The 54,046-nt window shown below is 68.5% G+C and carries 62 protein-coding genes (2 of these 62 cut by a window edge); 27 read left to right on the top strand and 35 right to left on the bottom strand.

Features of this window, described 5'->3' with window-relative positions; translation table 11 throughout:
• Both ABD197_RS07800 and ABD197_RS07795 read right to left on the bottom strand, forming a co-directional pair.
• Positions 1-311, bottom strand: partial view of a PadR family transcriptional regulator gene (locus ABD197_RS07800; protein ID WP_344053266.1) — the 5' portion only. The gene continues 295 nt to the left of window position 1, outside the view; 311 of the gene's 606 nt are visible here — the first part of the coding sequence; its start codon is at positions 309-311; the stop codon falls past the left edge of the window.
• A gap of 96 nt (positions 312-407) precedes the next feature.
• Positions 408-1,007, bottom strand: a complete 600-nt coding sequence (locus ABD197_RS07795) for a MerR family transcriptional regulator (protein ID WP_344053263.1) — start codon at positions 1,005-1,007, stop codon at positions 408-410.
• A gap of 74 nt (positions 1,008-1,081) precedes the next feature.
• Here ABD197_RS07795 and ABD197_RS07790 point away from each other — a divergent pair, with 74 nt between their 5' ends.
• Positions 1,082-1,576: a DUF4188 domain-containing protein gene (locus tag ABD197_RS07790; protein ID WP_344053261.1), complete on the top strand. Its 495-nt coding sequence runs from the start codon at positions 1,082-1,084 to the stop codon at positions 1,574-1,576.
• 7 nt (positions 1,577-1,583) lie between these two features.
• On the opposite strand, the gene ABD197_RS07785 is transcribed toward ABD197_RS07790, so the two are convergent.
• From ABD197_RS07785 to ABD197_RS07775, 3 genes are read right to left on the bottom strand one after another with little or no spacing between them, the layout of a single operon-like run.
• Positions 1,584-2,189, bottom strand: a complete 606-nt coding sequence (locus ABD197_RS07785; RefSeq protein ID WP_344053259.1) for a GyrI-like domain-containing protein — start codon at positions 2,187-2,189, stop codon at positions 1,584-1,586.
• 5 nt (positions 2,190-2,194) lie between these two features.
• Positions 2,195-2,578 carry a DUF3054 domain-containing protein gene (locus ABD197_RS07780; protein WP_344053257.1) on the bottom strand — a complete coding sequence of 128 codons (384 nt, stop codon included), beginning with the start codon at positions 2,576-2,578 and terminating at the stop codon, positions 2,195-2,197.
• On the bottom strand, positions 2,575-3,315 hold the full coding sequence (locus tag ABD197_RS07775; protein WP_344053255.1) for a sulfurtransferase: 741 nt from the start codon (positions 3,313-3,315) through the stop codon (positions 2,575-2,577). The genes ABD197_RS07780 and ABD197_RS07775 overlap by 4 nt, the downstream gene beginning before the upstream one ends.
• 63 nt (positions 3,316-3,378) lie before the next feature.
• Here ABD197_RS07775 and ABD197_RS07770 point away from each other — a divergent pair, with 63 nt between their 5' ends.
• The 4 genes from ABD197_RS07770 to ABD197_RS07755 all read left to right on the top strand — a co-directional run bounded on the left by ABD197_RS07770 (position 3,379) and on the right by ABD197_RS07755 (position 6,429).
• The gene (locus tag ABD197_RS07770; RefSeq protein WP_344053253.1) at positions 3,379-3,600 is read left to right on the top strand and encodes a DUF1653 domain-containing protein; all 222 of its coding nucleotides are present in this window, start codon (positions 3,379-3,381) and stop codon (positions 3,598-3,600) included.
• An 80-nt stretch (positions 3,601-3,680) separates the two neighbouring features.
• Positions 3,681-5,471 carry a TIGR03767 family metallophosphoesterase gene (locus ABD197_RS07765; RefSeq protein ID WP_344053251.1) on the top strand — a complete coding sequence of 597 codons (1,791 nt, stop codon included), beginning with the start codon at positions 3,681-3,683 and terminating at the stop codon, positions 5,469-5,471.
• Entirely contained in the window at positions 5,468-5,824 is a 357-nt protein-coding gene (locus tag ABD197_RS07760) for a hypothetical protein (RefSeq protein ID WP_344053249.1), read from the top strand. Before ABD197_RS07765 ends, ABD197_RS07760 begins: the two co-directional genes overlap by 4 nt.
• The gene (locus ABD197_RS07755) at positions 5,821-6,429 is read left to right on the top strand and encodes a hypothetical protein (RefSeq protein WP_344053247.1); all 609 of its coding nucleotides are present in this window, start codon (positions 5,821-5,823) and stop codon (positions 6,427-6,429) included. Before ABD197_RS07760 ends, ABD197_RS07755 begins: the two co-directional genes overlap by 4 nt.
• Here ABD197_RS07755 and ABD197_RS07750 read toward each other — a convergent pair.
• The 3 genes from ABD197_RS07750 to mmuM form a co-directional block, all read right to left on the bottom strand.
• Positions 6,382-6,735 (bottom strand): TraR/DksA family transcriptional regulator, encoded by a 354-nt coding sequence (locus ABD197_RS07750; RefSeq protein WP_344053245.1) that lies wholly within the window; start codon positions 6,733-6,735, stop codon positions 6,382-6,384. The two genes, ABD197_RS07755 and ABD197_RS07750, sit on opposite strands and share 48 nt — an antisense overlap.
• A complete protein-coding gene (locus ABD197_RS07745) occupies positions 6,732-7,373 on the bottom strand; it encodes an NAD(P)H-binding protein (protein ID WP_344053243.1) in 642 nt (213 codons plus the stop codon). Before ABD197_RS07745 ends, ABD197_RS07750 begins: the two co-directional genes overlap by 4 nt.
• Before the next feature lie 66 nt (positions 7,374-7,439).
• A complete protein-coding gene (mmuM, locus tag ABD197_RS07740) occupies positions 7,440-8,345 on the bottom strand; it encodes a homocysteine S-methyltransferase (protein ID WP_344053241.1) in 906 nt (301 codons plus the stop codon).
• Between the two features lie 113 nt (positions 8,346-8,458).
• Here mmuM and ABD197_RS07735 point away from each other — a divergent pair, with 113 nt between their 5' ends.
• The 3 genes from ABD197_RS07735 to ABD197_RS07725 are packed head-to-tail and all read left to right on the top strand — an operon-like array spanning position 8,459 to position 11,303.
• The gene (locus tag ABD197_RS07735; RefSeq protein WP_344053239.1) at positions 8,459-9,901 is read left to right on the top strand and encodes a ferredoxin reductase family protein; all 1,443 of its coding nucleotides are present in this window, start codon (positions 8,459-8,461) and stop codon (positions 9,899-9,901) included.
• A gap of 20 nt (positions 9,902-9,921) precedes the next feature.
• Complete coding sequence (locus ABD197_RS07730) at positions 9,922-10,488, top strand: FMN-binding protein (protein WP_344053237.1); 567 nt, start codon at positions 9,922-9,924, stop codon at positions 10,486-10,488.
• Positions 10,488-11,303 carry an FAD:protein FMN transferase gene (locus ABD197_RS07725; protein ID WP_344053235.1) on the top strand — a complete coding sequence of 272 codons (816 nt, stop codon included), beginning with the start codon at positions 10,488-10,490 and terminating at the stop codon, positions 11,301-11,303. Before ABD197_RS07730 ends, ABD197_RS07725 begins: the two co-directional genes overlap by 1 nt.
• Before the next feature lie 5 nt (positions 11,304-11,308).
• On the opposite strand, the gene ABD197_RS07720 is transcribed toward ABD197_RS07725, so the two are convergent.
• Positions 11,309-12,283, bottom strand: a complete 975-nt coding sequence (locus ABD197_RS07720; RefSeq protein WP_344053233.1) for a sensor histidine kinase — start codon at positions 12,281-12,283, stop codon at positions 11,309-11,311.
• Entirely contained in the window at positions 12,280-12,960 is a 681-nt protein-coding gene (locus ABD197_RS07715) for a response regulator transcription factor (protein ID WP_344053231.1), read from the bottom strand. Before ABD197_RS07715 ends, ABD197_RS07720 begins: the two co-directional genes overlap by 4 nt.
• 121 nt (positions 12,961-13,081) lie before the next feature.
• Here ABD197_RS07715 and ABD197_RS07710 point away from each other — a divergent pair, with 121 nt between their 5' ends.
• Together ABD197_RS07710 and ABD197_RS07705 are read left to right on the top strand one after the other, a co-directional pair.
• Complete coding sequence (locus ABD197_RS07710) at positions 13,082-13,765, top strand: LON peptidase substrate-binding domain-containing protein (protein WP_344053229.1); 684 nt, start codon at positions 13,082-13,084, stop codon at positions 13,763-13,765.
• A 123-nt stretch (positions 13,766-13,888) separates the two neighbouring features.
• Positions 13,889-14,272, top strand: a complete 384-nt coding sequence (locus ABD197_RS07705; RefSeq protein WP_344053227.1) for a VOC family protein — start codon at positions 13,889-13,891, stop codon at positions 14,270-14,272.
• Between the two features lie 44 nt (positions 14,273-14,316).
• Here ABD197_RS07705 and ABD197_RS07700 read toward each other — a convergent pair whose 3' ends face one another.
• Positions 14,317-14,868 (bottom strand): TetR/AcrR family transcriptional regulator, encoded by a 552-nt coding sequence (locus tag ABD197_RS07700; protein WP_344053225.1) that lies wholly within the window; start codon positions 14,866-14,868, stop codon positions 14,317-14,319.
• Between the two features lie 60 nt (positions 14,869-14,928).
• Here ABD197_RS07700 and ABD197_RS07695 point away from each other — a divergent pair, with 60 nt between their 5' ends.
• Positions 14,929-15,345 (top strand): hypothetical protein, encoded by a 417-nt coding sequence (locus tag ABD197_RS07695; protein WP_344053224.1) that lies wholly within the window; start codon positions 14,929-14,931, stop codon positions 15,343-15,345.
• 70 nt (positions 15,346-15,415) lie between these two features.
• Here the strand turns inward: ABD197_RS07695 and ABD197_RS07690 are convergent, their stop codons facing one another.
• From ABD197_RS07690 to ABD197_RS07675, 4 genes are all read right to left on the bottom strand, one after another.
• Positions 15,416-16,102 carry an ArsR/SmtB family transcription factor gene (locus ABD197_RS07690; protein WP_344053222.1) on the bottom strand — a complete coding sequence of 229 codons (687 nt, stop codon included), beginning with the start codon at positions 16,100-16,102 and terminating at the stop codon, positions 15,416-15,418.
• 4 nt (positions 16,103-16,106) lie between these two features.
• Positions 16,107-16,472 carry a hypothetical protein gene (locus ABD197_RS07685; protein ID WP_344053220.1) on the bottom strand — a complete coding sequence of 122 codons (366 nt, stop codon included), beginning with the start codon at positions 16,470-16,472 and terminating at the stop codon, positions 16,107-16,109.
• Positions 16,472-16,918 (bottom strand): OsmC family protein, encoded by a 447-nt coding sequence (locus ABD197_RS07680; RefSeq protein WP_344053218.1) that lies wholly within the window; start codon positions 16,916-16,918, stop codon positions 16,472-16,474. Before ABD197_RS07680 ends, ABD197_RS07685 begins: the two co-directional genes overlap by 1 nt.
• Before the next feature lie 106 nt (positions 16,919-17,024).
• A complete protein-coding gene (locus tag ABD197_RS07675; RefSeq protein WP_344053216.1) occupies positions 17,025-17,471 on the bottom strand; it encodes a DUF6194 family protein in 447 nt (148 codons plus the stop codon).
• 55 nt (positions 17,472-17,526) lie between these two features.
• Here ABD197_RS07675 and ABD197_RS07670 point away from each other — a divergent pair, with 55 nt between their 5' ends.
• Positions 17,527-18,264, top strand: coding sequence for a MerR family transcriptional regulator (locus ABD197_RS07670; protein WP_344053214.1), 738 nt, complete (start codon positions 17,527-17,529; stop codon positions 18,262-18,264).
• Between the two features lie 192 nt (positions 18,265-18,456).
• On the opposite strand, the gene ABD197_RS07665 is transcribed toward ABD197_RS07670, so the two are convergent.
• The 4 genes from ABD197_RS07665 to ABD197_RS07650 all read right to left on the bottom strand — a co-directional run bounded on the left by ABD197_RS07665 (position 18,457) and on the right by ABD197_RS07650 (position 21,144).
• Complete coding sequence (locus ABD197_RS07665) at positions 18,457-18,945, bottom strand: hypothetical protein (protein ID WP_344053212.1); 489 nt, start codon at positions 18,943-18,945, stop codon at positions 18,457-18,459.
• Between the two features lie 159 nt (positions 18,946-19,104).
• Positions 19,105-19,602 (bottom strand): DUF427 domain-containing protein, encoded by a 498-nt coding sequence (locus ABD197_RS07660; RefSeq protein WP_344053210.1) that lies wholly within the window; start codon positions 19,600-19,602, stop codon positions 19,105-19,107.
• Between the two features lie 37 nt (positions 19,603-19,639).
• Positions 19,640-20,053: a YchJ family protein gene (locus ABD197_RS07655; RefSeq protein WP_344053208.1), complete on the bottom strand. Its 414-nt coding sequence runs from the start codon at positions 20,051-20,053 to the stop codon at positions 19,640-19,642.
• Complete coding sequence (locus ABD197_RS07650) at positions 20,050-21,144, bottom strand: NAD(P)-binding domain-containing protein (protein ID WP_344053206.1); 1,095 nt, start codon at positions 21,142-21,144, stop codon at positions 20,050-20,052. Before ABD197_RS07650 ends, ABD197_RS07655 begins: the two co-directional genes overlap by 4 nt.
• A 124-nt stretch (positions 21,145-21,268) precedes the next feature.
• On the opposite strand from ABD197_RS07650, the gene ABD197_RS07645 reads away from it, so the two are divergent.
• Complete coding sequence (locus ABD197_RS07645) at positions 21,269-22,870, top strand: sodium-dependent transporter (RefSeq protein WP_344053203.1); 1,602 nt, start codon at positions 21,269-21,271, stop codon at positions 22,868-22,870.
• Positions 22,867-23,034: a methionine/alanine import family NSS transporter small subunit gene (locus tag ABD197_RS07640; RefSeq protein ID WP_344053200.1), complete on the top strand. Its 168-nt coding sequence runs from the start codon at positions 22,867-22,869 to the stop codon at positions 23,032-23,034. The genes ABD197_RS07645 and ABD197_RS07640 overlap by 4 nt, the downstream gene beginning before the upstream one ends.
• On the opposite strand, the gene ABD197_RS07635 is transcribed toward ABD197_RS07640, so the two are convergent.
• On the bottom strand, positions 23,035-23,811 hold the full coding sequence (locus ABD197_RS07635; protein WP_344053198.1) for an isocitrate lyase/PEP mutase family protein: 777 nt from the start codon (positions 23,809-23,811) through the stop codon (positions 23,035-23,037).
• Between the two features lie 76 nt (positions 23,812-23,887).
• On the opposite strand from ABD197_RS07635, the gene ABD197_RS07630 reads away from it, so the two are divergent.
• Complete coding sequence (locus ABD197_RS07630; protein WP_344053196.1) at positions 23,888-24,928, top strand: FUSC family protein; 1,041 nt, start codon at positions 23,888-23,890, stop codon at positions 24,926-24,928.
• Between the two features lie 4 nt (positions 24,929-24,932).
• On the opposite strand, the gene ABD197_RS07625 is transcribed toward ABD197_RS07630, so the two are convergent.
• Positions 24,933-25,301, bottom strand: a complete 369-nt coding sequence (locus ABD197_RS07625) for a hypothetical protein (protein WP_344053193.1) — start codon at positions 25,299-25,301, stop codon at positions 24,933-24,935.
• Between the two features lie 170 nt (positions 25,302-25,471).
• Between ABD197_RS07625 and ABD197_RS07620 the strand changes: the two genes are divergently transcribed.
• The 3 genes from ABD197_RS07620 to ABD197_RS07610 are packed head-to-tail and all read left to right on the top strand — an operon-like array spanning position 25,472 to position 27,695.
• Positions 25,472-26,005: a hypothetical protein gene (locus ABD197_RS07620; protein ID WP_344053191.1), complete on the top strand. Its 534-nt coding sequence runs from the start codon at positions 25,472-25,474 to the stop codon at positions 26,003-26,005.
• 32 nt (positions 26,006-26,037) lie between these two features.
• On the top strand, positions 26,038-26,748 hold the full coding sequence (locus ABD197_RS07615) for a hypothetical protein (protein ID WP_344053189.1): 711 nt from the start codon (positions 26,038-26,040) through the stop codon (positions 26,746-26,748).
• 23 nt (positions 26,749-26,771) lie between these two features.
• A complete protein-coding gene (locus ABD197_RS07610) occupies positions 26,772-27,695 on the top strand; it encodes a 5'-3' exonuclease (protein ID WP_344053187.1) in 924 nt (307 codons plus the stop codon).
• A 1-nt stretch (position 27,696) separates the two neighbouring features.
• On the opposite strand, the gene ABD197_RS07605 is transcribed toward ABD197_RS07610, so the two are convergent.
• Genes ABD197_RS07605 through trpD form a run of 3 tightly spaced genes read right to left on the bottom strand, consistent with a single transcriptional unit; the run spans position 27,697 to position 31,065 of the window.
• Positions 27,697-28,974, bottom strand: coding sequence for an MFS transporter (locus ABD197_RS07605; RefSeq protein WP_344053185.1), 1,278 nt, complete (start codon positions 28,972-28,974; stop codon positions 27,697-27,699).
• Positions 28,975-28,998: 24 nt separating this feature from the next.
• The gene (locus ABD197_RS07600) at positions 28,999-29,994 is read right to left on the bottom strand and encodes a PHP domain-containing protein (RefSeq protein ID WP_344053183.1); all 996 of its coding nucleotides are present in this window, start codon (positions 29,992-29,994) and stop codon (positions 28,999-29,001) included.
• A 12-nt stretch (positions 29,995-30,006) separates the two neighbouring features.
• On the bottom strand, positions 30,007-31,065 hold the full coding sequence (gene trpD / locus ABD197_RS07595; RefSeq protein ID WP_344053181.1) for an anthranilate phosphoribosyltransferase: 1,059 nt from the start codon (positions 31,063-31,065) through the stop codon (positions 30,007-30,009).
• Between the two features lie 155 nt (positions 31,066-31,220).
• On the opposite strand from trpD, the gene ctaE reads away from it, so the two are divergent.
• The 5 genes from ctaE to ABD197_RS07570 all read left to right on the top strand — a co-directional run bounded on the left by ctaE (position 31,221) and on the right by ABD197_RS07570 (position 36,130).
• Entirely contained in the window at positions 31,221-31,892 is a 672-nt protein-coding gene (gene ctaE, locus ABD197_RS07590) for an aa3-type cytochrome oxidase subunit III (protein ID WP_486341517.1), read from the top strand.
• Between the two features lie 21 nt (positions 31,893-31,913).
• Positions 31,914-32,714 (top strand): cytochrome bc1 complex diheme cytochrome c subunit, encoded by an 801-nt coding sequence (qcrC, locus tag ABD197_RS07585; RefSeq protein ID WP_344053178.1) that lies wholly within the window; start codon positions 31,914-31,916, stop codon positions 32,712-32,714.
• Between the two features lie 45 nt (positions 32,715-32,759).
• Entirely contained in the window at positions 32,760-33,818 is a 1,059-nt protein-coding gene (gene qcrA, locus ABD197_RS07580; RefSeq protein ID WP_344053176.1) for a cytochrome bc1 complex Rieske iron-sulfur subunit, read from the top strand.
• A complete protein-coding gene (qcrB, locus tag ABD197_RS07575; RefSeq protein ID WP_344053174.1) occupies positions 33,815-35,638 on the top strand; it encodes a cytochrome bc1 complex cytochrome b subunit in 1,824 nt (607 codons plus the stop codon). Before qcrA ends, qcrB begins: the two co-directional genes overlap by 4 nt.
• 72 nt (positions 35,639-35,710) lie before the next feature.
• Complete coding sequence (locus ABD197_RS07570; protein WP_344053172.1) at positions 35,711-36,130, top strand: rhodanese-like domain-containing protein; 420 nt, start codon at positions 35,711-35,713, stop codon at positions 36,128-36,130.
• A gap of 402 nt (positions 36,131-36,532) precedes the next feature.
• Here ABD197_RS07570 and ABD197_RS07565 read toward each other — a convergent pair whose 3' ends face one another.
• The 5 genes from ABD197_RS07565 to ABD197_RS07545 form a co-directional block, all read right to left on the bottom strand.
• Complete coding sequence (locus ABD197_RS07565) at positions 36,533-36,967, bottom strand: cytochrome c oxidase subunit 4 (protein ID WP_344053170.1); 435 nt, start codon at positions 36,965-36,967, stop codon at positions 36,533-36,535.
• Positions 36,968-38,731, bottom strand: coding sequence for an aa3-type cytochrome oxidase subunit I (gene ctaD / locus ABD197_RS07560; RefSeq protein WP_344053168.1), 1,764 nt, complete (start codon positions 38,729-38,731; stop codon positions 36,968-36,970). It abuts the gene before it with no gap.
• Positions 38,732-38,733: 2 nt separating this feature from the next.
• Positions 38,734-39,627, bottom strand: coding sequence for an aa3-type cytochrome oxidase subunit II (ctaC, locus tag ABD197_RS07555; protein WP_344053166.1), 894 nt, complete (start codon positions 39,625-39,627; stop codon positions 38,734-38,736).
• Between the two features lie 170 nt (positions 39,628-39,797).
• Complete coding sequence (erpA, locus tag ABD197_RS07550) at positions 39,798-40,163, bottom strand: iron-sulfur cluster insertion protein ErpA (RefSeq protein WP_344053164.1); 366 nt, start codon at positions 40,161-40,163, stop codon at positions 39,798-39,800.
• A 74-nt stretch (positions 40,164-40,237) separates the two neighbouring features.
• Positions 40,238-41,638: a dipeptidase gene (locus ABD197_RS07545; protein WP_344053162.1), complete on the bottom strand. Its 1,401-nt coding sequence runs from the start codon at positions 41,636-41,638 to the stop codon at positions 40,238-40,240.
• Positions 41,639-41,685: 47 nt separating this feature from the next.
• Here ABD197_RS07545 and ABD197_RS07540 point away from each other — a divergent pair, with 47 nt between their 5' ends.
• The gene (locus ABD197_RS07540) at positions 41,686-42,255 is read left to right on the top strand and encodes a DUF3043 domain-containing protein (RefSeq protein WP_344053160.1); all 570 of its coding nucleotides are present in this window, start codon (positions 41,686-41,688) and stop codon (positions 42,253-42,255) included.
• A 3-nt stretch (positions 42,256-42,258) separates the two neighbouring features.
• On the opposite strand, the gene ABD197_RS07535 is transcribed toward ABD197_RS07540, so the two are convergent.
• The 6 genes from ABD197_RS07535 to ABD197_RS07510 all read right to left on the bottom strand — a co-directional run bounded on the left by ABD197_RS07535 (position 42,259) and on the right by ABD197_RS07510 (position 50,438).
• Positions 42,259-43,284, bottom strand: coding sequence for a quinone-dependent dihydroorotate dehydrogenase (locus ABD197_RS07535; RefSeq protein ID WP_344053158.1), 1,026 nt, complete (start codon positions 43,282-43,284; stop codon positions 42,259-42,261).
• Between the two features lie 18 nt (positions 43,285-43,302).
• The gene (gene nrdR / locus ABD197_RS07530; protein ID WP_344053157.1) at positions 43,303-43,785 is read right to left on the bottom strand and encodes a transcriptional regulator NrdR; all 483 of its coding nucleotides are present in this window, start codon (positions 43,783-43,785) and stop codon (positions 43,303-43,305) included.
• Positions 43,786-43,797: 12 nt separating this feature from the next.
• Positions 43,798-45,099: a histidinol dehydrogenase gene (gene hisD, locus ABD197_RS07525; protein WP_344053155.1), complete on the bottom strand. Its 1,302-nt coding sequence runs from the start codon at positions 45,097-45,099 to the stop codon at positions 43,798-43,800.
• A gap of 40 nt (positions 45,100-45,139) precedes the next feature.
• The gene (locus tag ABD197_RS07520; protein ID WP_425561032.1) at positions 45,140-46,189 is read right to left on the bottom strand and encodes a hypothetical protein; all 1,050 of its coding nucleotides are present in this window, start codon (positions 46,187-46,189) and stop codon (positions 45,140-45,142) included.
• Between the two features lie 124 nt (positions 46,190-46,313).
• Positions 46,314-49,832, bottom strand: a complete 3,519-nt coding sequence (gene dnaE, locus ABD197_RS07515) for a DNA polymerase III subunit alpha (protein WP_344053151.1) — start codon at positions 49,830-49,832, stop codon at positions 46,314-46,316.
• Between the two features lie 36 nt (positions 49,833-49,868).
• A complete protein-coding gene (locus ABD197_RS07510) occupies positions 49,869-50,438 on the bottom strand; it encodes a GNAT family N-acetyltransferase (RefSeq protein ID WP_344053149.1) in 570 nt (189 codons plus the stop codon).
• A gap of 57 nt (positions 50,439-50,495) precedes the next feature.
• On the opposite strand from ABD197_RS07510, the gene ABD197_RS07505 reads away from it, so the two are divergent.
• From ABD197_RS07505 to ABD197_RS07495, 3 genes are all read left to right on the top strand, one after another.
• Entirely contained in the window at positions 50,496-50,960 is a 465-nt protein-coding gene (locus ABD197_RS07505; protein ID WP_344053147.1) for an NUDIX hydrolase, read from the top strand.
• Between the two features lie 113 nt (positions 50,961-51,073).
• Positions 51,074-52,918: a putative Ig domain-containing protein gene (locus ABD197_RS07500; RefSeq protein WP_344053145.1), complete on the top strand. Its 1,845-nt coding sequence runs from the start codon at positions 51,074-51,076 to the stop codon at positions 52,916-52,918.
• Positions 52,919-53,085: 167 nt separating this feature from the next.
• Positions 53,086-54,046, top strand: the 5' portion of a protein-coding gene (locus tag ABD197_RS07495) for an alpha/beta hydrolase (RefSeq protein ID WP_344053143.1). The gene runs 575 nt beyond the window's last position; only the first 961 of its 1,536 coding nucleotides appear in the window; it begins with the start codon at positions 53,086-53,088; the stop codon falls past the right edge of the window.

Raw genomic sequence — 54,046 nt, 5'->3', positions numbered from 1 at the left:
TCGGCGAGCAGCTGGAGCGTCGGGTACACCGAGCCCGGGCTCGGCTTCCAGCTGCCGCCGCTGCGCTCCTCGATCTGCTGGATGATCTGGTAGCCGTGCATCGGCTTCTCCGCGAGCAGCGCCAGGACGGCGCTGCGCACGTCGCCGCGACCCATCCGCGTGGATCCGCCGCCGACCTTCTGCTCGAACTGGCCACGGAGCTGCTCCATCGCCTCCCAGAGCCCCGCCATCGGCCAGCCCTGTCCGGAGCCGCGCGATCCTGCGCCTGCGCCGCTGCCGCCGAACCAATCGCCCATGTTCGAACCGCTCATGATGACCTCCTTCAGGCTGGCTCCGGCTGAGCTCAGCGATACTCAACGATATATCGCTCAGTATCGGCGAGGGGCGGTTCGGGGCAATCTGCCAGGTCAGCCGAAACGCTCCGCGGACGCCACCTGCTGGGCGACGCGGCGAAGGGCGAGCAGAAGCGGCTCGACGATCACCGATCCGAGGACGACGTATCGGACGGCCGCCTCCAGCGACTCCGTCGGAACCCCGGCGATCTCGGCGTCGGCGATCGCACGGATCGAACGGAGATAGACCGGCATGACGTCGGCAGGCACCTCGAACCCGGCCTGCTCGATCCCCTCGAGCGCGCGCGCGACCGCGCCGAGCACCTGCTGATCGCACATCCCCGGCCGCCACCCGAGACCTTCCGCCAGAGCCTCGGCGGCCGACAGATCGATCTCGCGATCCAGCGCCGGGGTGATCGCCGCGTGCGCGACTCCGAGGAGGTGGTGCGCCTCCGGGGGATCATCGAGAGCCGAGAGGACGGTGCGCGTCGTCGCGATACTGACCCCGGAGTCGACGAGCGCACGGACGAGGCGCAGGCGCTCGAGGTGAGCGGTCTCGTAGTCCGCCTGGGTCGCCGAGAGTCGCACGCCCTCGGGAACGAGCCCTTCGCGCAGGTAGTACTTGATCGTCGGCACTGCCACTCCGCTCCGGGCGGACAGCTCTGAAATCCTCATCGAGCCCCCTTGACTTCGATAGTAGCGCTATCCAATATAGATAGTAGAACTATCCAATCGGAGGAGGAGCCCCCGTGAGCAAGATCATGATCGGTCGTCATACCCATCAGCACGACGGCGAACTCGTCGTCTTCCACATCGGAATGCAGATCAACCGCTGGTGGCGACCCGACCTGTGGATGCCCGCGTTCACCGCGATGCCGCGCATGCTGCGCGAGCTGAGCATGGATCCGGACTCCGGTTTCCTGGGATACGAGCTGCTGATGGGCGCCGGCGGACCGTACGTCGTGCAGTACTGGTCCTCGATCGAGAAGCTCTACGCGTACGCGTCCGCACCGACGGCGGAGCATCGTCCCGCGTGGTCGCGATTCAACAAAGCGGTGCGCAAGGCGCCTGGGGCGGTCGGCATCTGGCACGAGACTTTCCTGGTCGATCGCGCCGAGAGCATCTACGTGTCGACGAAGCCGATGGGTCTGCCCAAGGCGACGCGCTCGGTGCCGATCGAGCGCAACCACGACCGCGCGCGGGCGCGCTTCGCCGACGGCCGGACGGCGGCGCCGGCCGCCTGACCGGCGCTCAGTTCGCGGCATCCGACACCGGTTGGCGCAGGATCGTGCGCAGCTTCGACGGGTCCGCGCGCCGCGGATCGCTCAGGTAGATCTCGTGGTGCCGCCCCGTCATCCGCAGCCCGCGAGACGGGATCACCTCCGCGTGCAGCTTCTGCAGCACCGGCCCCTCACTGTCGAACGACCCGACGTGAAGGGTCTGCACGCACCGGCCCTCCGACAGGGTTTCGAGCCGCACGCGCTCCGCAGCCGCCGACGCCGCCTTCGCGCGCCCCCCCGCGAACTGCTCCGCGGTGATCCAGTCGGGCGTCAGGATCATCGCGGTCCATTCCCATGCCGATTTGTCGCGCGCGGCGGTGAAGCTCTGCATGTCCTCCGCCCACCACAGCGCCTCGAGCGGCATCACGACGTAATCGCGATCGAGCTCCTTCTTGCTGAGGAACTTGAGCGGATAAGCGATCGAGTACAGCGCCGTGAGAGCCTCGCCGAACACCGGCCCGTTGGGATCGCCGCGCCCGTCGATCATGAGGAACCGCAACGGCGGCACGTCGACGGTGTCGAAGACGCCGGTGCGCGCGCGGTAGCCGACGATGTCCTTCTTCAGATCGACCTTCATGGATCTCACCTCCTGCGCGCGCGGACCCTTCGCACCACGACCGCCACGACGCGCCACCCCACGAGCGTGACGAGCAGCGTCAGGGTTGCGACGATGATGAACGCCAACGCGATGCCCTGACCGGATGCCGCACGCAGCAGCATGCCACCCACCACGGTCACGACCCACACCCCGAGTCCGGTCCGCACCGGCGCTGCGGGTCGCCGCCAGCCGAGCGTCACGAGCCAGCCGGCGACGAGCCCCGCCAGGAAGGGCCATGCGGTCCCCCAGAGCCCGGCGAGCACAGCGGAGTCGTGGCTCGCCCGCCCGAGTGCGGCGAACACGACGACCAGCACGGCGTCCAGACCGAACGCGAGGGCGACCGATCGGCGGGAGGGACGCGCGGTCACGCGTGCTGCTCCCGCGGCGTGAGTTCGGGCGTGAGCGCCTCCCGCTCGTCGAACACGAAGCACTCCCCCGTCCAGTGCGCGCCGCCGGCCGCCGCGAAGTAGCCGAGGATGCCTCCCTCCAGCTGAAGCGCCTCCACACCTTCGGACCGCAGGTACAGCGCGGCCTTCTCGCACCGGATTCCGCCCGTGCAATAGCTGACGACGGTCTTCCCCTGCAGGTCGTCGCGGTGGCGGGCCGCGGCAGCCGGGAACTGCGTGAACCGCTCGATGCGCCAGTCGACGGCACCGTCGAACGCGCCGTAGTCGACCTCGAACGCGTTGCGCGTGTCGATCAGGACGACCTCTCGTCCTCGATCATCCACACCGGCATCCAGCCATCGACGCAGCGTGAGCGGATCGACCGCCGGCGCGCGGCCTCCCGCGGGCTGGATCGTCGGGTGGTCCATACGGATGATCTCGCGCTTGACCTTCACGAGCAATCGTCCGAACGGCTGCTCGCGCGACCAGCTCTCTTTCGCGGCGAGCGCCGCGAACCGCTCATCGCGGCGCAGGTCGTCCAGGAACCCGCGAACGGCATCCGCGGCGCCGGCGAGGAACAGGTTGATGCCCTCTTCCGCCAGCAGAATCGTGCCCTTGAGCCCGCTCGCCTGGGCACGCTCGCGCAGCACGGGCTGCAGCGACGCCGGGTCGGCGATCCGCATGAAAAGGTACGCCGAGACGTTCAGGACCGAAGACACCGCACCAGCGGACGTCGCGTCCTGCGGCGTCCCCGGCCGCCGGACGCCGCGTACACTCCGAGCGTGACCGTACACGCACCCCTCGAACCCGGCCGGTACCGCCACTTCAAGGGCGGCGAATACGAGGTGATCGGCACGGCGCGGCACAGCGAGACCGAGGAAGAGCTGGTCGTCTACCGGGCGCTCTACGGCGAGGGCGGCCTCTGGGTACGCCCCCGCGCGCTGTGGGACGAGCCGGTGCACCGAGACGGATACGACGGGCCGCGGTTCCGACGCGAGGACTGAGCGGGATCCGGCCCCCGAGCCGATAAAGTACGACTCGAAACGCCCATGCGAACTCGCCGCGCACCCGAATGGACGACACGATGGCAGGTCTCTCGCGACGCCAGTTCCTGGCGCGTACCGCTCTGCTGGCTGCCGCGACCGGGGTCTCCTTCGACCGGCTCGGGCCGCTTCTGCACGCCGGGTCCGTCCGCGCGGCATCCGCCGTCGACGTGCCGACGACGCTCGCTCAGACGATCCTGCAGGGCGGCGTGCAGAAGGGCCGCTACCGCACGCTCGTGACCGGTCCCGGCGAGCCGTACATTCCGCGGCTCGACGTCCTGCGCGCGACCGCGAACCCCGACCGCGCCGCCGCGAGACGCTCGCTGCTGTACCTGGGCCATCTCTCGGATCTGCACGTGATCGACGCGCAGTCCCCGGGTCGCATCGAGCCGATGATCGTCCAGGACCACTCCGCGTGGGGGTCGGCCTTCCACCCGCAGGATCCGATGAGCGTCCACACGACCGCGGCGATGGTCCGCGCGTTCTCGGACGCGCGGTACAGCCCGCTGACCGGTGCGCCGATGAGCGCCGCGATCGTGACGGGCGACAGCGCCGACATGCACTCGCACCTCGAGCTGCGGTGGTACATCGATCTGATGGACGGGCTCACCGTGAATCCGGCGAGCGCCGGCGCGACCTACCAGGGCGTGCAGGCGTGGGCGGAAGCCGTGTGGGCGTACCGGCCGAAGGATCCCGCCGGCGGTGCGTTCGGAGAGTACGGGTTCCCGACGCTGCCGTCCCTGTTGGCCGAGGCCATCGCGACCCCGGTGCCTTCGGTCGGCCTTCCCGCACCCTGGTACGCGGTGTACGGCAATCACGACACCCTGCTGCTGGGCACGTTCGACCTGAGCCCGCCGCTGCACGCCCTGGCGATCGGCGGCCGGAAGTCGTACACGCTCGAAGCGACGGCCGGCAGCGTCCTGGCAGGGTACGCCGCGACCGGGAGCGCCCTGCAGCAGGCCGGCGACGCGCTCGGTCTCGCGCTCGGGCGCAGCGGCTTCCGATCCGTGCCGGCCAATCCCGCGCGGCGCCTGTTCGAGCAGCGCGAGTTCATGGCCGAGCACTTCCGCACCGAGCCCACTCCGGGCCCGGTTGGACACGGCTTCACGCAGCGCAACCTCGACACCGGCGAGACGTGGTGGAAGACCGACCTCAGCCCGCATGTCCGAGCGTTCGGCCTCGACACGTGCAACCAGGTCGCCGGCCCCGACGGTGCCGTGCCGGACACGCAGTTCCGCTGGCTCGAGAAGGAGCTCGAGCAGGCGCAGGCAGAACAGAAGCTCGCGCTGATCTTCAGTCACCACAACAGCCTGACCCTCGAGAACCGGGCGCAGCGCCCCGGAGAGACCGAGGTGCTGCACGGCGCCGAGGAGTTCATCGACCTGCTGCTGCGCTTCCCCGTCGTGGTGGGGTGGCTGAACGGCCACACCCACCTGAACCAGATCCTCGCCCACACCTCCTCCTCGGGCGGCTTCTGGGAGATCACGACCGCGTCGTGCATCGACTTCCCCCAGCAGCAGCAGGTGGTCGAGATCGTCGACAACCGCGACGGGACCCTGTCGCTGTTTACGACCGTGCTCGATCACGCCTCCCCCGCGGTGCCCGGCACCGGCGGCTCCTCAGCGGATCTGGCCGCCCGCAGCCGCGAGTTCGCGGCGAACGACTGGGCCGAGAGCCCCGACATGCGTCGCGGGTCGCCGCTGGATCGCAACACCGAGCTCCTGCTGAAGGCGCCGTTCGACCTGTCGAGGATCACGGATGCCGCCCTGGAGGCCCAGCACATGACCGAACGCGCGCGCATCGTCGCCTACGAGGACAGGATCGACGCATGAGCGGTCGCACGCGAATCCCGTTCGCCCTGCTCGCGGCGGGCGTCCTCCTGCTGACCGGATGCTCGCAGGTCGCGGCGATCGCTCCGGTCGGCGGGGATCACCTCGCGGAGGTCCGCTTCGCGGCGATCGACGTGCTGGTGGCATCCGGTACCGAGCTGCTCACGGCTCCGGACTGCACGACCGAGTCCGACGGCGCGATCTCGTGCACCGGCGAGACGCTCGCTGGCGAGGGCATCACCGTGCTCTCCCCCGCCGACGACCCGGCCTCGGTCACGGTCACGGTCGGCGACGTTGTGCTCTACCAGGGCAGCATCCAGGAAGCCCTCGAGAAGGCGCTGAGGCCCGCCGGATGAGCGCCTGGCGCATCGTCGCGCGGGGCTGGCGCGTCTTCGTCCCCGTCGTCCTGATCAATGCCGTCGTGCAGGCGGCGACCGTCGCGCCCGCGCTCACCCCCGAGCCGGGCGCGGGATTCCTCGCGCTCGCCGCCGCCTCGTTCCTCGCGTTCAGTGCCGCGTCGGCGGCCGTCGCGGTCGCGGCTCGTGCCGCCGTCGTCGGCGGGCGGATGCCGTGGCCGCGCTGGTGGGTGTGGTTCGGGTCCGTCCTCGCGGTGCTCGCGATGACGGCATCCGCTCTGCTGAGTCCGATCGCCGTGCCGTTCGCCGCGGTGCTCGCCCTCGTCGTCATGCCCGGGATCGCCGCCGGAGACGGGCTCGCGGGCGTCCGGGTGTTCGCACGACGGCCGTGGCGGGCGATCCTGCTCTCGATCGGCTCGCTGCTCTCGATCGTCGTCCTCTGGGTCGGCGCGCTGCTGCTCGGCTTCTTCATCACCGGAGCGATCGCGGCGTTCGCGACCTGGCTCGTGAGCGGTGCGATCGCTGTGGTACTCGTCGGCGCCTGGACGAGTCTGGTGTCAGAGACGGCTCGCGCAGGGCACGCACAGCACGGCAGCCGGCCGTAGCCGCAGACGCTCGATCGGGATCGGCTGACCGCACGAAACGCAGATCCCATACGACCCCGCGCGCCGCCGCTCGAGGGCGACGTCGAGATCCGCGAGCTCCTTCTCGGCATCCGCCCGCTGGCCCTCCGCCCGTGACCACTCCGTCGACAGGGTGGACCCCTCCGGATCGTGCTCGTCGTCGTCGTTGGCGCCGGCGCGCGCGGCGCGGATGACGTCGAGCCGCTCCTGCAGCGCGGCGAGCCGCTGCCGGACGTCGTGCAGCGCCTCCGCGATCAGAGCGTCGAGGTCATCGTCGGGGGCGCTCACCCGATCGCATCCGAGATCGGGACGTCGCCCGAGTTGAAGCGGATCGTCCGCCCGATCGTGGCGGGGGTGGCGAGCACGTCCGCGATCACCGCCGCGACGTCCGCGCGCGGGACCGAAGCCGACTCGGCGGCACCGACGTCGATCCGACCGGTCGGCTCGTCGAGGGTCAGCGCGCTCGGGGCGAGGATGGTGGCGGACAGCGCGCTCTTGCGGAGGTGCGCGTCGGCGGCCGCCTTGGCCTCGGCGTAGGCGAAGAAGGCGTCGTCGGGGTCGACGCCGTGGTCGGGACCCGCGCCGAAGTAGGACACCATGACGTAGCGGTCGACCCCCGCCCGCTCCGCCGCATCCATGGAGCGGATCGCCGCGTCGCGGTCGACCGCGTACGTGCGCTGCGGGCTGCCGCCCCCGGCGCCGGCGGACCACACGATCGCATCCTGCCCGGCGAACAGATCGGCCAGGTCCGCGATGGAGAGGGTCTCGACGTCGGCGACGACGCCCGTCGCGCCCGCGGACTCGACGTCGATGACGTGATCGGGGTTCCGCACCACGCTGGTCACCTCGTGCCCTCGCTCGGCGAGCAGGGGGGCCAGCAGCAGGGCGATCTTTCCGTGCCCGCCGATGATGAGAATGCGCGACATGAGTGCCTCCGATCGGTGAGCTTCCACGCTACGTCGCCACGGCCGTCCGCGGGGCGCAGTACGCGCTCAGCGCACGAGCCGGCGGGCGACGGCCGAGATCTGATCGGGGCCGACGCGGCAGCATCCGCCGACCAGTCGCGCCCCGCCGGCGGCCCAGTCGCCGGCATGCGCGGCGATCTCGGATGCCGACCCCGACCAGGCGCGCTCCTGCGCGTGCCAGAGCTCGCCGCTGTTGGGGTAGACGACCCCGGGAAGTCCGCCGCCGGACGCCCGCAGCGCGGCGAGCGCCCCGGTGATCTCGGCCGTGTCGCAGCAGTTCACTCCAGCCGCGACGATCTCAGGGACGCCGGCGGCGAGCGCGAATGCGTCCGCGAGGTCATCGCCCGCGCGCAGTCTGCCGTCTGCGACCGTGACGCTGACCCAGGCGGGGATGCCGATGCCGTCGAGTTCGGCCGTGATCGCCTCGACTTCGACGAGAGAGGGCACGGTCTCGATCGCGAGGACGTCCGGCGCCGCAGCGGCGAGCGCGGCGAGCCGCGGCCGATGCCATTCGCGCAGCTCGTCGACGGTCCGCCCGTACGCGCCGGTGTACTCGCTGCCGTCGGCGAGCGCTGCGCCGTACGGTCCGACGGATGCCGCGACCCACGCCTCGTCGGCGCCGAGTCCCGCGTCCTCGCGCGCCTGTCGCGCGAGTTCCACGCTGCGATGCAGAGCCCGCTCGACGTCGGCGTGGTCGAATCCGGCGGCCGCGAGACCGGTGTGGCTCACCTGGTACGACGACGTGATCGCCACCCGCGCGCCCGCGTCGAAGTACTCGCGGTGAGCGCGCCGGATGGCATCGGGGTCTTCCAGGAGGAGCCGGGCCGACCACAGCGACGAACTCATGTCGTGGCCGTGCGACTCCAACAGGGTTCCGAGACCGCCGTCCAGCACGATGGGGCCGACGGCGAGGGCGGCGACGAAGGAGGACATCGCGTCAGTCTAGAAGCGGCGTCGTTCCTGCTTACGCCCAGCGTTGCCTATGAGCTCGCTGTGACGGGCCAATTCTTAGTGGCTCCTCAGAATCCGCTCTCCACGATGAACCCATGACCACTCTCGCTCCGCGGACGCACACGATCCCGGTATCCTCCGTGTCCGCTCCCCCGGCGCCGGCTGTGCCGCTCGTCCACCGCCCTGCGCGGCGCGCCCTCTGGCATGCTGCGGCGACCGCGGTCATCTGGCTCACGAGCCTGTTCGTCGTCGCGCTGTGGGTCGCCGGCGGCGGGGTGACGGCCACCCTGGGGTTCGACGGCGAGACCCTTACGACACTCGGACGACTGACGGGCCTCGTCGGCGCGAACCTCCTGCTCTATCAGGTCCTGCTCATGGCGCGGATCCCGCTGTTCGAGCGCGGCTTCGGGCGTGACGCGATCACCCGCATGCACCGCTTCGTCGGATTCTGGTCGTTCTGGCTCATGGGAGCGCACATCGTGCTCCTCGTCCTGGGCTACGCCGCGACCGCGGCCGTGAACCCGTTCGTGCAGCTCTGGGAGTTCATCTGGGAGTACCCCGGAATGCTGCTCGCCACGGCGGGAACGCTCCTGATCCTGCTCGTCGTCGTCACCTCGATCCGCCGCGCGCGGAAGAAGCTGCGCTACGAGTCCTGGCACCTGCTGCACCTGTACGCGTACGTCGGCGTCTTCCTCGCGCTGCCGCACCAGCTGTGGACAGGCGCCGACTTCCTGTCCTCGCCCGCGGCGACGGTCTACTGGTGGACGCTCTGGGCGCTGGCGGCGGCATCCGTCCTGGTCTTCCGGGTCGGCATCCCGCTGGTCCGCTCCGCACGGCACGGCGTACGGGTGCACGCGGTCGAGCCCGACGGCGAGAACGGCGTGACCGTGCACATGGCGGGACGCGACCTGCACCGCCTCGGCGCACGGGGTGGCCAGTTCTTCGTGTGGCGCTTCCTCGACGGCGCCGGCTGGACGCGCGGCAACCCGTTCTCCCTCTCCGGCGCGCCCGACGGCCGGTCGCTGCGGATCTCGGCGCGCATCGCCGGCGACGGCACGCAGCGCCTGACCCGACTGCGCCCCGGCACCCGGGTGCTCATCGAGGGGCCCTACGGGCACATGACCGGCGACGCGCGGAAGGGGTCGAAGCTGCTCCTGATCGGCGCCGGCGCCGGAGTGGCGCCGCTCGTGTCGCTCCTGGAGGAGCAGGCGTACCGCCCCGGCGACGCGATCCTGCTGACCCGTGACCACACCGAGCGCGACGCGCTCCGCCAGGGTGCGATCGCACGCCTGGTCGCCGAGCGGGGTGTGCGTCACGCCGCGCTGTCCGGTCCCCGCAACCCCGGCGCATCGTCGTGGCTGGATGCCGGTCACGCGGCGTGGCGGGGACCGGACCTCATCCGCTACCTCGCCCCCGACATCGCAGCCTACGACGTGTACGTGTGCGGCCCCGTCCCGTGGATGGACGCCGTGATCCGCGACCTGAAGCAGGCGGGCGTCCGGGGCGACCGCATCCACTCCGAAGCCTTCACCATCTGAGCCCGCTCGAGGAGCACACCATGAAGAGAATCGTCTACGCCGTCCTGGCCACCCTCAGCGGTCTGGTCCTGCTGTTCAGCTACCGTACCTCCCTCGACGCGGTGCAGCCTCTCGCCGTGGCGGACACGGGTGCCACCACCGGCACGAGCGCGGCCCCGAGCACCGGGACGCAGAGCTCGGACGACGAGTCGACCGAGTCCGGCGACGATGAGTCGAGCGAGGGTGGCTCGTCCTCCTCGAGCGGCTCCACCTCGAGTTCGTCCGGCTCGTCCTCGTCCTCCGGATCGACGACCGCCGCGAGCGGCTTGACCGACGGCACGTACACCGGTGGCGCGGCGAACACGCGCTACGGCGCCGTCCAGGTGCAGATCACCGTGTCCGGAGGCGTCATCACCGACGTGCAGGTGCCGCAGTACCCGAACAGCAACCGCGAAGACCAGCAGATCAACGCCCGCGCTCTGCCGACCCTGATCGCCGAGACGACGCAGGCGCAGAGCGCGCAGATCGACATGGTGTCGGGCGCGACCTACACCAGCCAGGGCTACATGGCCTCGCTGCAGAGCGCGATCGACCAGGCGAGCGCCTGATGATCGCGACCGGCGCCGCGGCCCTCACCCGTTCGGTGCGCGTGGAGGAGATCATGGGGATGCCGATCAGCATCCATGTGCTCACCGGGGGCGTCCCCGACGCGGAGACTGAGCAGTCGATCGCGGCGTGCTTCGCGGAGCTGCGTGACATCGACCGCGTGTTCTCGACGTACCGCGCCGACTCCGACATCAGTCGCATCGCCCGCGGCGAGCTGACTCTGCGGGATGCCGATCCCCGCGTCGCCGAGGTGGAGGCGGCGTGCCGAGCGGCGGCGATCGAGACCGGCGGCCTGTTCTCCGCCACGTGGAACGGCACGTTCGATCCGACCGGATTCGTGAAGGGCTGGGCCGTGGAGAGCGCCGCGCGGCGCCACCTCGCGCCGCTGCTCGGCACCGTCGATGCGGTCGGCATCAACGCCGGAGGCGACGCGCAGCTGTTCACCGCCGGCGGCTCGGCGTGGGTGTGGAACGTGGGGATCGCCGATCCCCGCCATCCGGGACGGGTGATCGCGACGCTCCCGGTGCGCACCGGCGCCGTCGCGACCTCCGGGTCGGCGGAGCGCGGCGCGCACATCATCGATCCGCGGACGGGCTCTCCGGCTCGCGGCGTCCTCAGCGCGACGGTGGTCGATGCGAGTCTCGCCCGGGCCGACCTCTGGGCGACGACCGCGGTGATCGCAGGCTTCGAGGACCGCACGTGGATCCCGCGCGCGGGCACGCGGACCGGCATCCTGATCGCCGACGACGGTCGCGTCACCCGCTGGCTCGACGGAACCTCCGTCGACGTCGTCCCGCCGGGGATGCTTCTCGGCTGACTCGGTCAGGACGCGAGGGGCAGCCGCAGCAGGAACGTCGTCCCGGCAGCCGAGGTGCTCTCCACCTCGACACCGCCACCCGCCCGCACCGCGACATCGCGGACGAGGGAGAGCCCGAGGCCGAAGCTGCGCCGGCGGCCGCTCTCGGCCGACCGTGAGAACCGTTCGAACACGTCCGCCGGGGCGATCCCGCGGATGCCGGAGCCGCGGTCGGCGATCCGGATCGCCGCCGCGCCGCCCTCGCGGGCGACGCGGACAGCCACCTCCGCCCCGCTCGGCGAGTGCTGGATCGCGTTGTCCAGCAGCGCCACGATGACCCGCGTCAGCGTGACGGAGGGCAGGGTGACCGTGAGCGGACCCGTCGTCTCCGTCCGCACCGACACCTCCGCCTCGAACGCGAGGGGCTGCACGGACTGCACTGCGCCCGCGACGGCGTCGTCGACGGATGCCGGGGCTTCGGCGCTCGCGCCGCCTTCGGCCGCGAGCAGCAGGTCGCTCAGCACGTCGTTCATCATCGCGGCATCCGTCCGCAACTCCTGGAGCGTCCCGTCGATCGGCTCGCCGCGCTCGTGTCGGCGCTGCAGGAGCTGGATCCGGCTCGTGAGGGCCGTCAGCGGGGTGCGCAGTTCGTGCGACGCATCCGCGACGAAGTTGCGCTGCAACCGGAGCGCTTCGCCGAGGGGCCGCACCGATCGCCGTGCCGCGAACCAGGCGACGGCGGCGAGCAGCACGACGCCGATCACCCCGAGGACGATCACCGCGGGAAGGATCCGGTCCGCATCGATCACGAAGTCGTCGCCGCCGCCCGGCCGAGGGAATCCCCCGTCGTGCTCGCCGACCTCTGGTCGCCGATTGAGCACGATGACGGCCAGGAGCAGTCCGACCCCTCCGGCGATGATCAGCGCGGAGGCGACGGCGACGGTGAGACCGATGGACACCGCGGCGCGTCGCACCCGCGTGCGGTCGTCCTGCACGGTCACGAGGGGTTCCCCGCCCGATAGCCGCGAGCGCGGACGGTCTCGATCATGTCGCGGGTCGACTTCCGTCGGACGTAGTGCACGTACGTGTCCACCGAGCTCGTCGTCTCGCCCTCGCGGAAGACCGAGCGCAGGATCTCCTCCCGCGAGAACACATGCTCGGGGCTCGCGCTGAGGAGTTCGAGGAGCGCGGTCTCGGTCGCGGTCAGGGCGATGCGGTACCCGCTCGGGTCGTACAGCGCCTGCGACGCGGGCGTGAACGTCCACTCCCCCAGACGCCGGCGCCCGGCATCCGCATCGAAGCCGCGCCGCAGCGAGCGCAGCCGCGCGAGCAGCTCTTCGAAGTCGAAGGGCTTCACGAGATAGTCGTTCGCTCCCCCGTCCAGGCCGCTCACGCGGTCGTCCACCGACCCGAGTGCGGTCAGCATCAGGATGGGTGTCGTAATGCGCGCGGTCCGCACGGCGCGGATGAAATCGACTCCGTCCATGCCGGGCAGACGCCGGTCGACGACCATGACGTCGTAGCGTCCGTTCAGCGCGAGCTGCAGTCCCGCCTCGCCCGTGGTCGCGTAATCGACGCGGTACGCCTCGGAGAGCACCTCGACGGTCATCGCAGCGATGCGCGGATCGTCCTCGACGTACAGCAGCGCGCCGCGAGCGGCATCCGCGTCCTCCGCCATCGTGCACCTCCCCGTCGGACTGGCTCCGAGACTACGACCCGAGCTGATGCACCGCCTGTGACGACCCATCGGTTTCGACGGATTCCGACCTGTCGGACCGGATCGCTGATTGACTGGACAGATGGCGCAGGTCGCGATGTTCCCTCTCGGAACGGTCCTCTTCCCGCACACGCCCCTGGCTCTGCGGATCTTCGAGGAGCGCTACCTCGTGATGCTCGGCCGACTCCTCGAAGACGACGACCCGCAGTTCGGCGTCGTGCTCATCGAACGCGGCAGCGAAGCCGGCGGCGGCGACCAGCGCTTCGGCATCGGCACGATGGCGCGCATCACGAACGTCATGGCGGCCGAGAAGGACATCCACCTGATCGCCGTGGGCGGCGCGCGAGTCGAGGTGAGCGACTGGAGCGAGGACGAGCCCTATCCGACCGCGTTCGTACGAGAACTGCCCCCTCTCGTCTGGGACGACGCGCTCACTCCGCTGCGCAACGAGGCGGAGCGAATCGTGCGGCGGGTGCTCTCGCGGGCCGCGGAGTACAACGAGGTGCAATGGGACGCGAACATCGAGATCTCCGATGATCCGCTCGAATCCAGCTGGCAGCTCGCGGCGATCGCACCGCTCGGCCAACTCGATCAGCTGCGACTGCTGCGATCGACCACGCTGGGCGGCCTGCTGCGCGAACTCATCGACCTCACCCTCGCCGCCGAACCGGTGCTCACGGCGACTGCCGACGACGCGGCGTTCGACCAGGCGCTGCTGAATCTCCTCGAGGAAGAGGACGGCGGCGACACCGGGGATGAGGACTGACCGGGGAATCCTTTGCGCGTGGCGCCTCCGTCGGTTCACCTAAGCTCGACTCACGCTCGAACTGGTCGACGAACGGCGACGGCGGGTCTTGCCGATGTCGGCGCCCTATCGGACGATGGCGAGATGTTGAGCATCGGGACCATCGTGCTGAGCGTTGAGGACATCGGGCGCGCGGGTGACTTCTGGCGAGCGGCATTGGGATACGTGAATCGGAGTGAACCGTCTGAGGATTGGGTGATCCTCGACCCGGCAGACAAGGCGAAGTGGCATGAACCGGGTACGAGCATCGCCTTGTCCGTAACGGGATACCCGCAGCACTATCCGCCCCGCATCCATCTCGATCTCTACGCGCAGGATCAGGCGGGCGAGATCCGCCGCCTGATCGCGCTTGGTGCACAAGAAGTCGACTGGCACGGCTATCCGCCCGATGCCGACTACGTGGTCCTCGAGGACACCGAGGGCAACCGCTTCTGCGTCGTCGCCGTGAGCGATCACGTCACGGTCTGATCGACCGCTCCCTGACGGCGCCGGCGACGTGACGTTCCACGGCATCACTGTCCGGGGAACATGGCTCCGATGACGAGCTCGATCGCCGGGCGGATCGGAGCATCAGGTGCGATCGTGAGTCGGTTGACGATGAGTCCCGCGGACACCGCAAAAAGGGTCGTGGTGGCGAGCTCAGGGTCGGTGGCGCGGAGGGACAGCATGATGTCACGGACCTGCGTTTCGAATCGCGATCTTTCGACGCGCAGCGAGGGCTGCCGGTTCGGGGTCGCCGTCGTTTCGAGGAAGAGTGCGTACCGGGCTCGTGTGCGTGCCGCGTGGCGGCCGGTCGCGTCCTCGAGAAGGGTGGCGATGGCGTCGACCAGGTCGTCGACGGTGCTCACGCGGGCGAGGCCTTCGGTGAGGTCGCCGCGTTCTTGATCGGCGATCCACGCCACCACCCCGGCGACGAGCGCGTCACGAGTGCGGAACCAGTTGGAGGTCGAGCCCCGCGGAAGCGCAGCGGCGGCATCGACGCGAGCGTGGGTGAGCGCCCGCACCCCCTGCTCACCGACAAGACGGACGGCCGCGGCGAGCGCACGGTCACGGGTGCTGGGCATCTTCGAACTCTATACTACATTCGTAGTGACACAGGACTACGAAAGTAGTAGTCTTCCGCTATGGCCTACATCGTGGTGCTGGCCTGGGCGGTCCAGGCAGCGTTCGGACTGTCGCTGCTCACCTCGTGGGCGCGGCGCGCCCGCGGGCAGAACGCGGAACTCGTGCTCCCGCACATCCTCATGATGGTCGCGTTCCTCGTGCCCTGGTCATTGTTTCTCGCGACCAGTGCCGTCGCATGGGGGTGGCTCGGGGTGGCCATCCTCCTCACCTTCATCGGCTTCGGTGACGCCACGATGGTGCGACGCTCGCGAAAAGTCACCGGCCAGACGAACCCCTCTCTGCGCGATTACGTACCCGCGGTCAAGGTCGCCCTGTCAGGGCGGCTCGGATGGCGAGTGATCGTGCACGCCCTGATGGCGCCCGTCGTCCTCATCCCTGCCATCGTCGTCTGCATCGCCGCGACAGCCGCCGCCTGACAGGATACCGCCGGGACACCGCCATCGCCGGCGAACGAAAGCCGGCACGGTTTGGGGAGAAGGATGCCGACTACCCTCGGCCTTCGAGGGCGACCAGCATGTCCTCCCCGCGTGCAGTCAGCCGCACGGCCCGGCTGGTGACCCGTCGGGTCACCCACTCCTCCGTTTCGAACGTCGCGAGCACCTGCGCGCCGAGTTGTCCGGCGACGTGCGGCTGCCGGCTGCTCCAGTCCAGGCAACCACGCGCCCAGGGTCGTGCTCCTCGTGGTGGCCGCAGGTTCAGCGCGTCGACGAGCCCTCCCTGAGGAAACGGCGACGGCGCATTAGCGCTCTGACCCACGGCGAGTTGCGTCACAAGTCCCGAACGGGTGAGAAGATCGGTGATTCGCATACCGAGATCGCCGGCGAGGTGGTCGTAGCAGGTTCGGGCGCGGCGGAGATCGGCCGAGATGGTCGACTGACGAAGAGAGCGCACTTCGCGAAACGGTGCGATTCCCTGCAGCGCCTCCACCGCCCGGGCGGCGCCTTCGCCAGCGAGACGGTAGAACCTGTTCCGGCCACGTTGCTGAACATCGAGGAGTCCCGCGTCCATCAGAATGCGAAGGTGCTCGCTGGCGGTCGAGGCGGACACGCCCGCCACGCGCGCAAGATCGCTCGCGGGTATCTGACGATTGCCGAGGAGTGCGGACGCGATCAGGGCACGCGCGGGGTCACCGAGCGCACGCGCGGGTACTGAGATGTCGGGCTCTCCACTCATGCTCCTATGCTCCAGCGAGCGCCTCGCGTGCGCGCCCTACGTCATCGACGACGAGCACTTTGCGGTTGTCGTGGTCGCTGTACTGGATGTGAAGCGTGACTCCCGCATCGACGAGGACTTGCATCATGCGCCCCAGGGCACCGGGAGCATCCGCATCCAACTCGGCTACCACCACGGGGCGCACGAACGGCGTACCGAGTCCTGCCTCGACGAGCGCGAGAACGGCGGCGTCTCTATCGGCGATGAGGTAGTGGGCTGTGCCCGACCACATCCCGCCACCCTCGAGGCCGACACCAGCGCCGCCGAGCGCACGTCCGATCAGTACAAGCGATTCGGCTCCGTGAGGAGCTGGGATCTCGATGTCGAACATCACACCGTCTCGATCGAGGGCTCAACGATGACGTCCGCCCCGAGGCTGTTGGCGACGTAGCACTGGTCGTGCGCTTTGCGCACCAGCCTCCCCACCCGGTAGGCGCTGGCGCCGTGGACGACGATCCGCGGGCGAAGGACGATGTTGGTCAGCCGCATCGGAAGGTCTTCACTCGACATCTCGCCGGATGCCGCATCCTCATACTCCAAGACTTCCACCCCTGCATGAGCCGCCACTGCGAGGAACGAGAGCAGCTGGCACGAGCTCGCGGCGGCGACGACGAGCTGTTCCGGGTTGGGAAGACCAGGGTCGCCGTGAAAAGCGGCATCCGCGCTCATCGTCAACACGCTGCCCGCAACGGCTACCTCGTGGCGACGCCCGTAGTTCTCGTAGGAGTCCGTTCGGCCCTGCCAGTTCAATGTGCTCTCGTACAGATGAGTGGTCATGTCGAGAGGTTAGAACCGCAATACTTCGGTGCAGACCGAAGTGTCGAACCGAGGAGCTCCCTATGCTGCGCCGATTTCCTCGCCGCAGCTGACTGCGGTGGCTTTCTCACGCGGTAGTGGACCGACGATGGGCGCGCGATCGAGCCGCTTCATGCGCATCCCGCAGCAGCGAGACGACAAGGCCCGATGTCGAGGTCGCCGGGTTGACCACCGACACCCAACCCGCGGCCCCGTACACCGGGTGCGAAACGAATACGTCGGCATCCGCGGGGCTCGCACCATCTTGGACAATGTGGACTGCGCGGTCGCGTCCGACGTGGATGTTCACGCGGAATCGGCCAGGCTCGTCGAGTCTCGATTCCTCGTCATCCGGGTAGTTCTTCGTCACGATCGTCCCGTACGGCTGCATCCGGTCAGGCATCACCCCATCCGGGGCGTAGTAGAAGAACGCATCACCCCACGCCAATTCCGGTGATCCGCTCCCCTCGCCCGGAATGATCACGAGCACACCCTCGAAACCGCTGACGACATCGACGATCTCATTCATCTCCATCCCTCAATCGTCACCTTCACGTGCTTGTGTGGAGATTGCACCGAGGGGAGCTGCGATGACGAACCTGAAGTCTCAAGAGCCGGGACTCACAACAGTTGCCGTTGCCCGGTCTGTGGGCTACTCCACTCAACAGGTCCGTGATCTCGAACGGCTGGGCGTTCTCCCCGCGGCCGAGCGCGGTGCGAACGGATACCGGCGATACCAGGAGCGCCACGTCATCGCGCTGCGTGCATATCGTGCCCTGGCCGCCGCGATCGGCCCTGTGCCGGCGCGACAGCTGATGCCCACGCTCATCCACGGCACTCTGGAGGCCGCGGCCGAGGCGATCGACGACCTGCACGCTCAGCTCGCCCGCAGTCGGCACGAGATTCGTGAAGCACGTCGCGGTCTGGATGCCGTTCTCGCCGACACCACCCATGTCTTCGACGACAGCGACTCCATGACGATCAGCGAGCTCGCAGAAGCTCTCGGCGTTCGCTCGTCGGCACTGCGTCATTGGGAGCACGAAGGACTCGTCAACCCCGACCGGATCAGCCGCTCGCAGACCCGTCGGTACAGCGCTAGGGCCATCACTGAGGCGCGGATCGTCGCAGCGCTCCGCGCTGGTGGCTATCGCATCCCGCGGATATCGAGCGTCCTCGCCCAACTGCGCGAACAGGGGCTGACGACAGAAGCACGGTCGCTTCTCGACGAACGACTGTCAGACCTCGCCCATCGCAGCCTCGCCCTCCTCGAGGGGTCAGGACGACTCCACACCCTTCTCAGGGAGCAGCGGCAGTCTGCAGGGGGCTAGTCACGACCGCGAGCCGGTCACTCACCGAACTTCCCTCGGGTGTCTTGGGGCACGGGACGGAAGCGGCTGCCAAGAGTCCAGCAGCCGGAAGGGTGTTGATGGCCAGGCCCGGATGCAGCGCAGTGCCGGCGATCATCGCGACCGCTGCAACGCCCAGGACGAATCGCGCGCCAGGTCCCGTCAGCCGGTCGTTCAGCCGACCAAACGCCGCGCATCCATGTGCTGTTCATGCCACCACGTCCTGCCGCCGTCGTTGGAACACCAACCGTCCCAGGCGAAGGATTCCGGTGCGATGTCGCTGAAGGTCCACCTCACACGACGGCCGTCAGCCTGTACTCCGTCGAGCTCGATCCTGTCCTCGGAAGCCCTCGCGGTGAGAACGACATGTTCGTCCGCGCGCGGGCAGAACCAAACCACACGCCATCCGATCCGCGAGTCCCACGTGCGGACGGTCGTACCCAGTGCGGACCCACTCGCATCGACAATCACGTCCTGGATTCCTCGACCACCGATGATCCAGTCGAAGCTCCACAGCAAATCGCTCTTTGACCAGGTCCCGGCAGACTCGCTGTAGAGCGCGTTGCGGATCTCCCACTCACCGACGAATCGCCCGAACAGGGCGAGCTCGGAAGCGATCTCGGGTGCCGGCCCGTCTGCGGCCAGACTCCGCTGCATGCTCACGGACACAACCTACTCACCGACGCGACAGCGGCGAGCGTCTTCGACGACACGGATGCCGGTCGCCGTGCCTGCGCTCAGAGGCAGAAGCACGCACGCGACGCCGGCGAACCAGCCCGGCCCAACCCGGAGGTTCAGCATCCGGTCGGGTCCCGGCCGCGCTTACCAGCCCATCGTGCCCGGCTCGCCCTTGAAGGGCCCGACGATCTCCGACGTGATCCACCCGCCGTAGAACCCGCCGGGCTGAGGCACCACGATTTCGCCGTCGACCGTGCATCGATCCATCCGCCCGGCGTACACGGCCACACGGTCTCGCAGCAGCTCGTACCCGGGCGACGGGGTCGGATAATTCCACGCCGCCCCCTCGGCGGTCAGCCCGCCGCCGACGACGTCGAAATAGCGTGCGGCACCCTTGAACTCGCAGAACGACGAACCGCGCGCCGGCACGAGCGCACCGTCGGCGAACGCAGCGATCGGCACGTAGTAGACCGGCGGATGGCTGGTCTCGAGAACACGGACGACATCGCCCGTGTCGAGGATGCGCTGTCCGCCGAGATCGATCGTCACACGCTTGTCGACGCGCTCGATGCGAGGTGGACGGGGGTAGTCCCAGACGGATTCCTGGCCGGGGCTGACGGGAAGACGGATCGGGCGAGCCATGTATCAACGGTACGCACGAACGCCGGGGCGAGGGCCGTCAGCGCACGTCGCCGTCCACGTACACCCAGCGGCCCCGCAGCCTGACGAATCGGCTGCGCTCGTGCAGGGCTCCCCGGTCACCGTCCTGGATCCACTCCGCGCGGAACTCCACGACACCGGTGTCGCCGTCCGCAGGCGGGGCGTCGATGATCTGCAGGCCCGTCCACTGCACGTCAGGATCGATCGCGATCTCCTCCGGACGCGTACGCGGGTGCCACGATCGCGCGAGGTGTGCCGTGTCCCCGACGACGAAGGCCGTATAGCGCGAGCGCATCAACTGCTCGGGTGTCGGCGACGATTCGCCGCGAAGCATCGGGGCGCAGCATCCGTCGAAGGATGCACCGCTGCCGCAGGGACACGGATCCATCCCGTTCGGGCGGGCGGATGCCGACGCGGCGCGACCGAAGCTCACGCCGCCACTCTCGCACGATCCGCCACGATCGCCCGCACGGCGGCGCGCCCCGCCCGATTCGCCCCGACGGTGGACTGCGACGGGCCGTAGCCGATGAGGAAGAGGCGCGGCTCGTCCAGCGCGCGCCCGTCGGCCACCCGGATTCCGCCGTCCTTGGTGCGCAGCTTCAGCGGCGCGAGGTGGTCGACGGCGGGTCGGAATCCGGTCGCCCAGAGGATGACGTCCGCTTCGACGAGCGTTCCGTCAGGCATGCGGACGCCGTCCGGCTCGATCGCGGTGAACATCGGATGCCGAACCAGCACGCCCCGCGCCTGCGCGGCGCGCGCCCACGGCGTCCAGTGCATTCCCGTGACGGAGATGACGCTCCCCGGCGGAAGCCCGCGCCGCACCCGATCTTCCACGCCGGCGATCGCGGCGACGCGTGCCGGGATGTCGAAGGCCTCGTCCGACCAGTCCGGCTCGCGCCTCGTGACCCAGAACGTCTCGGCCACGTGCGAGATCTCGTCGAGGAGCTGCACCGCCGAGATCCCCGCTCCCACGATCACGACGCGCTGACCGGCGAACTCGTCCGCCGAGACGTAGTCGGCGACGTGCAGCTGTCGCCCGCGGAAGCTGCTCTGACCCGGGTAGTACGGCCAGAACGGCCGCGTCCACGTTCCGGTCGCATTGATCACGAATCGTGCCGCCCACTCCCCCTGATCCGTCCGCACGAGCAGGCGGCCTTCCGGATCGTCGTCCTCGCGCGCGACACCGGTCACCTTCACCGGCCGCCGCACCTGCAGATCGAACTCGTCCTCGTAGGAACGGAAGTAAGCAGGCAGCACGTCGCGGCTCGACGCCGCCGGATCGGCGGGCGGCACAGGGAAGCCGGGCAGCTCGTGGATGCCGTTCACGGTCGCCATCCGCAGACTCGCCCAGCGGTGCTGCCACGCGCCGCCCGGCTCAGTGTCGGCATCCAGCACGACGAAGCTCTCCGCTCCGGCACCCTCGCCCGGCCACGGCGTGAAGCCGCGCCGACGCAGGTGATAGGCCGCCGACAGCCCGGCCTGGCCCGCGCCGATCACGACGACCTCGACCGGGACAGCACGCATGACCCTCGTCAACACGCCCGACGCACCCCGGATTCCCGCTACCCGACACCCGCCGGGGCGGACTGGTAGCGTGCGGCGTACCGACGAGCTTCGCCCCCCAGCGACCGCACACGAGGAGAGCCTCATGACCGACGTGAAGAGCGAACCGCCCGCTGCTGGAGCGCAGCCCCGCGAGGAATGGACCGGCCAAGTCGGTTTCATCCTCGCCGCGATCGGCTCCGCGGTTGGCCTCGGCAACATCTGGCGCTTCCCCGGTGTCGCCTACGAGAACGGCGGTGGGGCGTTCCTCATCCCCTACCTCGTGGCGCTCATCACCGCCGGCATCCCGATCCTCTTCCTCGACTACGCGATCGGCCACCGCTTCCGCGGCTCCGCACCGACGGCGTTCCGTCGCCTGGGCGGCCGCGCCCGCCGATGGACGGAATCCCTCGGGTGGTTCCAGGTCGCGATCGCCTTCGTGATCGGCCTGTACTACACGGCGGTGATCGCCTGGGCGCTCAGCTACTTCGTGTTCTCGTTCGACCTGCGGTGGGGCGACGACCCGGCGGGATTCCTCACCGGCGAATACCTGCAGGTCGCCGATCCCGGGTTCAGCCTCGACTTCGTGCCGGGAGTGCTCCTCCCCCTCGCGCTCGTGTGGGTCGCCGCGATCGTCGTGCTCGCGCTCGGCGTCGCCAAGGGGCTGCAGCGAGTCAACGTCGTCTTCCTGCCGTTGCTCGTCGTCGCCTTCATGATCCTCGTCGTCCGCGCCCTGTTCCTCGACGGCGCCGCGGAGGGGCTGAACGCCCTCTTCACTCCGAACTGGGCAGCTCTCGGCGACCCGAACGTCTGGATCGCCGCGTACAGCCAGATCTTCTTCTCGCTCTCGATCGCGTTCGGCATCATGATCACCTACGCCTCGTACCGCAAGCGTCGATCGAACCTCACCGGGCCGGGCCTCGTCGTGGCCTTCGCGAACTCGTCGTTCGAGATCCTCGCCGGCATCGGCGTCTTCGCGACCCTCGGCTTCTTCGCCTACCAGCAGAACGTCGCCGTCTCCGAGCTCGAAGGCCTTACCGGCGTCGGGCTGTCCTTCATCACCTTCCCCGCGATCGTGTCCGAGATGCCCGGCGGCCCGATCTTCGGCATCCTCTTCTTCGGCTCTCTCGTGATGGCGGGGTTCACGTCCCTCATCTCGGTGCTGCAGGTGGTCTCGGCCGCCGTGCAGGAGAAGTTCGCGCTGACGCCTCGCGGGGCTGCGGTGGGCGTCGGCGTCGTGTCGGCGATCCTGTCGATCCTGCTCTTCTCCACGACGACCGGCCTCCTCGCCCTCGACGTGGCCGACCAGTGGGCGAACAACATCGGCATCGTCGCCTCCGCTGTGCTCGCGACGATCCTGGTCGTCTGGGTGCTGCGGAAGGGACCCGAGCTGCGGTACCACCTCAACGCGGTGTCGACGTTCCAGGTCGGCAGGATCTGGGTGCTGCTCGTGGGCGTCCTCGCGCCGGTGATCCTCGCCTACATGCTCATCCAGCGCATCGTGACCCTGATCGTCGACGGCTACGCGGACATGCCCGCGTGGTACCTCGGTGTCGTCGGCTGGGGCACGATCGCGTTCATCGTCGTCGCGGCGATCGTGCTGCCGATGTTCCGCTGGCGCCGCTCCCCCGATGACTTCGCCGCCTGGCCCCCGTACCCGCCCTCCGGCGAGAAACCCGCCACCGCGCGGAAGGGAGCAGCGTCATGACCCCGATCGCGATCACGTTCCTGATCCTGGCCATCGTGGTCGTCTGGGGCGGTCTCGTGGCCAGCACGCTCTACCTCCGACGCCGGCCCGAACGCGAGGGCTACCCGCCGGGTGACACGGATGACCACCGCGAAGACGACGCACCGGTCATCCGCGACACCTGATCAGTTCAGCGCGCGGGTCGACGGCGGAACAATGCCGTCGGAGTACAGGTCGATCGCGAGGTCCTGCAGCGCGGTGAGGGCGACGCGCTGCGTCATGGGCCCGTAGGAGATGCGCGCGACGCCCAGCGCCTCGTACTCCGCGGCGCGGAGCGCGCCGGGCAGCCCGATGACGCTGATCTTGCGCTCGCCGATCCCCTCGACGAGCTGCCGAGTGACGTCGGCGTTCAGGATGCCGGGCACGAAGACCAGGTCGGCGCCCGCATCCAGGTAGGCACGGCCACGGGTGATCGCGTCGGCGATGGATTCCTCGACCGGTCGGTCACCGGCACGGACGAACGCGTCGGTGCGCGCGTTCAGGACGAACGGCACGCCCTCGGCTTCACCGGCGGCGATCACCGCGGCGACGGCATCCACGGATTCCGCGAGCGGGCGCAGGCGGTCCTCCATGTTCGCGCCCACGGCGCCCGCAGCGATCGCGCGCCGGGCAGTCTCACCCGGATTGCCGAAGCCCGCGTCGAGATCGACCGATACTGGCAGGTCGGTCGACGCGGTGATGCGCGCGACCATGTCGAGCAGGACATCGAGCGGGATGTTCTCGCCGTCCTCGTAGCCGAACGTCGCGGCGATCGAGTGCCCCGCCGTCGCGAGAGCCTGCGTGTCGGGCAGCGCCGCCACGGCGCGTGCGGACACGACGTCCCACACGTTGACGACGCGAAGGATCTCGGGAGCCGCGTGCAGTGCGGCGAGGGTCTGTGCTTTCTCCTGCTGAGTGGTCATCGCTCCACGCTAGCGGCGGCGCCCCGCTCCGGTCGCGCGGACGCCGCGGGGTTGACGGCCGCTCTACGCTCGGTGCATGAGACTGACGGCCGGCTTCCGATCAACTCAGCGCAGTCCGCTCCTCCAGGTGGCGAAGTCCGCCGTAGCGACGGTGGCCGCCTGGCTCGTGGCGGGTTCCCTCATTCCCGGTCCTCCCCCGGTCTTCGCCGCGATCGCCGCTCTGCTCGTCGTGCAGCCCAGCGTGAACCAGTCGCTCACGAAAGCCGTCGAGCGCAGCATCGGCGTCATCGCCGGAGTCGTGGTCGCTGCACTGCTCGGCATCGTGCTGGGCGGCGACACCTGGGTCATCCTCCTCGCCACGGTGATCGCGATCCTCGTGGCGTGGATCCTGAAGATGACGCCGGGAACCGCGAACCAGGTGGCGATCAGCGCCCTCCTCGTGCTCGCGCTCGGCACGGCGACGCCGACGTACGCCCTCGACCGGGTGCTCGAAACGCTCATCGGCGCGGTGATCGGCATCCTGGTCAATCTCGCGCTGGTGCCTCCGGTGGCCGTCACGCCCGCGCGCGATGCGGTCACCGCGCTCGGCGACGAAGTGGCGAACTCGCTCGAGCGCCTCGCGGATGCCTTGGAGTCGCGCCCCACCGAAGCCGACCTGCACGGACTCCTCGTCGAAGCGCGTCTCATGAAGCCCATGCGCACCGCCGCGGACCGGGCGATCGATGTGGCGACGGATTCGCTCTCACTCAACCCGCGCGGAAGGCGGCATCGTCAGGAGCTCGCAGCGACGCAGGACCTGCTTGAGCGCATCGGACCCATCGTCACGCAGACGATCGGGATGACGCGGGCTTTCTGCGACCACTACGACCCCACGCTCGCTGATGAGCCGACCGTCCAGGCGATCGCCGAGCAGCTGCGGAGGGCGGCTCACGACGTGCGCCTCGACGTGCGACGGACGGATGCCGCATCCGGCGCGGCGCCGGCGTACGAAGAGCCGGCCGCTCTCACCTCGCCGCTCAGCGTAGCCGCGCCTTCGCGCGCGCACTGGGTGCTGATCGGCTCGATGCTCGAGGACCTGCGCCGCGTGCACGAGTCGCTGCGCGAACCCGTGGGCTGATTCGCTACTTGCCGACCTCGACCGTGAAGGTGATGTCCTCGATGCCGCCGTCCGAGTTCGAGAGCACCACGGTCGTCGCGCCGTCGGCGAGCGCCTTGACGCCCGGGTTGAACGTGGCGCCGTCCTTCTCGTAGCCCTTCGTGAACTCGGCGACCGAGGTGTCCGCCACCTCGCCGCTGTAGCTGTCCACTGCCAGGTCGCCCGTGTTGATGTTGAGTACCTGGCCCACGACGAGCTCGACCGTCTCGCCCTGCAGGTCTCCGGCATCCATCGTCACCGGCGCGATCACGGGCGAATTGCTCTGCGCGCACGCGCTCAAGCTGAATGCGAGCGTAACGGCCGCCGCGACGCCGATCAGTTTCGAGATCTTCACGCGGTCAGTATGACAGCGCGCCTGTCCCGAGTCACGGACCCGTTGAGTGTCCAAGACACGCCGTGTCACCCCGGGTCGATCCGGCGTGTCTTGGACACTCAGCGGAAGGAGGTGGGGCGGGGTGTGGATAAGTCGCGTGGTCGCGGCGGGTGGGGCGTTAGCGTGGTCGGATGTTCCGCCGCTCCGCCGCCGTCGTCGTCGCGCTCGCGGTGACACTCGGCGCCACCGCGTGCCAGCCGGAGCCCACGCCGACCCCCACCGGGCCCGCCTTCGCATCGGAGGACGAAGCCTTCGCCGCCGCCGAGGAGACCTACCGCGCGTACGTCGACGCGCTGAACCAGGTCGACCTGAGCGATCCCGAGACGTTCGAGGCCGTGTACGCCTGGACGACCGGTGAGGCGAACGCGGGTGCTCGCAAGAGCTTCTCCGAGATGCACGCCGAGGGATGGACGGTCAGCGGCGTGAGTGCATTTGACGGCTTTACACCCTCCGCGTTCTCCCCTTCAACACCAACGTCAATCGTGACCGCCGAGGTTTGCCTGGACGTCTCGAATGTGGATGTGACTGATGCATCCGGGCAGTCAGTGGTGCCCGAGTCACGGAAGGACCGACAACCCGCGATCGTGACGTTCGCCGCTGCTGACTCGGCAACGTCCCTGGCGATCTCAACGAGCGAAGCAACGGAGTCGGCAGCGTGCTCGTAGTCCTAACAACCGCACTTGTACTCAACTTGCTGATGCCATCTGACGGGTCTGACTCGTGCGGCATTGAGAGCGCCTGGACGGAGTGTTCCGTCTCGAACTCCGGCTCCCAGGTCGACGTCGGCGCGAGCATCTCCGACCCGGCGACGCCGGTGGGCGACTCAGGCTCCAGCGCCCCCAACCCGGCTCCTCCACCACCGCCCGCCACGAACACGTGCACCTCGGTGGGCACCTGCGGCGGTCACACGGTGGTGCTGCCGCCGGACGTGTCCGCGGAAGACCTCGCGTCCTTCCGGCCGGCGGCGCCCTCGCTCACCGGTCAGCCGACCGGCTTCGGCATCGTGGGAGCCCCCACGAACCTGGTCGCGGCGGCATCCGAGCAGCATCTGAGCGGACCGCTCCTCGGATGGGACGTCACCGTACGCTTCGTCCCCAGCAGCTACGTCTTCGAGTACGGCGACGGCGCGTCCGGCCGGTCCTCGACGGGCGGGGCGAGCTGGGAGGCGCTCGGGCAGGCGCAGTTCACGCCGACCGCGACGAGTCATGCCTACCGCGAGCGCGGCACGTACCCGGTCCGAGTGAGCGTGCAGTACACCGCCGCGGTGAACTTCGGCTCCGGCATCTGGCGTCCGGTGACCGGGCTCGTCACGGCCACCAGCGGCACGTACGACGTTCAGGTCGTCGAGGCGCGCACCGCGCTCGTCGGGCGGACCTGCGCCGAGAACCCCGGGGGCCCCGGCTGCTGAGACGGTCATGACAGGATGAGCGCGTGACAGACCGCCTGATGCTCCTGGACTCCGCCTCGCTGTACTTCCGTGCGTTCTACGGCGTCCCCGACACCGTGAAGGCACCCGACGGAACGCCCGTGAACGCCGTCCGCGGCTTCCTCGACATCATCACGCGCCTGGTCACGACCTACGAACCCACGCACCTCATCGCCTGCTGGGACGATGATTGGCGCCCGCAGTGGCGTGTCGACCTCATCCCGACGTACAAGACCCACCGGGTGGCTGAGGTGACAGCGACCGGCCCCGACGTCGAGGTCGTGCCCGACCCGCTCGAAGTGCAGGTTCCGATCATCCGGCAGACCCTCGATGCCCTCGGCATCCCGATCATCGGCGCCGCCGAGCACGAAGCCGATGACGTGATCGGCACGCTCGCGACGCGGGCTTCCCTCCCGGTCGACGTCGTCACCGGCGACCGCGATCTGTTCCAGCTCGTCGACGACGCGAGCGGAGTGCGGGTCATCTATACGGCGCGCGGAATGAGCAACCTCGAGATCGTCACCGATCAGACCGTCGTGAAGAAGTACGGAGTTCTGCCGAGCCAGTACGCCGATTTCGCGACGATGCGCGGAGACTCCTCCGACGGCCTCCCCGGCGTCGCCGGTGTGGGCGAGAAGACCGCAGCGACCCTGCTCGCCGCGCATGGCGACCTCGCGGGCATCATCGCAGCCGCCGAGGCGGGCGAGGGCATGTCGGCGGGCGTCCGCGCCAAGATCCTCGCCGCGCTCCCCTACCTCGAGGTCGCGCCGACCGTCGTGGAGGTCGTGAAGGATCTCGATCTTCCCGAGCCCGACGCACGCCTGAGTCCCCTCGACGAGGCACGACGAGCGGATGCCGCGACTCTCGCCGAGAAGTGGGCGCTCGGCACCGCCATGACGCGGATCACCGACGCGCTCGGCACCCGTTGAGTCAGCGCCCCCTCCGGGCGGCCGGGACGGACGCCAGAAGCGTCGCGCAGTAGATCACCGCAAGCGCGACCAGGAGCGCGAGGGTCGCCGTCCAGTCCCCCGTCACCTCGTGGAGCGCGCCCATCACCGGAGCCCCGAGCGCTCCCACGGCGTAGCCGCCGCCCTGCACGAGCGCCGACATGCCGGCCGCCTCCGCATCGCTGCGCGATACCGTGACGAGCGTCGTGAAGATCACCACGAACCCGCCGGCATGCCCGATCGCTCCGATCATGAGCCACAGCCAGGTCAGTTCGGGTGAGAGCAGCATCCCGACCGTCAGCACGAGCCAGGAGACGCAGATCGTCACCGTCGGGACGATGGGTCGGGTGAACCGCGCGAGGAGCGGCACGAGGAACGCCCCCGCGATGCCCGCGCCCTGGAACAGCGACGCGAGCGCGCCCGCCGCCTCGGCGTTGAGCCCGAGCTCGTCCGCGGTGAGGGTGGGCAGCCATGTGGAGAGTCCGTAGTAGATCGCGCATTGGATCGCGAACGACACCAGCAGCAGCCAGGTCACCGGTCGCCGCGCGATCGAGCGTTCCCGGTCAGCGCGGGCGACGACCGGCATCGGGCCGGTCAGCACCGTCGGGTCGAGATCCTCCACGCGCTCACCCGAGGGCTCCTCGCCCGAGTATCGCTCCCCGTAGCGGTCGCCCTCGCGGCGCGATCGACGCAGCTGCACGCCCCACAGCGCGATACCGACGAGCGTGAGGACGGCCCAGGCCACGAGCGCCGCCGGCCATCCGATGAGTGCGGCGAGCGGAGCCGTGAGGAGCGACGTGATGAGCGATCCGGCATTCAACGTCGCGACATAGGCGGCCGTCACCACACCGACCCGCGCGGCCGGGACGTCACGTCGGATGATCACTGGAATGACGACGTTGCCGATCGTGATCGCCGCACCGATCACGAACATCCCGGTCAGCATCCAGCCGAATCCGGGCAGCGCACGCACGAGGGTGCCGAGCAGCACCCCGCTGAGCGACAGCATGAGCGCGAGCTCGGCGCCGGCCCGCCGGATGATGAGCGCCGCGAGCGGCGTGAGCAGCGCGAACATGAGCACAGGGGCGGTCGTGAGGAGTCCCGCCGTGGCGGATCCGATGCCGAGGTCGCCCTCGATGTCCCGCAGCACGGGCGTGGGGGCCACGATCGGGCCGCGCATGCTCAGCGCGGCGACCAGCACGCCGGTGATCACGAACCACGGGATGCCGCGCCCGATCGATCCTGCCCTGCTCGAGGTCACCGTTCGACGGTACCGCCCGCGCTCTCAGCGGTGCGTCGCCGTCCACTCCCGGAGCCGCGCGAGCGGCCACGTCGTGACGATCCGGTCCGCGGGCACACCCGCGCGTTCCGCCCGCTCGGCGCCGTAGTCGAGGAGCGACAGCTGACCCGGAGCGTGAGCGTCCGAGTCGATCGAGAACAGGCATCCGGCTTCGAGTGCGACTGCGATGAGCTCGTCGGGCGGATCCTGCCGCTCCGGTCGGGAGTTGATCTCGACGGCCACGCCGTGCGCGGCGCACGCGGCGAACACGGCCTCGGCGTCCAGGGTGGACGGTGGCCGGGTCCCGCGGGATCCCTCGACCAGGCGTCCCGTGACGTGCCCGAGCACGTCGATCCGCCCGGACGAGACCGCGCGCACCAGGCGGCGGGTCATCGGTCCGCGCTCCATCCGCAGCTTGGAGTGGGCGGAGGCCACCACGACGTCGAGGCGTCCGAGCAGCTCTGGCTCCTGGTCCAGTCCGCCGTCCTCGAGGATGTCGACCTCGATGCCCGACAGCAGCGTGAATCCCTCGCCGCTGAGCCCCGCGACGATCTCGAGCTGATCGCGCAGGCGCTCCGGCGACAGACCGTTCGCGACCCGCAGCCGCGGAGAGTGATCGGTCAGCGCCAGGTACTCGTGCCCGAGCGCACGCGCCGCATCGACCATCAGGTCGATCGAAGTGAGTCCGTCCGACCAGTCACTATGGCTGTGCAGGTCGCCGCGCAGCTCGGCGCGCAGCGCCGACGAACGTTGCACTCCCGCGCGCTCGCGCAGATCGACGAGGTACCCGGGCACGTCGCCGGCAAGTGCTTCCTGGATCACGGCGAAGGTCGAATCGCCGATGCCCTTGCGGCGACGCAGGGCCGCGGCATCCCGCAGCTGCTCCTCGCTCAGCCCCGCGATCGCGTCCGCCGCCGTCCGGAACGCCTTGGACTTGTAGCGCGAGGACCGCTCCCGCTCGAGCAGCGTCGCGATCTCGGTCAGCGCGTCGTGGGGGTGCATCGCGGGTGCGGTCTAGGCGAACGACCGGGTCGCCGCGACCCAGTCCGAAAGCTTCTGCGCTGCGAGGCCCGCGTCGATCGCCGCCGCGGCGGCGTCCTTCGCCTCTGCCAGGCGCTCCAGGATCGGCCGCTGCACTTCGTTCGCGTCCTGCGACAGCCGGAACGCGACGATTCCGGCGGCGGCGTTGAGCAGCACGATGTCGCGCACCGCACCCGTCTCGCCGTCGAAGACGCGGTGGACGATCTGCGCGTTGTGCGCGGGCTCGCCGCCGAGCAGATCGTCGATGTCGGCCAGCGGGATGCCGAGATCACGCGGATCGAGGTCGTGCTCGTGCACGTCGCCGCGACTGACCTCCCACAGCCGGCTGTGCCCGGTCGTGGTCAGTTCGTCCAGGCCGTCGTCGCCGCGGAACACCAGGGCTGTCGCCCCACGCGTGCGGAACACGCCCGTGATCAGAGGGACGCGGTCCAGGTGCGCGACACCGACGGCGTTGGCCTCGGCGCGCGCCGGGTTGCACAGCGGCCCGAGGAAGTTGAACACCGTCGGCACGCCGAGCTCGGCGCGGGTCGGACCGGCGTGACGGAACCCGGGGTGGAAAGCCGACGCGAAGGCGAACGTGATGCCCGCGCGCTCGAGCGTGGTCGCGACCTGATCGGGGGTCAGCGCCAGATCGATGCCGAGCGCCGACAGCACGTCCGACGACCCTGACGCCGAGCTCGCAGCGCGGTTGCCGTGCTTGACGACGGGGACACCGGATGCCGCCGCCACGACCGCCGCCATCGTGGACACGTTCACGGTGCCGAAGCGGTCACCGCCGGTGCCGACGATGTCGAGCACGTTCGGGTCCACGCGCAGCGGCAGGGCGGCCTCGAGGATCGCGTCGCGGAAGCCCACGATCTCGTCGACGGTCTCACCCTTCGCGCGGAGCGCGAGGAGGAATCCACCCAGCTGGGACGGGGTCGCCGTGCCCGACATGATCTGTCGCATCGCCCACGTCGACTCGGACACACTCAAGTCGCGGTCGTCGAGAAGCGTCGTGAGGATGCCCGGCCAGGTGTACAGCTCCGCCATAAGCCCACAGCCTAGCCGCGGGCGTGATCGCCCCTGCGCCGGGCATGGCGCTCGGACGCGAACGGCCCCGGGCGAGTTCTTGCCGGACTCCCAGCGGACTCGCGGCGCGCTCCGAGGGTGCATCGAGTCCGAAAGGGAATAAAACGAGACCGCGGATGCGATCCGGCGCCTCGAGGATCGGCCATAATGGTCAGGTGACGACCACGACAGCGACCTACTCGCAGGCCATGCGTTCCGTCAAGCGGCCCGATCCGGTCGCCGTCGGAACCATCGTGTGGCTGGGCAGCGAAGTGATGTTCTTCGCCGGCCTCTTCGCGATCTACTTCACCCTCCGCAGCACTTCGCCCGACCTCTGGGCGCAGGAGACGCAGCTGCTGAACATCCCGTATGCGACCGTCAACACGATCATCCTCGTGCTGTCCTCGGTCACGTGCCAGATGGGTGTCTTCGCGGCCGAGCGGTTCCAGCCCTATTCGACGCGCAAGCGCGGCTGGCTCGGCTGGGGAATGGTCGAGTGGTTCTGGCTGACGTTCGCCCTCGGCGCGATCTTCGTCTCCGGTCAGGTCTGGGAGTACGCGCAGCTCGTCGCGGAGGGCATGCCGATCCAGGCGAACGCGTACGCCTCCGCCTTCTACCTCACCACCGGCTTCCACGCCCTGCACGTGACGGGTGGCCTCATCGCCTTCCTCCTCGTGATCGGCCGCGCATTCGCCGTCAAGAACTTCGGGCGCAAGGAGATGACTTCCGCGATCGTCGTGTCGTACTACTGGCACTTCGTCGACGTCGTCTGGATCGCCCTCTTCCTCGTCATCTACTTCCTGAAATAAGAGCTGGAGCTGATTTCCGACATGGCACGAGAGACCAAGCGCCGCACGAACGGCCGCCGCAGTCCCTGGGCTGCGGCCGCCCTCATCGGCATCGGCCTCCTGATCACCGGCGGCGTGTACGCGGGTGCGTCTGCGGCGATGGCGGCGGGCACCGACACGACGACGGCGTCCGCTCTGACCGTCGAAGACGGCAAGAAGCTGTTCCAGGCGAACTGCGCGACCTGCCACGGACTCGACCTCCAGGGTTCCGGGGAAGGCCCGTCGCTGTACGGCGTCGGCGAGCTCGCGGTGGAGTTCCAGGTCTCGACCGGCCGCATGCCGTTGCAGGCATCGGCCCCGCAGGCACCGCAGAAGCCGGCTCAGTTCACCGAGGAGCAGATCCTCGCGATGGCCGCGTACGTGCAGTCGATGGCGCCCGGCCCCACGTTCCCGTCTGAAGAGACGATCGACGGCCAGGGCGACGTCGCGCGCGGCGCCGAGCTCTTCCGCGTCAACTGCGCCATGTGCCACAACGTCGCCGCCGCCGGCGGTGCGCTGACCGAGGGCAAGTACGCCCCCGGCCTGCAGAACACCAGTGCTCTGCACATGTACGCGGCGATGGTCACCGGACCGCAGAACATGCCGGTCTTCAATGACCTGACCCTCACCACCGAGGACAAGCGCGACATCATCTCGGCCCTGCTGTTCCTGCAGCAGAACGAGTCGCCCGGCGGCTTCTCGCTCGGCTCGCTCGGTCCCGTGTCGGAGGGTCTGTTCATCTGGATCTTCGGCATCGGCGGCCTGATCGCCATCACCGTGTGGATCACGGCGAAATCCAACTGATCGACTCGACAGCAGTCACGAACACAGCAACGAACGAGGATCACCATGGCACACGAGGACGACCCGCTCGAGCATGAGAGGGCCTCTTGGAAGCCCTCGCCCGGGCTCGCCGTCGAGGTTTCCGACCCGGTGCAGCCCCCGGCTCTTCCGCCCCACCGGGAGCGGATGACCGACAAGGACCCCGTCGCGATGAAGAACGCGGTCCGCACGGTGTACACGCTGTTCTACGTCTCGCTCGCGGCGAGCATCTGGGCGATCGCCGCCTACATGCTCTTCCCGATCGAGAGCGGCGCGATCGTCGACATCCGCAACAACAACCTCTTCGTCGGTCTGGGAATCGCCCTGGCACTGCTCGCGATCGGCATCGCCGCGATCCACTGGTCCAAGGCGATCATGTCCGACAAGGAGCATACGGAGCCGCGTCACGCGACCCGCGGGCGCGACACCACGCGCGCCGCCGCAGTTCAGGCCTTCGCGGAGGCGAACGAGGAATCCGGATTCGGCCGCCGCGTCATGATCCGCAACTCGATGTTCGCCGCGATCGTCGCGTCGGTCGTCCCCGGCATCGTGCTGTTCCGCGGCCTCGCCCCCGAGGGTGAGGACCCGGTCGAACTGCTCGAGACCACGATGTGGACCGAGGGCATGCGTCTCGCACACGACCCCGAAGGCACCCCGATCCGCGCCGCGGACGTCACCCTCGGCTCGGCCGTGCACGTGATCCCCGAGGCTCTCGCCGAACTGGGACACGAGGAGGGTTACCTCGAGCAGAAGGCGAAGGCGATCGTCCTCCTCATGCGCCTGCTGCCCGAAGACCTCAACGAGACGCCCGAGCGGGCCGACTGGTCCTACGACGGAATCGTCGCGTACTCCAAGGTGTGCACCCACGTCGGGTGCCCCGTCGCCCTGTATGAGCAGCAGACGCACCATCTGCTGTGCCCGTGCCACCAGTCGCAGTTCGACGTGGCAAACGGCGCCGCGGTCATCTTCGGCCCGGCGGCCCGTCCCCTGCCGCAGCTTCCGATCACCATCGACGAAGAGGGCTACCTCGTCGCGCGCAGCGGCTTCACCGAACCCGTAGGCCCGAGCTTCTGGGAGCGCCATTGAGTACCGCCACGGCACCCGCCGACAACCCTGACGCCGAAACACGCGAAAAGCCGCTGGGCGGCCGCTTCATCGGCGCGACCGCGAACTACATCGACGAGCGCACCAGCCTCTCCGGGATGGTCAAGGAGCTCGGACGCAAGATCTTCCCCGACCACTGGTCGTTCATGCTGGGTGAGATCGCGCTCTGGTCCTTCGTCGTCGTCCTGCTCTCCGGAACGTTCTTGACGTTCTTCTTCCAGGCCTCGATGGTCCCGACCCACTACACCGGCGCTTTCCTGCCGATGCGCGGTGTCGAGATGTCCGCGGCACTGGACTCGTCGCTGCGGATCTCGTTCGACATCCGCGGCGGTCTGCTGGTCCGCCAGATCCATCACTGGGCCGCCCTCGTGTTCGTCGCCGGCATCGGTGTGCACATGCTGCGCATCTTCTTCACCGGCGCGTTCCGCAAGCCGCGCGAACTCAACTGGGTGATCGGCTTCGTCCTGTTCATCCTCGCGATGGCGGAGGGCTTCACCGGCTATTCGCTTCCCGACGACCTGCTCTCGGGCAACGGCCTGCGCATCATCGACGGCATGATCAAGGGGATCCCCCTGATCGGCACGTGGACCTCGTTCCTTCTCTTCGGCGGCGAGTTCCCGGGCACGGCGATCGTCGGACGCCTCTACACCCTGCACATCCTGCTGCTCCCGGCGATCCTGGTGGGTCTGCTCGTGGTGCACCTGATGCTGATGATCGTCAACAAGCACACCCAGTTCGCCGGCCCCGGCCGCACGAACAGCAACGTCGTCGGCTACCCGATGATGCCGGTGTACATGTCGAAGATGGGCGGCTTCCTGTTCATCACGTTCGGTGTGATCGTGCTGATCGCGTCGCTGTTCACGATCAACCCGATCTGGAACTACGGTCCGTACGACCCGTCCCCCGTGTCGGCAGGCACCCAGCCCGACTGGTACATCGGCTTCGCCGACGGTGCGCTGCGTCTGGTCCCGCCGGGGTGGGAGTTCGTCTTCCTGAACCGCACCTGGTCGTTCAACATCCTCGTTCCGCTCGTCGGACTGGCGCTGTTCATCCTCGTCGTGCTGATCTACCCCTTCATCGAGGCGTGGATCACGGGCGACAAGCGTGAGCACCACATCGCCCAGCGTCCGCGCAACGCGGCGACCCGCACCGCCATCGGCGCCGCCGGTGTCACGTTCTACGCGGTCCTGTGGGCGGCGGCGTCCTCGGACATCATCGCGACGCACTTCTATCTCACGATGGAAGGCGTGATCCACACGCTGCAGGCGCTGCTGGTGATCGGACCGATCGTCGCGTACTTCGTCACGAAGCGCATCTGCCTCGCCCTGCAGAAGAAAGACCGCGAGATCGCCCTGCACGGCTACGAGTCGGGACGCATCGTGCGCCTTCCCGGTGGCGAGTACATCGAGGTCCACCAGCCCGTCGACGAGTACGAGCGCTGGAAGCTCGTGGACAACGAGACGTACGAGCCGCTCGTGGTCCGTCCGAACGCACAGGGTCGCATCCCGTGGCACGAGAAGCTCCGCGCGCTCGCCTCGCGTTCCCTGTTCGAGGATCGCCTCGCACCGCTCACGCAGGCGGAGCTCGATGAGGCGGTTGCCCACCAGCACCACGAGCTCGAGCACATCGCCGCTGAGGAAGACCTCGAGATCCAGGGCGCTCACGAGCGCGCCGGTGTCCCCGACGCTCCGCACGTGCCGATCGACGACGGACGCGCCTCTGAGACGGCCGTCCGCCCGTCCAACGTGATCATCGCCGAGAAGGAAGCCCCGAAGAAGGGCAAGAAGCCCTCCTCCGACTGATCGGCAGTCATCCGACGACGCCTGGCACTCCTCCGCACGGAGGGTGCCAGGCGTCTGTCGTAGCGTGGAGGCATGACAGACGCCCTCGCCTACTTCTCCGCCAAGCTCGCCCACGAGACCGACGCCTCCGACGTCTACGCCGCACAGAAGGCCGGTGAGGAGTTCGTGCTCGTCGATGTCCGCAGCGACGAGGCGTGGGCGCAGGGACGCATCTCCGGGGCCGTGCATCTTCGGCGACAGGAGATCGCAGAACGGGCGCCGGCCGAACTCGACGCACGGGTTCCGGTCGTCGTGTACTGCTGGAGCCCCGGATGCAACGCCGGCACGAAGGCGGCGATCGAGTTCGCCCGGCTCGGCTTCTCGGTCAAGGAGATGATCGGCGGCTACGAGTACTGGGTGCGCGAGGGCCAGCCGACCGAGAACGACGAGGGTTCCCTCCCCCGGACGTTCGACGCCCAGGTCATGGTCGTGCGCGCTCCGACAGGAGCCTGACTCAGGTCGTCTCGAGCTCCTCGCAGAACCGCGGAGCTGCCCCACCGCGCGCAAGGCGGGGAGATCCCGTTCCACCGCGCCTGGAGCGACCTCGACGTCACACACCACAGCCGTGACGTCGTCGCGCGTACCGGCCCTCAGTGTGATGTCGACGAGCGCGTGCGCACCGTCCTCAGGGGACGAAGCGGCGGGAAGCACGGCCGCATCCGCCGGCATCGTGCGCCCGGCGACAAGGCTATGGATCAGCGTTGCGGAAGCGAGATCGCTGGAGCGCCACCCACGCCGTCAGACACGGCAGCACCCCAGCCGGCGGTGAATGCGGCATCCTGGTTGATCGTGCGAAAGGCGCCGACGTCCGAGACGTCGGCGCCTTTCAGCCGGAGGGGCATGATCTGGTGAGGATCAGCGGGCGAAGTATCCGCGGTAGTACTCGTACACCCACCCGACGATCGCGACGGCGAAGACGCCGAGGCCGATCGGGAAGATCCATGCGCCGACAGCCAGGCCGAGGATCGCGAGTGCCGCCGAGAAGGCGAGCACGATGGGCCACCACGACCAGGGGCTGAACTCGCCCAGCTCGGGGTCACCGTCGTCGATGTCCGACGTGAGGATGTCCTCGGGCAGTTCGCCGCCCTGCGCCTTGTGCACGCGGCCGACATAGAACGCGACCAACGCAGCCATGAGGCAGGCGAACAGGAGCGCGACGGATCCGACGGGCTCGAGCCCGGTGTACCACGACTGATCAGGGCTCGTGATGATGGCCCAGATCGTGTAGACGATCGCCATCAGCAGGAAGAAGGCGGACAGCAGCCACCAGAGACCGGTGTTGGTCTTCACCTACTTCACCTTTCCTTCGTCGAGATCGACGACCGGGGCTTCGGGAGCGTCCTTCGCGGGACCCACACCGACCGGGATGCCGGCCTCGGGGTGATTGAGGTCGAACGCGGGCCGCTCGCTGCGGATGCGCGGAATCGACGTGAAGTTGTGCCGCGGCGGCGGGCACGACGTCGCCCACTCGAGCGATGCGCCGTAGCCCCACGGGTCGTTGACGGTCACCTTGGGTGCCTTGCGCGCCGTGATCCACACGTTGAACAGGAACGGGATCATCGAGGCACCGAGGATCATCGCGCCGACGGTGGACAGCTGGTTCTCCCAGAGCCATCCGTCTGCAGCGGAGTAGTCCGCGTAGCGACGGGCCATGCCGTCCACACCCAGCCAGTGCTGGACGAGGAAGGTCATGTGGAAGCCGATGAACAGCATCCAGAAGTGCACCATGCCGAGACGCTCGTTCAGCATCTTGCCGGTGAACTTGGGCCACCAGAAGTAGAAGCCGGCGAACATCGCGAACACGACGGTGCCGAACACGACGTAGTGGAAGTGCGCGACGACGAAGTACGAGTCCGAGAGCGCGAAGTCCAGCGGCGGGGACGCGAGGATGACACCGGTGAGTCCACCGAAGACGAACGACACGAGGAAGCCGAGTGAGAACATCATGGGCGTCTCGAACGTCACCGAACCGCGCCACATCGTGCCGATCCAGTTGAAGATCTTCACGCCCGTGGGCACCGCGATCAACATCGTCATGAGCGCGAAGAACGGCAGCAGCACCGCGCCGGTGACGTACATGTGGTGGGCCCAGACGGCCACCGACAGTGCGGCGATCGCGATCGTGGCGTACACGAGCGTCTTGTATCCGAAGATCGGCTTGCGGCTGAACACCGGGAAGATCTCGGACACGATGCCGAAGAACGGCAGCGCGATGATGTACACCTCGGGGTGCCCGAAGAACCAGAAGAGGTGCTGCCACAGCAGCACACCGCCGTTCGCCGGGTCGTAGATGTGCGCACCGAGCACGCGGTCCGCACCGGCCGCCAGAATGGCCGCGGCGAGCACCGGGAAGGCCATGAGGACCAGGATGCTGGTCACGAGCGTGTTCCACGTGAAGATCGGCATGCGCCACATCGTCATGCCGGGAGCGCGCATCGTGATGATCGTGGTGATGAAGTTCACCGCACCGAGGATTGTGCCGAAGCCGCTCATACCCAGGCCCAGCATCCAGAGGTTGCCACCGACGCCGGGCGAGAAACTCGCATTCGCGAGCGGCTGATACGCGAACCAGCCGAACGCCGCGGCGCCCTGCGGGGTGAGGAAGCCGGCGACCGCGATCGTCGAGCCGAACAGGAACAGCCAGAACGCGAACGCGTTCAGGCGCGGGAAGGCGACGTCGGGCGCACCGATCTGCAGCGGCATGATTACGTTCGCGAATCCCGCGAAGAGCGGCGTCGCGAACATGAGCAGCATGATCGTGCCGTGCATCGTGAACAGCTGGTTGTACTGCTCTTTGGTCGGGATGATCTGCATGCCCGGCTCGAACAGCTCAGCACGCATGATCAGCGCCATCACGCCGCCGAGCATGAAGAAGATGACGGACGAGATCAGGTACAGGTAGCCGATCGTCTTGTGGTCAGTGGAGGTGATCCACTTGACGACGATGTTGCCCTTCTGCCCGACGCGGGACGAGCTCAGCAGCGCGGCCTGACGGGGAGGCAGAGTCGTCGGGCGACCCGGCGACGATTCCTGCAATGGAAGCGTGGTCGCCATGATCACTCATCTCCTTCAGCGGTCGCGCCCGTGCCGGGCTGGTTCTGGAGCCGGTCGTATTCGTCGTTGATGTCACCGGTCTGGCCGGCGGCCTTGAGCGTCGCGAGGTAATCCTCGTACTCGGCCTCGCTGACCACCTTGACGTTGAAGAGCATTGCCGAGTGGTACTCGCCGCACAGCTCGGCGCACTTGCCCGCGTACGTGCCCTCGCGGGTCGGCGTGAACGACCAGTAGTTGTCACGCCCGATGTACATGTCCTTCTTGTAGAGGAAGTCGATGACCCAGAAGGAGTGGATGACGTCACGCGACTGGAGGAGGATCTTCACCGACTTGTCGACCGGCAGGTAGAGCGTCGGAAGCTTCTCCTGGTCGACGTCGCCGTTCGCGGCGGGGTCGGCCTGGACACCCATCGACCAGACGGCGTCCGAGCCGTCCTCGTCCTCGCCGTTGTACTGGAAGTCCCACGCCCACTGCTTGCCGATCGCGATGATCGACACGTCCGGGTCCTCGGTCTGCGTCTCGAGGATCGTCTGGTCGCGGGCGGTGAACGCGAAGAAGCCGATGACCAGGATCAGCGGGACGATCGTGTAGAAGATCTCGATCGGCATGTTGTACCGCAGCTGGACGGGAAGCCCGACCTGGCCCTTGCGCCGGCGGTACGCGATGGCCGCCCAGCCCATGAGACCCCACGTGATGATGCCGACGACCAGGAGCACGATCCAGGAGTTCACCCAGAGACCGGCGACCATGTCCGTGTGGTTCGTGGTCGGCTCGGCGCCCTCCTCGAAACCGGGCAGATAGCCGTGAAGCTCGGCCTGCGTGCACCCTGCGAGGGCGACGGCTGTCGCGACTCCGATGGGGATCGCAGCCCAGCGCAGGAGGCGTTTCGAGGGCACTCGACTCAGGGGCACAATGCACCTTTCGGACGTGAAGCGGACATCGCCAGTCTAGGGCAACCTCCGGGCGCATTCAGGCCATCTGCCCAGGTTGCGCCGTGTGTTCGGGGGACGAAATCGGGCCCTATCGCTGTTCGCACAGGACGGGCCCGATCACGGGAAACGGCAGATCAGTGGAAGCTGTCGCCGCAGGCGCAGCTTCCGGCGGCGTTCGGGTTGTCGATCGTGAAACCCTGCTCCGAGATCGTGTCCTTGAAGTCGATCTTCGCGCCGTCGAGGTAAGGGACGCTCATGTCGTCGACGATCACCTCGACACCGTCGAAATCGACGGTCTTGTCGCCGTCGAGGTAGCGCTCGTCGAAGTAGAGCTGATAGATCAGGCCGCTGCAGCCGCCCGGCTGCACCGCGACACGCAGACGGAGGTCATCTCGACCCTCCTGCTGCAGCAGGCTCTTCACCTTCAGCGCGGCGGCCTCGGTGAGCCCGACGCCGTGCTCGAGAACGGGCTGGTCGGTCGACAGTGCAGTGTCGGTCATGGCACTCCTCCGGGTGGGCCGCGAGACGCGGCGTGATGTGTCGATTCTACGCCCGGGTCGGGCGGGCGGGTCCGCTACGCCCCGGCGGACTCCGCATCCAGCTTCGCCAAGAGAAGCGCTTCGGCCAGCACGGCGTTGCGGAAGGTCTCGAGGTGCAGCGATTCGTTCGGGCTGTGCGCTCGGGCGTGCGGGTCCTCGACGCCGGTGACCAGGATCTGCGCGGCGGGGAACTCGCGAACCAGATCTGCGATGAACGGGATGGATCCGCCGACGCCGACCTCCACCGGCTCGACCCCGTACGCCTCGTGCATCGCCTCGAGGGCTTGGGCGACAGCCGCGCCGCTCGTGTCCACGAGGAACGCGTCGCCGTAGTCCTGATCGGAGAAGGCGAGCTCTGCACCGAACGGCGCGCGGGCGCGCAGATGGGCCTCGATCGCGGCGTACGCCTCGCGGGCCGGCTGCCCGGGCGCGACGCGGGCGCTGATGACGACGCTCACCTCCGGACTCAGCGTGTTCGACGCGTTCGCGACGCTGGGCGCGTCGATTCCCGTGACGGTGATCGACGGTTTGTTCCAGATCCGGCTGAGGATCGATCCTCGCCCGATGGGGCTGACTCCGGAGGGCAGCCCGGCTTCGTCGCGAAGAGTCGCTTCGTCGTAGGCCGGGGTTTCGGCATCCCTCTCGGTGAGCCCCTCGACGGCGACGGCGCCGTCCTCGTCCCAGAGGGTGGCCAGGAGCGTGACCGTTGCCATCATGGCGTCGGGCACCGCTCCCCCGAACATGCCCGAGTGCGACGCGTGCTCGAGCGTGCGGACCCGCAGAGTGAAGCGCGTGTTGCCGCGGAGCGACACTGTGAGGGCCGGAGTCCGGGCGTCCCAGTTGCCGGAATCGGCGACCACGATGACATCGGCCCGAAGCGCGTCGGCGTTCTCGCTGAGGAACTGCGCGAACGATCGCGACCCGGCCTCCTCCTCCCCCTCGATGAAGAGAGCGACGCCGAGGTCGAAGTCGGCGCCGAGCGCCTCCTTCAGCGCGCGCAGCGCGGCGACGTGCGCCATGACGCCCGCCTTGTCGTCGGCGGCGCCGCGGCCGTAGAGACGTCCGTCGCGGACGGTGGGTTCGAACGGCGAGGACTCCCAGAGCGCCTCATCCCCGACCGGCTGCACGTCGTGGTGGGCGTAGAGCAGGATCGTCGGCCGGCCGTTGCGGGCGGCGCGCGTGGCCAGGACGGCGGGATGCCCGATCTCGTCCGTGCCGGGGATCCCCGCGCGCCGGATCTCGACGCTGTCGAACAGACCCAGGTCGTCCACGAGGGCCTTCACGGCCTCGGCGCTGCGCTGGACCTCTTTCGCGTCGAATCCCGGGAACGCGACCGAGGGGATGCGCACGAGGGTGCCCAGATCGGCGAGAGCGGCGGGGATACCGGATGCGGCGGCATCGCGCACGGCATCCTGTCGGGTGAGGTCGGTGTTCATGCGGGTAATCTTAAGGTGCTTCCTTTTCGAGACTCCGAGGTTCCATCGTGGCGAAAACCCCCGCAGCTCCCGTCCCCGCAGACGTTCCGGACCAGGCGACCTCCGGCGGGAAGGGCCGTGCGACCCCGACGCGCGCCGAGCAGGAGGCCGCCCGCAAGCGCCCGCTCGTGGCCGACACGAAAGAGGCGAAGGCGCGCGCGAAGGCGGAGCTCGCCGCGCAGCGCGAGAAGGCTCGCATCGGCATGGCCGCCGGCGAGGACAAGTACCTGCCGATCCGGGACAAGGGCCCGCAGCGCAAGTTCGTGCGCGACTTCATCGACTCGGGCTGGCACCTGGGCGAAGCCGTGATGCCGGCCATGGTCCTGGTGATCCTCGCCACCTTCATCCCGGTCCCGGCCGTGCAGTACTACTCGTTCATCGGCCTGTGGATCTTCATCCTCTTCGTGATCGGTGACATGGTGCTGACCTCGATCCGGGTCAAGCAGGCGGCGCGCAAGAAATTCGGCGCCGAGCGCACGGAGAAGGGCCTGGGCTGGTACGGCGCGATGCGCATCATTCAGATGAGGTTCATGCGTCTGCCGAAGCCGCAGGTCAAGCGCGGGCAGCACCCGGTCTGAGCGTCACCGGTCTGCGACGAGACCCCGGTTGATCTGACGCCCCCACAGCGGGCCGCGGTACAAGAACGCCGTGTACCCCTGCACGAGCGTCGCGCCGGCACGCAGCCGCTCGCGCACATCCGCGGCCGTCTCCACGCCCCCGACCGAGATCACGACGAACTCCTCCGGCACGACGGCGCGAACGATCCGCAGTACCTCGAGGGCGCGCGCCGCGAGCGGAGCGCCCGACAGCCCTCCCGCGCCGGCCGATTCCACGACTGCTGCGCCGGTGCGCAGGTCGTCGCGTGAGATCGTCGTGTTCGTCGCGATGATGCCGGACAGCCCGATTTCGACGGCGAGACGGGCGACGGCCTCGACCTCGTCATCCGGAAGGTCGGGGGCGATCTTCACGAGGAGCGGCGTCCGGCCCGCCGCGTCCCTGACTGCGACCAGCAGAGGCCGCAGCGTCTCCACCGCCTGGAGTCCGCGCAGCCCCGGCGTGTTCGGCGACGACACGTTCACGACGAGGTAGTCGGCGAGCGGCGCGAGGAGCGTGGCGCTGTGGACATAGTCCTCGGTCGCGTTCTCGACGTCCACGACGCGACTCTTGCCGATGTTCACACCGATGACCGCGCCTTGGGGGCGCTTGCGGAGGCGCTGGAGCCGGCGAGCCGCTTCGGTCGCCCCGCGGTTGTTGAAGCCCATCCGGTTGATCACGGCACGGTCGGGGATCAGGCGGAAGAGCCGCGGGCGGGGGTTGCCCTCCTGCGGGATCGCGGTGATCGTCCCCACTTCGATGTGCCCGAATCCGAGGGCGTGCAGCCCCCGGACGGCGCGGACGTCCTTGTCGAAGCCGGCGGCGACGCCGAACGGCGAGTCGAACGTCAGACCGAGCGCCGACACCTGCGATGAGGGAGCCGGGCGCGTCAACGGTCGCGCGATCCAGGCGAAGGGTGCGACCCCGGCGAGCCGGATCACGACCATGGCCGCGTGGTGCGCCGTCTCGGGATCCATCCGGGCGAGGACGGTGCGGAAGAGGAGGGGATACATCGCCTCCAGGCTATCCGCTCAGGCGGGTGCGACCGATTCGTCCGGAGCCGGAGAAGCGTGGTCTGCGCGGAGCTGGCCGATCGCCGATTCGAAGTCCTCGAGCGAGTCGAACGCCTGGTAGACGCTGGCGAAGCGGAGGTACGCGACCTCGTCGAGGTCGCGGAGCGGACCCAGGATCGCCAGTCCGATCTCGTTCGTGTCGACCTGCGAGGAACCCGTCTGGCGTACGGCCTCCTCGACTTTCTGCGCGAGCACCGCGAGGTCGCCCTCGGTGACCGGGCGCCCCTGACAGGCCTTGCGGACGCCGGACATGACCTTCTCGCGGCTGAACGGCTCGACGACGCCCGAGCGCTTGATCACGTTCAGACTCGCCGTCTCGATCGTCGAGAACCGGCCCCCGCACTGCGGGCACTGACGACGACGACGGATGCTGAGCCCGTCGTCACTCGTCCGCGAGTCGATCACGCGGGAATCGGGATGGCGGCAGAACGGGCAATGCATGGCGGACCCAGACTACGCGGGGAAGCGTGCCTGCACGGCTTCGCCGTGCGCGGGCAGGTCTTCAGCTTCGGCGAGTGTCACGACGGCCTCGCGCACCTCCGCGAGTGCCGCACGGTCGTACTCGATCACCTGCTGCGGTCGCAGGAAGGTCGCCGCCGAGAGACCCGCGGCGTAGCGCGCCTGTCCCCCGGTGGGCAGGACATGGTTGCTGCCGGCCAGGTAGTCGCCGAGGCTCACCGGGGTGTGGGGTCCGACGAACACGGCACCGGCGTGGACGAAGGATGCGGCATCCGGGTTCGACAGGTGAAGCTCGAGGTGTTCGGGTGCGTAGGCGTTGCTGAACGCTGTCGCGGCCGTGAGGTCGTCGACGAGGACGACGGCCGACTGCGGTCCGCCGAGCGCCGCGGCGACCCGCTCCGCGTGCCGCGTCCGCGCGGCGAGCGGCCCGATCTCGTCCAGGACCGCCGCAGCGAGGGATTCGGATTCCGTGACGAGCACCGCCGAGGCCTGCTCGTCGTGCTCCGCCTGACTGATCAGGTCCGCCGCAACCAGGCGGGGATCTGCGGTGTCGTCCGCCACGATGAGGATCTCGGTCGCACCCGCCTCGGAGTCGGTCCCCACGACACCGGCCACCGCGCGCTTGGCGGCGGCGACGAAGTTGTTGCCCGGCCCGGTGACGACATCGACCGGCTCCAGTGCGAGCGTGGGCACGCCGTACGCGAACGCCCCGACCGCTCCGGCGCCGCCCATGGCGTACACCTCATCCACACCGAGCAGTCGTGCCGCCGCGAGGATGACGGGGTGCACGCGCCCGCCGTGGGCGCGCTGCGGCGGCGAGGCCAGCGCGATCTGCTGGACGCCGGCGACCTGCGCGGGAACCACGTTCATCACGACGCTCGATGGGTAGACGGCCTTGCCGCCCGGCACGTAGAGGCCGACACGGCGCACCGGCTGCCATCGCTGGTGCACGAACGCGCCCGGCGCGAGCTGTGTCACCGACGGCGCCGGGACCTGGGCGGCGGACCCGGCGCGCACGCGCACGATGGCCTCCTCCAGGGCGGCGCGGACCTTCGGATCCAGCGCGGCGAGCGCCTCATCGAGATGGGCAGCGGGCACCCGGATCTCGTGGCCGGACGCTCCATCGAACTTCTCGGCCTGCTCGCGCAGCGCCGCCTCACCGTGGGCGGCGACGTCGGCGACGAGCCCGGCGGCCGTCAGGAGCGCCTCCGCACGCGCCGACGTGGCGCGTGGAACGGCGGCGAGGAGCTCGGCCGGAGTGTGGTCACGGCCGCGCAGGTCGATCATGCGGAGCATGGGGGAAGCCTTCGGGTCGAGCGGGTGAGACGACGCGGGGTCAGCCGCGCGTCACGCCGGTGACATCGTGCAGGTAGCCGATCCGGCCGTCCTCGTGCCGCACGACGAACACCTCGCCGCGGTCCTCGAGGACGAGCGCCCACGCGGTGGGCCCGATGCGGAAGATCGGGACGTCCCGCTCGTCGACGACGTCGCGGTCCTCTGGCACGAGCGCCCAGAACGCCTGCACGGCGGAGCTCGACTCACTCGCGGCGGACTCGTCGGCCTCCGGTTGCGCCTCGACCGGTTCGAACGTGTCGCGCGTCTGCACGGGAGCCCAGGCTTCACGCTCGCCGGAGGCCGTGCGCGCGACGGGCATCGTGTCCGACTGGCCGGCAGCGTACGCTGCGGTCGAGTACGCGGCGGTCTGATCTGCGTACGCCGGAGAGGCGTCGGTGTCGAACGTGTCGGTCTCCGACGCGGCCGGTGCGGCGGGGCGCGGCGGCCGAGCCGAGACGGGGCGGATCGGGCGCGCGTTGCGGTGTGCGGGCACCTCACGGCGGCCTGCGAAGTCCTCGCCGAGGACCGGCAGCAGCGGTGCGACGACCGTCAGCACGACGCCGGCGAGCATGAGGAAGAACTCCACCCACACGACCCAGCCGTAGATCCACACACCGGTCTCGATCGAGACGGCGACGTTGCGCCACAGCAGAGTGAGCCACACCACGGCGGAGACCGAGAAGGCGACCGAGGCGAACTGGTCGATGCCCAGGGAACCGACCCGACGGATGCCATCCGGTGAGAAGCGGCGCAGGACGATCAGGAAGACCGCGACGGTCGGTAGACCGATCGTGAGGATCCAATCCAGGCCGTTCGTCCAGACGGAGCCGCCGAACAGGAGCTGAGCCATCGCCTGCTCGCTGGCGACGGAGAAGAACGACACGATGAACGCGACGATCCAGACGCCGACGATCGCGACTTCGCGGATCGAGAACGGTCCGACGCCGTACTGGGGCCGTTCATCGGACGTCGTCGGAAGCACATCCTGCTCCGTGATCCGCTCTTCTCCGGCCTCGGTGTACTCGTTCGCTCGCTCGTCGGTCACGATCATCCTCTCCCCGCCGCTCGCGCGGCGCACACCGTCCCGATACTACCGGCGGCTCATGAGACGCCGATGAGATCCGCCCCACTCACGGGCAAGCCATAGGCACGGGCCTGCGTGCCCGCGCCGGCGCTCATCCCAGGCACTGCGGCCCGAGAAGTCCCTTCAGCTCGCCGTAGAGGTCCGCGGTCACGCGCACCGGCAACGGCACCTCGAAGATCTTCGCCGTGGAGCCCGCGTGGAGCTTGACGGTGACCTCCGTGTCACCACGATGACGCTCCAGCGTCTGCCGCAGCTCTTCGATCGTGGACTGGCTCGCACGCCGTTCCGGCAGGACCAGCACCAGGGGTCCGGACTCGTCGACCGCACCGAGGTCGGGGGCGAACGCCGAAACCGCATGCAGGTTCATGCCGTCGTCCCGCCGCGACACGCGTCCGCGGACCACGAGGATCGAGTCCGCGACGAGCATCGACTGGAACTCCGTATAGGTCTTGCCCATGAACATGACCGTGATCTCGCCGTTGAAGTCCTCGACGGTGATCATGCCGTACGGGTTTCCGCTGGACTTGGCGACCCGGTGCTGAACGCTCGTGACCAGGCCGGCGACGGTCACCTGCTCGCCGTCGGAGATGTCCTCCGACGCCAGCAGATCGTGGATGCTGATCGACGCGTGTTTGGCGAGGGGGATCTCCAGCCCCGCCAGCGGATGATCGGACACGTACAGCCCGAGCATCTCGCGCTCGAAGGCGAGCTTGTCCTTCTTCGTCCACTCCGGACGCTCCGGCACTTTGTGCGCCTGCTGCGGCTCGTCATCACCCCAGAGTGAGTCGAAGTCGAAGCCGACCTCGCCGTTGGCCTCGCGGCGTTTGTCGAGCACCGCGGCCTCGGTGGCGTCCTCGTGGATCTCCATGAGGGCCCGGCGCGTCGCCCCGAGCGAATCGAACGCACCCGCCTTGATGAGCGACTCGACCGTGCGCTTGTTGGCCACGTGCGCGGGAACCTTCGAGAGGAAGTCGTGGAAGTCGGTGAACGGCGCATCGGCGCGGGACGCGACGATGCCGTCGACGACGTTCGCCCCGACGTTGCGGACCGCCCCCAGACCGAAGCGGATGTCGTCGCCGACGGCGGCGAAGAAGCGGATCGACTGCCCCACGTCCGGCGGGAGGACGCGGATGCCCATACGGCGGCACTCGTTGAGGTAGACCGCCATCTTGTCTTTCGAATCGCCCACGCTCGTCAGCAGCGCGGCCATGTACTCGGCGGGGTAATGCGCCTTCAGATAGGCGGTCCAGTACGAGACCAGGCCGTACGCGGCGGAGTGCGCCTTGTTGAAGGCGTAGTCCGAGAACGGCAGGAGGATCTCCCAGAGCTTGTTCACCGCGTCGTCGGAGTAGCCGTTCGCGTGCATCCCGGCCTGGAAGCCCTCGAACTGCTTGTCGAGCTCGGACTTCTTCTTCTTGCCCATCGCGCGGCGGAGGATGTCGGCCTGACCGAGGCTGAACCCGGCGACGCGCTGAGCGATCGCCATCACCTGCTCCTGGTAGATGATCAACCCGTAGCTCGTGTCGAGGATCTCGGCGAGCGAGTCCTTGAACTCCTCGTGGATCGGCGTGATCTCCTGCTGGCCGTTCTTGCGCAGGGCGTAGTTGATGTGGCTGTTCGCGCCCATGGGCCCGGGTCGGTACAGCGCGATGACGGCCGAGATGTCTTCGAAGTTGTCGGGCTTCATCAGACGCAGCAGAGAACGCATCGGACCGCCGTCGAGCTGGAACACCCCGAGGGTGTCGCCGCGCGAGAGGAGTTCGTAGGAGGCCGCGTCGTCGAGCTCGAGCTCTTCGAGGACGAGCGGGTGGCCCCGGTTCGCGGCGATGTTGTCGAGCGCATCGTTGATGATCGTGAGGTTGCGCAGCCCCAGGAAGTCCATCTTGATCAGACCCAGCGCTTCGCACGACGGATAGTCGAACTGCGTGACGATCTGGCCGTCCTGTTCGCGCCGCATGATCGGGATGATGTCCTCGAGCGGGTCACTGGACATGATCACACCGGCGGCGTGCACGCCCCACTGCCGCTTGAGGTTCTCGAGCCCGACCGCGGTGTCGAAGACCGTCTTGGCCTCGGCATCCGTCTCGATGAGCGCGCGGAACTCGCTCGCCTCCTTGAAGCGCGGGTGCTCACGGTCGAACATGCCCTCGAGAGGCATGTCCTTGCCCATCACGGCGGGCGGCATCGCCTTGGTGAGCTTCTCCCCCATGCTGAACGGGAATCCGAGCACACGCCCGGCATCCTTCAACGCCTGCTTGGCCTTGATCGTGCCGTACGTCACGATCTGGGCGACCCGCTCGCTGCCGTACTTCTCCGTGACGTACTGGATGACCTCGCCGCGGCGACGGTCGTCGAAGTCGACGTCGAAGTCGGGCATCGAGACGCGGTCGGGGTTCAGGAAGCGCTCGAAGATCAGACCGTGCTGCAGCGGGTCGAGGTCGGTGATGCGCATGGCGTAGGCGGCCATGGATCCGGCGCCGGATCCGCGGCCCGGGCCCACCCGGATGCCGTTGTCCTTCGCCCAGTTGATGAAGTCGGCGACCACGAGGAAGTACCCCGGGAAGCCCATCTGGACGATGACGGAGGTCTCGTACTCGGCCTGTGCGCGGACGGCGTCGGGGATGCCGTCGGGGTACCGGTACTCGAGACCCTTCTCGACCTCCTTGACGAACCAGCTCTCCTCCGTCTCGCCGTCGGGCACCGGGAAGTTGGGCATGTAGTTCGCGGAGGTGTTGAACTCGACATCGCAGCGCTCGGCGATCAGCAGGGTGTTGTCACACGCCTCGGGATGATCGCGGAAGACCTGCCGCATCTCAGCGGCGGACTTGACGTAATAGCCGTCTCCGTCGAACTTGAAGCGCTTGGGATCGTCGAGGGTGGATCCGGACTGCACGCACAGCAGCGCCGCATGGCTGGTCGCATCGTGCTGGTGGGTGTAGTGGAGGTCGTTCGTCCCCACCAGCGGGATGTCGAGGTCTTTCGAGATCTTGATGAGGTCCGACATCACCCGGCGCTCGATCGACAGACCGTGGTCCATGATCTCGGTGAAGTAGTTGTCTTTGCCGAAGATGTCCTGGAACTCCGCCGCGGCCGCACGGGCGGCCTCGTACTGGCCGAGCCGCAGGCGCGTCTGCACCTCTCCCGACGGGCATCCCGTCGTGGCGATCAGGCCCTTGGAGTACTTCTGCAGCAGCTCGCGGTCCATCCGCGGCTTGAAGTAGTACCCCTCCATGCTCGCCTTCGACGACAGCCGGAACAGGTTGTGCATGCCCTCCGTGGTCTCGGAGAGAAGCGTCATATGGGTGTAGGCGCCCGCACCGGAGACGTCGTCGTCGCTCTGCTCGGGTGATCCCCACCGCACGCGCGACTTGTCGGTGCGGTGGGTGCCGGGGGTCACATAGGCTTCGATGCCGATGATCGGCTTGATTCCGGCGGCCTTGGCCGTCTTGTAGAACTCGAAGGCCGCGAACGTGTTGCCGTGATCGGTGACGGCGATCGCCGGCATCTCGAGCCGGACTGCTTCCTGCACCATCGGACCGATGCGCGCCGCGCCGTCCAGCATCGAATATTCACTGTGAACGTGAAGGTGAACGAAGGAATCGGCTGCCACCCGACGAGTCTAAGTTCGCTCGCCGACACCGTGCGCTCACCGCAGATCGAGGCGCATGACCACGCGCGGGAAGCCGTTCAGCACGGAGTCCGTCGGCGCGGCGAGGTGGAAGCCGGCCTTCTCGAACAGGGACCGCGTTCCGACGTAGGCCATCGTGAGGTCCACCTTCTGCCCGCGGTTGTCGACGGGGTAGCCCTCGACGGCGGGAGCCCCGCTCTCACGGGCGAAGCCGATCGCCCCGGCCAGGAGCGCATGCGAGATGCCGGAGCCGCGGTGTCCGGGTCTGACCCGGATGCACCAGACGCTCCAGACATCCAGGTCGTCGACGTGCGGGATCTTGCGGCTCGTCGCGAACGACGTGTCGGCGCGCGGGTGCACCGCCGCCCAACCGACGACATCCCCGTCGTCGTAGGCGAGGACGCCGGGAGGACCTTCGCGCAGGAGCCCCCTCACCCGCTCGGCCCGCGCCGTCCCGCTCAGAGCGAGATTCTCCTTCGCGGGGATGCGGTAGCTCAGGCACCAGCAGACGTTGGACGTCGGCTTCTTCGGCCCGACGAGGGTGGCGATGTCATCGAAGTCGGTCGCCGGTCGAACGCTGATCGTCATTGCGCCACTGTGCCCCGTACATCCGACACGCGTCCAGGCTCGCTCTAGGGTGAGTGGATGCCGACCCCCGACTTCGTCCTCGAACTCCGCCGCCACATCGGCACGCACCCGCTGCCGCTGGTGGGCGTCACTGCGGTCATCGTGCGCGACGATGCCGTACTGCTCGGGCGCCGCAGCGACAACGGCGCTCTCACCCCGATCACCGGCATCGTCGATCCCGGTGAGGAGCCGGCGACCGCGGCGGCCCGCGAGGCCCTGGAGGAGGCCGGGGTCGTCATCACCGTCGATCGGCTGGCGTGGGTGCACCAGATCGAGCGGGTCACGTACGAGAACGGCGACCAGAGCGACTACCTCGATCTGACGTTCCGCTGCACGTGGGTGAGCGGCGAACCGTGGCCGGCCGACGGCGAGATGACGGAGGTCGGCTGGTTCGACTTCGATGTCCTCGCCGATCTCGACGAGGACATGCGCCAGCGGGTGCGCTTCGCGCTGCCGCTGCGCGGCGAGGCGCGCTTCCTCTGAGGCAGATGAATCGGAAGCGCGCGAATCTTTACAACGTCGTATTACATCGTTTACCCTGACCGCGAGGAGCGGGCGATGTGGCCCGCTCGAACGCTATTCGAGGAGGAACAGCGATGGGTCCCCATCAGCAGGAACAACAGATCGACGACCGGACATCCGGTACGGGCACGTCGAGGCGCTCGCACGCGCTGACGTGTCTGGCGGCGGTCGTGCTCGCGGCCGCACTCACCCTCACCATGGCTCCGGGTGCGGCAATGGCCGAGGACTCAGCCCCCACACCCGGCCCCACAGTGGTGGCCGACCCGGACTCGCCGACCGGATACACCGGCGAGTTCGTCTACTACAACCCAACCGCCACGAGCGTGCGCTTCGTGGCGGACATCATGCTGCGGAACTGGGAGGACCGCACCGACACGAAGGTCTACAGCCCGTTCGACTACAAGCCGGGTCTGATGCGGGGCGGCGGCGCGTACGACGTACAGATGACGAACATCGGCAACGGATACTGGTCGACCGCGGTGCCTCTGGCGGCCGGGCCCAACCAGTACTGGTTCTACGTGAACAACAACACCAACTTCTGGGTGCCCGACCCGGCCAACTCGCCGATCTTCGCTCCGGACGGACTCACGGGCAACAGCCGCCGCGCCTTCAACGCCGTGTACGTGCCCTACGACGCTGAGAAACAGAACTACGCTCCGCTCGCGGAGCGCGTCATTGCGAATCCGCGACCCGATTCCGCGAAGGGGACATGGAGCTACGTCCCGGTTCCGGGACTGACTCCGCTCGCCAACGGCACGCAGCGCACACTCGGCATCTACCTCCCGCCGAATTACGACCCGAACCGCACCGAACCGTACAAGACGATCTACGTGCAACACGGCAGTGGACAGGATCAATCCGACTGGCTCAATATCGGCAGCGTCCCGATCATCATGGACAACCTGCTCCAGGACAACGCGACCGAGCCGGCGGTGATCGTTTCGACCAATTCGACGTACATGGGAGCTGCGCCGTACACCAACCTGACGAACGTCATCGTCCCCTTCGTCGAGAGCAACTACAACGTCTCGAAGGATCGGATGGACCGAGCATTCGCGGGCCTGTCGATGGGGGCGTCCATGACGACGCAGATCATCAACAACAATCCGCTGCGCTTCGGCTACTACGGCGTGTGGAGCTTCCGCGCGGGGATCAACCCGAATACGGCCAACCTCAAGCAGGCGTACGTGCACATCGGATGCGGCGTGTGGGACAACCTCAACCTGTGCCCGACGACAGCGCAGTTGGGCGTTCTGGACGGCAAGGTGAACTACGAGTACACCGATCTCGCCGGTGGCCATGACTTCAACGCGTGGCCGCAGCTGTTCGCGATCTTCGCGAGGGACCACCTCTGGCAGCCGCGCTCGTTCGTGAACGGAGCTCCCGTCTTCGCGGCCGGCGGCGAGACACAGGCGGTCGACGAGAATCGCGCCCTGACCTTCACGGTCGACGCGGCAGATCCGGACGGCGATACGCTCATCTACTCGGCGGGCGATCTGCCGTCGGGTGCGTCGTTCGACCCGGCCACGCGCAAGTTCACGTGGACCCCGTCCTACGCCCAGGCGGGCGAGTACTCGGTGACGTTCACGACGGCTGACGGCACGGATCGCTACGCCTTGTCCGCGACCAAGACGGTGACGATCACGGTCCGTGACGTCACAGTTGCCGAGCAGATCACAGGGCTCAAGAGCACGATCGCCGCGATCGGTGCGAACGGCGGAATCAAGAACGCACTGACTGTGAAGCTGAACCAGGTGGAGAAGCGCCTCGGGGCGGGCGACACAGCAGGCGCCGTGCTCGCGCTTCAGGACGACTTCATCGGACAGGTGACCGGTCTGCGCGGGGTCAAGCTCACCGCCGCGGAGGCGGACGCTCTGATCGTGGCGGCGCAGGAGGCGATCCAGAACATCTCCTTCTGAGTCCTCATCACTCGGATCGGGGTGCCTGCAGGTCACGCGATCTGCTGGCACCCCTGTCATTTACAACGTCGTAAGAAATTCCTTTACAACGTCGTAAAGCTTCTAATACTCTGGCCGCGACGGGTCCCCAACTCCGTCGTTCGAATCCCTTTCAAGGAGGAACGGTGATGACAATTCTGCAAACCAGCGAATCGGAAGCGGGCGGGCGCAGCGCCCGCACGCGCGGTCGCTACTGGCGCCCGATCGCCACGGTCACGGTCGCGGCGACGATCGTGCTCGGATCGTCGGCGGTGGCTGCCCAGGCCGCAGCCGAGTACCCGCCCGGGCCGACGGTGGTCGCCGACCCGAGCTCCCCGACCGGCTACACCGGTCACTTCGTGTACTGCAACCCGGACGCGACCAGCGTGCGGTTCGTCGCGGACATCATGCTTCGCAACTGGGCGGACACCTCGGACACGAAGGTCTACACGCCCTACGAGTACAAGCCGGGTCTCATGCGCGGGGGTGGGGGGTACGACGTGGAGATGACCAGCGTCGGCGACGGCTGCTGGTACACGAGCGTGCCCCTCGCGGCGGGTGCCAACCAGTACTGGTTCTACGTGAACAACAACACCAACGCATGGCTTGCCGATCCGGCGAACTCGCCCATCTTCGCTCCGGACGGCATCGCGTTCCCCGCACGTCGCGCGTTCAACAAGGTGTTCGTGCCGTACGACGCCGCGAAGCAGAACTTCGGACCGCTGGAGGCGCGCCAGATCGAGAATGAGCGGGCGGACTCCCCGAAGGGCGAGTGGAGCTACGTCCCGATCGCGATCCCGAACCAGACCGGCCGCACGCTGGGCGTCTACCTGCCCCCGGGCTACGACCCCGACCGGGCCGAACCCTACAAGACCATCTACATGGAGCACGGCGGCGGCCAGGATCAGTCCGACTGGATGAACATGGGCGACGTGCCGGTCATCATGGACAACCTGATCCAGGACGGCACGACCGAACCGGCGGTGGTCATCACGGCCAACACCAACTACCTCGGTGCGGCCAACCAGGGCTACCCCAACCTGCGCGAAGTCGTCGTCCCGTTCGTCGAGAGCAACTACAACGTCTCGACCAGGCCGATCGACCGCGCGT

Origin of the sequence: Microbacterium lacus (assembly GCF_039531105.1) — a bacterium.
Classification (GTDB): domain Bacteria; phylum Actinomycetota; class Actinomycetes; order Actinomycetales; family Microbacteriaceae; genus Microbacterium; species Microbacterium lacus.
The sequence above is the reverse complement of the archived record's forward strand: the minus strand, read 5'-3'. Positions and strand labels throughout refer to the sequence as shown.

Coding starts and splice junctions, on each gene's coding strand:
- ABD197_RS07650 (WP_344053206.1), bottom strand. CDS start 21,144: ATGCGTGCTGTCCCGGTCGAGGTCGTCGTGATCGGCGCGGGCCAGGCC.
- ABD197_RS07730 (WP_344053237.1), top strand. CDS start 9,922: ATGAAGAGAATCGTCTACGCCGTCCTGGCCACCCTCAGCGGTCTGGTC.
- nrdR (WP_344053157.1), bottom strand. CDS start 43,785: ATGCATTGCCCGTTCTGCCGCCATCCCGATTCCCGCGTGATCGACTCG.
- ABD197_RS07765 (WP_344053251.1), top strand. CDS start 3,681: ATGGCAGGTCTCTCGCGACGCCAGTTCCTGGCGCGTACCGCTCTGCTG.
- mmuM (WP_344053241.1), bottom strand. CDS start 8,345: ATGTCCTCCTTCGTCGCCGCCCTCGCCGTCGGCCCCATCGTGCTGGAC.
- hisD (WP_344053155.1), bottom strand. CDS start 45,099: ATGCTCCGCATGATCGACCTGCGCGGCCGTGACCACACTCCGGCCGAG.
- ABD197_RS07690 (WP_344053222.1), bottom strand. CDS start 16,102: ATGAGTGGAGAGCCCGACATCTCAGTACCCGCGCGTGCGCTCGGTGAC.
- ABD197_RS07675 (WP_344053216.1), bottom strand. CDS start 17,471: ATGGAGATGAATGAGATCGTCGATGTCGTCAGCGGTTTCGAGGGTGTG.
- ABD197_RS07660 (WP_344053210.1), bottom strand. CDS start 19,602: ATGGCTCGCCCGATCCGTCTTCCCGTCAGCCCCGGCCAGGAATCCGTC.
- ABD197_RS07630 (WP_344053196.1), top strand. CDS start 23,888: ATGAGACTGACGGCCGGCTTCCGATCAACTCAGCGCAGTCCGCTCCTC.
- ABD197_RS07600 (WP_344053183.1), bottom strand. CDS start 29,994: ATGCACCCCCACGACGCGCTGACCGAGATCGCGACGCTGCTCGAGCGG.
- ABD197_RS07715 (WP_344053231.1), bottom strand. CDS start 12,960: ATGGCGGAGGACGCGGATGCCGCTCGCGGCGCGCTGCTGTACGTCGAG.
- ABD197_RS07615 (WP_344053189.1), top strand. CDS start 26,038: ATGCCATCTGACGGGTCTGACTCGTGCGGCATTGAGAGCGCCTGGACG.
- ABD197_RS07735 (WP_344053239.1), top strand. CDS start 8,459: ATGACCACTCTCGCTCCGCGGACGCACACGATCCCGGTATCCTCCGTG.
- ABD197_RS07645 (WP_344053203.1), top strand. CDS start 21,269: ATGACCGACGTGAAGAGCGAACCGCCCGCTGCTGGAGCGCAGCCCCGC.
- ABD197_RS07545 (WP_344053162.1), bottom strand. CDS start 41,638: ATGAACACCGACCTCACCCGACAGGATGCCGTGCGCGATGCCGCCGCA.
- ABD197_RS07705 (WP_344053227.1), top strand. CDS start 13,889: ATGTTGAGCATCGGGACCATCGTGCTGAGCGTTGAGGACATCGGGCGC.
- ABD197_RS07570 (WP_344053172.1), top strand. CDS start 35,711: ATGACAGACGCCCTCGCCTACTTCTCCGCCAAGCTCGCCCACGAGACC.
- ABD197_RS07700 (WP_344053225.1), bottom strand. CDS start 14,868: ATGCCCAGCACCCGTGACCGTGCGCTCGCCGCGGCCGTCCGTCTTGTC.
- ABD197_RS07635 (WP_344053198.1), bottom strand. CDS start 23,811: ATGACCACTCAGCAGGAGAAAGCACAGACCCTCGCCGCACTGCACGCG.
- ABD197_RS07760 (WP_344053249.1), top strand. CDS start 5,468: ATGAGCGGTCGCACGCGAATCCCGTTCGCCCTGCTCGCGGCGGGCGTC.
- trpD (WP_344053181.1), bottom strand. CDS start 31,065: ATGGCGGAGCTGTACACCTGGCCGGGCATCCTCACGACGCTTCTCGAC.
- ABD197_RS07505 (WP_344053147.1), top strand. CDS start 50,496: ATGCCGACCCCCGACTTCGTCCTCGAACTCCGCCGCCACATCGGCACG.
- ABD197_RS07640 (WP_344053200.1), top strand. CDS start 22,867: ATGACCCCGATCGCGATCACGTTCCTGATCCTGGCCATCGTGGTCGTC.
- ABD197_RS07710 (WP_344053229.1), top strand. CDS start 13,082: ATGGCGCAGGTCGCGATGTTCCCTCTCGGAACGGTCCTCTTCCCGCAC.
- ABD197_RS07785 (WP_344053259.1), bottom strand. CDS start 2,189: ATGAAGGTCGATCTGAAGAAGGACATCGTCGGCTACCGCGCGCGCACC.
- ABD197_RS07685 (WP_344053220.1), bottom strand. CDS start 16,472: ATGTTCGACATCGAGATCCCAGCTCCTCACGGAGCCGAATCGCTTGTA.
- ctaE (WP_486341517.1), top strand. CDS start 31,221: ATGCGATCCGGCGCCTCGAGGATCGGCCATAATGGTCAGGTGACGACC.
- ABD197_RS07500 (WP_344053145.1), top strand. CDS start 51,074: ATGGGTCCCCATCAGCAGGAACAACAGATCGACGACCGGACATCCGGT.
- ABD197_RS07535 (WP_344053158.1), bottom strand. CDS start 43,284: ATGTATCCCCTCCTCTTCCGCACCGTCCTCGCCCGGATGGATCCCGAG.
- qcrA (WP_344053176.1), top strand. CDS start 32,760: ATGGCACACGAGGACGACCCGCTCGAGCATGAGAGGGCCTCTTGGAAG.
- qcrC (WP_344053178.1), top strand. CDS start 31,914: ATGGCACGAGAGACCAAGCGCCGCACGAACGGCCGCCGCAGTCCCTGG.
- ABD197_RS07670 (WP_344053214.1), top strand. CDS start 17,527: ATGACGAACCTGAAGTCTCAAGAGCCGGGACTCACAACAGTTGCCGTT.
- ABD197_RS07520 (WP_425561032.1), bottom strand. CDS start 46,189: ATGATCGTGACCGACGAGCGAGCGAACGAGTACACCGAGGCCGGAGAA.
- erpA (WP_344053164.1), bottom strand. CDS start 40,163: ATGACCGACACTGCACTGTCGACCGACCAGCCCGTTCTCGAGCACGGC.
- ABD197_RS07795 (WP_344053263.1), bottom strand. CDS start 1,007: ATGAGGATTTCAGAGCTGTCCGCCCGGAGCGGAGTGGCAGTGCCGACG.
- ctaD (WP_344053168.1), bottom strand. CDS start 38,731: ATGGCGACCACGCTTCCATTGCAGGAATCGTCGCCGGGTCGCCCGACG.
- ABD197_RS07725 (WP_344053235.1), top strand. CDS start 10,488: ATGATCGCGACCGGCGCCGCGGCCCTCACCCGTTCGGTGCGCGTGGAG.
- ABD197_RS07680 (WP_344053218.1), bottom strand. CDS start 16,918: ATGACCACTCATCTGTACGAGAGCACATTGAACTGGCAGGGCCGAACG.
- ABD197_RS07755 (WP_344053247.1), top strand. CDS start 5,821: ATGAGCGCCTGGCGCATCGTCGCGCGGGGCTGGCGCGTCTTCGTCCCC.
- ABD197_RS07745 (WP_344053243.1), bottom strand. CDS start 7,373: ATGTCGCGCATTCTCATCATCGGCGGGCACGGAAAGATCGCCCTGCTG.
- ABD197_RS07620 (WP_344053191.1), top strand. CDS start 25,472: ATGTTCCGCCGCTCCGCCGCCGTCGTCGTCGCGCTCGCGGTGACACTC.
- ABD197_RS07510 (WP_344053149.1), bottom strand. CDS start 50,438: ATGACGATCAGCGTTCGACCGGCGACCGACTTCGATGACATCGCCACC.
- ABD197_RS07695 (WP_344053224.1), top strand. CDS start 14,929: ATGGCCTACATCGTGGTGCTGGCCTGGGCGGTCCAGGCAGCGTTCGGA.